Source organism: Streptomyces sp. NPDC050535 (genome assembly GCF_044457665.1).
In the GTDB taxonomy this organism is placed as follows: domain Bacteria; phylum Actinomycetota; class Actinomycetes; order Streptomycetales; family Streptomycetaceae; genus Streptomyces.
This window is the reverse complement of the sequence record NZ_JBITHE010000014.1, coordinates 1-54815: the sequence shown is the minus strand read 5'-3', so window position 1 is coordinate 54815 and position 54815 is coordinate 1. Positions and strand designations below refer to the sequence as shown.

56 protein-coding genes and 3 pseudogenes are annotated in these 54815 nt (G+C 68.8%); 28 read left to right on the top strand and 31 right to left on the bottom strand.

All coding sequences use genetic code 11. The annotated features are described in order from the left end of the window. The first annotated feature begins 294 nt into the window (after window positions 1–294). Entirely contained in the window at window positions 295–1272 is a 978-nt protein-coding gene (locus tag ACIBLC_RS27905) for an ABC transporter substrate-binding protein (RefSeq protein WP_399213983.1), read from the top strand. A gap of 115 nt (window positions 1273–1387) precedes the next feature. Here ACIBLC_RS27905 and ACIBLC_RS27900 read toward each other — a convergent pair whose 3' ends face one another. The 10 genes from ACIBLC_RS27900 to ACIBLC_RS27855 all read right to left on the bottom strand — a co-directional run bounded on the left by ACIBLC_RS27900 (window position 1388) and on the right by ACIBLC_RS27855 (window position 14979). Next, the gene (locus ACIBLC_RS27900; protein WP_399213982.1) at window positions 1388–4363 is read right to left on the bottom strand and encodes a glycoside hydrolase family 2 TIM barrel-domain containing protein; all 2976 of its coding nucleotides are present in this window, start codon (window positions 4361–4363) and stop codon (window positions 1388–1390) included. A gap of 105 nt (window positions 4364–4468) precedes the next feature. Then, window positions 4469–7198, bottom strand: a complete 2730-nt coding sequence (locus tag ACIBLC_RS27895) for a glycosyl hydrolase-related protein (protein ID WP_399213981.1) — start codon at window positions 7196–7198, stop codon at window positions 4469–4471. Between the two features lie 59 nt (window positions 7199–7257). Next, window positions 7258–8064 (bottom strand): carbohydrate ABC transporter permease, encoded by an 807-nt coding sequence (locus ACIBLC_RS27890; protein ID WP_399214144.1) that lies wholly within the window; start codon window positions 8062–8064, stop codon window positions 7258–7260. A gap of 47 nt (window positions 8065–8111) precedes the next feature. Next, window positions 8112–9062, bottom strand: a complete 951-nt coding sequence (locus ACIBLC_RS27885) for a carbohydrate ABC transporter permease (RefSeq protein ID WP_399213980.1) — start codon at window positions 9060–9062, stop codon at window positions 8112–8114. Between the two features lie 7 nt (window positions 9063–9069). Continuing rightward, window positions 9070–10404 (bottom strand): ABC transporter substrate-binding protein, encoded by a 1335-nt coding sequence (locus ACIBLC_RS27880; RefSeq protein WP_399213979.1) that lies wholly within the window; start codon window positions 10402–10404, stop codon window positions 9070–9072. Window positions 10405–10705: 301 nt separating this feature from the next. Then, the gene (locus tag ACIBLC_RS27875) at window positions 10706–11710 is read right to left on the bottom strand and encodes a LacI family DNA-binding transcriptional regulator (protein WP_399213978.1); all 1005 of its coding nucleotides are present in this window, start codon (window positions 11708–11710) and stop codon (window positions 10706–10708) included. A gap of 212 nt (window positions 11711–11922) precedes the next feature. Further along, window positions 11923–12372, bottom strand: a complete 450-nt coding sequence (locus ACIBLC_RS27870) for a DoxX family protein (protein ID WP_399213977.1) — start codon at window positions 12370–12372, stop codon at window positions 11923–11925. 293 nt (window positions 12373–12665) lie between these two features. Beyond that, complete coding sequence (locus tag ACIBLC_RS27865; RefSeq protein WP_399214143.1) at window positions 12666–13619, bottom strand: phosphotransferase family protein; 954 nt, start codon at window positions 13617–13619, stop codon at window positions 12666–12668. 191 nt (window positions 13620–13810) lie between these two features. Beyond that, window positions 13811–14284, bottom strand: a complete 474-nt coding sequence (locus ACIBLC_RS27860; RefSeq protein ID WP_399213975.1) for a hypothetical protein — start codon at window positions 14282–14284, stop codon at window positions 13811–13813. Window positions 14285–14649: 365 nt separating this feature from the next. Further along, entirely contained in the window at window positions 14650–14979 is a 330-nt protein-coding gene (locus tag ACIBLC_RS27855) for an ABC transporter permease (RefSeq protein WP_399213974.1), read from the bottom strand. An 88-nt stretch (window positions 14980–15067) separates the two neighbouring features. Between ACIBLC_RS27855 and ACIBLC_RS27850 the strand changes: the two are divergent. From ACIBLC_RS27850 to ACIBLC_RS27835, 4 genes and pseudogenes are all read left to right on the top strand, one after another. Then, window positions 15068–16048: pseudogene (locus ACIBLC_RS27850) on the top strand (sensor histidine kinase); the annotation flags it as partial. 7 nt (window positions 16049–16055) lie between these two features. Next, window positions 16056–16229 (top strand): annotated as a pseudogene (locus ACIBLC_RS27845) (ATP-binding protein); the annotation flags it as partial. Between the two features lie 219 nt (window positions 16230–16448). Next, window positions 16449–16988, top strand: a complete 540-nt coding sequence (locus ACIBLC_RS27840; protein ID WP_399214142.1) for an EF-hand domain-containing protein — start codon at window positions 16449–16451, stop codon at window positions 16986–16988. A 388-nt stretch (window positions 16989–17376) separates the two neighbouring features. Beyond that, window positions 17377–17745 carry a hypothetical protein gene (locus tag ACIBLC_RS27835; protein ID WP_399213973.1) on the top strand — a complete coding sequence of 123 codons (369 nt, stop codon included), beginning with the start codon at window positions 17377–17379 and terminating at the stop codon, window positions 17743–17745. A 164-nt stretch (window positions 17746–17909) separates the two neighbouring features. On the opposite strand, the gene ACIBLC_RS27830 is transcribed toward ACIBLC_RS27835, so the two are convergent. Both ACIBLC_RS27830 and ACIBLC_RS27825 read right to left on the bottom strand, forming a co-directional pair. Next, complete coding sequence (locus tag ACIBLC_RS27830; protein WP_399213972.1) at window positions 17910–18764, bottom strand: glycoside hydrolase family 43 protein; 855 nt, start codon at window positions 18762–18764, stop codon at window positions 17910–17912. 196 nt (window positions 18765–18960) lie between these two features. Then, window positions 18961–19698, bottom strand: coding sequence for an SDR family oxidoreductase (locus ACIBLC_RS27825; RefSeq protein ID WP_399213971.1), 738 nt, complete (start codon window positions 19696–19698; stop codon window positions 18961–18963). A 93-nt stretch (window positions 19699–19791) separates the two neighbouring features. Here ACIBLC_RS27825 and ACIBLC_RS27820 point away from each other — a divergent pair, with 93 nt between their 5' ends. Continuing rightward, a complete protein-coding gene (locus tag ACIBLC_RS27820; RefSeq protein WP_399213970.1) occupies window positions 19792–20655 on the top strand; it encodes a LysR family transcriptional regulator in 864 nt (287 codons plus the stop codon). 68 nt (window positions 20656–20723) lie between these two features. On the opposite strand, the gene ACIBLC_RS27815 is transcribed toward ACIBLC_RS27820, so the two are convergent. Continuing rightward, window positions 20724–21311: a TetR/AcrR family transcriptional regulator gene (locus ACIBLC_RS27815; RefSeq protein ID WP_399213969.1), complete on the bottom strand. Its 588-nt coding sequence runs from the start codon at window positions 21309–21311 to the stop codon at window positions 20724–20726. A gap of 110 nt (window positions 21312–21421) precedes the next feature. Between ACIBLC_RS27815 and ACIBLC_RS27810 the strand changes: the two genes are divergently transcribed. Beyond that, window positions 21422–22432 (top strand): NADP-dependent oxidoreductase, encoded by a 1011-nt coding sequence (locus ACIBLC_RS27810; RefSeq protein WP_399213968.1) that lies wholly within the window; start codon window positions 21422–21424, stop codon window positions 22430–22432. A 120-nt stretch (window positions 22433–22552) separates the two neighbouring features. Here the strand turns inward: ACIBLC_RS27810 and ACIBLC_RS27805 are convergent, their stop codons facing one another. Next, a complete protein-coding gene (locus tag ACIBLC_RS27805) occupies window positions 22553–23698 on the bottom strand; it encodes a helix-turn-helix transcriptional regulator (protein WP_399213967.1) in 1146 nt (381 codons plus the stop codon). A gap of 101 nt (window positions 23699–23799) precedes the next feature. Here ACIBLC_RS27805 and ACIBLC_RS27800 point away from each other — a divergent pair, with 101 nt between their 5' ends. Then, complete coding sequence (locus ACIBLC_RS27800; protein WP_399213965.1) at window positions 23800–24198, top strand: VOC family protein; 399 nt, start codon at window positions 23800–23802, stop codon at window positions 24196–24198. Window positions 24199–24359: 161 nt separating this feature from the next. Here ACIBLC_RS27800 and ACIBLC_RS27795 read toward each other — a convergent pair whose 3' ends face one another. From ACIBLC_RS27795 to ACIBLC_RS27785, 3 genes and pseudogenes are all read right to left on the bottom strand, one after another. After that, entirely contained in the window at window positions 24360–24530 is a 171-nt protein-coding gene (locus tag ACIBLC_RS27795) for a hypothetical protein (protein ID WP_399213964.1), read from the bottom strand. Between the two features lie 284 nt (window positions 24531–24814). Next, window positions 24815–24886 (bottom strand): annotated as a pseudogene (locus ACIBLC_RS27790) (VOC family protein); the annotation flags it as partial. 200 nt (window positions 24887–25086) lie between these two features. After that, window positions 25087–25845 carry an MMPL family transporter gene (locus ACIBLC_RS27785; protein ID WP_399213963.1) on the bottom strand — a complete coding sequence of 253 codons (759 nt, stop codon included), beginning with the start codon at window positions 25843–25845 and terminating at the stop codon, window positions 25087–25089. 46 nt (window positions 25846–25891) lie between these two features. On the opposite strand from ACIBLC_RS27785, the gene ACIBLC_RS27780 reads away from it, so the two are divergent. The 8 genes from ACIBLC_RS27780 (at window position 25892) to ACIBLC_RS27745 (ending at window position 31718) form a co-directional block, all read left to right on the top strand. After that, a complete protein-coding gene (locus tag ACIBLC_RS27780) occupies window positions 25892–26086 on the top strand; it encodes a hypothetical protein (RefSeq protein ID WP_399213962.1) in 195 nt (64 codons plus the stop codon). A gap of 250 nt (window positions 26087–26336) precedes the next feature. Further along, entirely contained in the window at window positions 26337–26633 is a 297-nt protein-coding gene (locus ACIBLC_RS27775) for a DUF1778 domain-containing protein (RefSeq protein WP_399213961.1), read from the top strand. Next, window positions 26630–27016, top strand: coding sequence for a fic family toxin-antitoxin system, toxin component (locus ACIBLC_RS27770; RefSeq protein ID WP_399213960.1), 387 nt, complete (start codon window positions 26630–26632; stop codon window positions 27014–27016). The genes ACIBLC_RS27775 and ACIBLC_RS27770 overlap by 4 nt, the downstream gene beginning before the upstream one ends. Before the next feature lie 684 nt (window positions 27017–27700). Continuing rightward, window positions 27701–28114, top strand: coding sequence for a hypothetical protein (locus tag ACIBLC_RS27765; protein ID WP_399213959.1), 414 nt, complete (start codon window positions 27701–27703; stop codon window positions 28112–28114). 10 nt (window positions 28115–28124) lie between these two features. Continuing rightward, entirely contained in the window at window positions 28125–28430 is a 306-nt protein-coding gene (locus tag ACIBLC_RS27760) for a hypothetical protein (RefSeq protein ID WP_399213958.1), read from the top strand. A gap of 95 nt (window positions 28431–28525) precedes the next feature. Further along, window positions 28526–29683: a histidine kinase gene (locus ACIBLC_RS27755; protein WP_399213957.1), complete on the top strand. Its 1158-nt coding sequence runs from the start codon at window positions 28526–28528 to the stop codon at window positions 29681–29683. Beyond that, on the top strand, window positions 29671–30339 hold the full coding sequence (locus tag ACIBLC_RS27750; RefSeq protein ID WP_399213956.1) for a response regulator: 669 nt from the start codon (window positions 29671–29673) through the stop codon (window positions 30337–30339). Before ACIBLC_RS27755 ends, ACIBLC_RS27750 begins: the two co-directional genes overlap by 13 nt. A gap of 284 nt (window positions 30340–30623) precedes the next feature. After that, the gene (locus tag ACIBLC_RS27745) at window positions 30624–31718 is read left to right on the top strand and encodes a hypothetical protein (RefSeq protein ID WP_399213955.1); all 1095 of its coding nucleotides are present in this window, start codon (window positions 30624–30626) and stop codon (window positions 31716–31718) included. 97 nt (window positions 31719–31815) lie between these two features. On the opposite strand, the gene ACIBLC_RS27740 is transcribed toward ACIBLC_RS27745, so the two are convergent. Together ACIBLC_RS27740 and ACIBLC_RS27735 are read right to left on the bottom strand one after the other, a co-directional pair. Beyond that, a complete protein-coding gene (locus ACIBLC_RS27740) occupies window positions 31816–32556 on the bottom strand; it encodes a VOC family protein (RefSeq protein WP_399213954.1) in 741 nt (246 codons plus the stop codon). A 224-nt stretch (window positions 32557–32780) separates the two neighbouring features. Then, on the bottom strand, window positions 32781–33434 hold the full coding sequence (locus tag ACIBLC_RS27735) for an NADPH-dependent F420 reductase (protein ID WP_399213952.1): 654 nt from the start codon (window positions 33432–33434) through the stop codon (window positions 32781–32783). Between the two features lie 101 nt (window positions 33435–33535). Here ACIBLC_RS27735 and ACIBLC_RS27730 point away from each other — a divergent pair, with 101 nt between their 5' ends. After that, window positions 33536–33943 (top strand): winged helix-turn-helix transcriptional regulator, encoded by a 408-nt coding sequence (locus ACIBLC_RS27730; RefSeq protein ID WP_399213950.1) that lies wholly within the window; start codon window positions 33536–33538, stop codon window positions 33941–33943. A 99-nt stretch (window positions 33944–34042) separates the two neighbouring features. On the opposite strand, the gene ACIBLC_RS27725 is transcribed toward ACIBLC_RS27730, so the two are convergent. From ACIBLC_RS27725 to ACIBLC_RS27715, 3 genes are all read right to left on the bottom strand, one after another. Beyond that, window positions 34043–34708 carry a GntR family transcriptional regulator gene (locus ACIBLC_RS27725; RefSeq protein WP_399213949.1) on the bottom strand — a complete coding sequence of 222 codons (666 nt, stop codon included), beginning with the start codon at window positions 34706–34708 and terminating at the stop codon, window positions 34043–34045. A gap of 166 nt (window positions 34709–34874) precedes the next feature. Continuing rightward, window positions 34875–35294 (bottom strand): hypothetical protein, encoded by a 420-nt coding sequence (locus tag ACIBLC_RS27720; protein ID WP_399213948.1) that lies wholly within the window; start codon window positions 35292–35294, stop codon window positions 34875–34877. A gap of 316 nt (window positions 35295–35610) precedes the next feature. Further along, complete coding sequence (locus tag ACIBLC_RS27715; RefSeq protein ID WP_399213947.1) at window positions 35611–36342, bottom strand: MerR family transcriptional regulator; 732 nt, start codon at window positions 36340–36342, stop codon at window positions 35611–35613. Window positions 36343–36396: 54 nt separating this feature from the next. Between ACIBLC_RS27715 and ACIBLC_RS27710 the strand changes: the two genes are divergently transcribed. Further along, complete coding sequence (locus tag ACIBLC_RS27710) at window positions 36397–36684, top strand: hypothetical protein (protein ID WP_399213946.1); 288 nt, start codon at window positions 36397–36399, stop codon at window positions 36682–36684. A gap of 205 nt (window positions 36685–36889) precedes the next feature. On the opposite strand, the gene ACIBLC_RS27705 is transcribed toward ACIBLC_RS27710, so the two are convergent. Further along, window positions 36890–37255: a YybH family protein gene (locus ACIBLC_RS27705; protein ID WP_399213945.1), complete on the bottom strand. Its 366-nt coding sequence runs from the start codon at window positions 37253–37255 to the stop codon at window positions 36890–36892. A gap of 97 nt (window positions 37256–37352) precedes the next feature. On the opposite strand from ACIBLC_RS27705, the gene ACIBLC_RS27700 reads away from it, so the two are divergent. The 5 genes from ACIBLC_RS27700 to ACIBLC_RS27680 all read left to right on the top strand — a co-directional run bounded on the left by ACIBLC_RS27700 (window position 37353) and on the right by ACIBLC_RS27680 (window position 43356). Next, window positions 37353–38243 (top strand): LysR family transcriptional regulator, encoded by an 891-nt coding sequence (locus ACIBLC_RS27700; RefSeq protein ID WP_399213944.1) that lies wholly within the window; start codon window positions 37353–37355, stop codon window positions 38241–38243. 257 nt (window positions 38244–38500) lie between these two features. Beyond that, window positions 38501–38851, top strand: a complete 351-nt coding sequence (locus ACIBLC_RS27695; protein ID WP_399213943.1) for a hypothetical protein — start codon at window positions 38501–38503, stop codon at window positions 38849–38851. After that, window positions 38851–39426 carry a helix-turn-helix domain-containing protein gene (locus ACIBLC_RS27690; protein WP_399213942.1) on the top strand — a complete coding sequence of 192 codons (576 nt, stop codon included), beginning with the start codon at window positions 38851–38853 and terminating at the stop codon, window positions 39424–39426. The genes ACIBLC_RS27695 and ACIBLC_RS27690 overlap by 1 nt, the downstream gene beginning before the upstream one ends. Before the next feature lie 33 nt (window positions 39427–39459). After that, complete coding sequence (locus ACIBLC_RS27685) at window positions 39460–40521, top strand: threonine aldolase family protein (RefSeq protein WP_399213940.1); 1062 nt, start codon at window positions 39460–39462, stop codon at window positions 40519–40521. Window positions 40522–40593: 72 nt separating this feature from the next. Continuing rightward, window positions 40594–43356, top strand: a complete 2763-nt coding sequence (locus ACIBLC_RS27680) for a DUF6185 family protein (RefSeq protein WP_399213938.1) — start codon at window positions 40594–40596, stop codon at window positions 43354–43356. 331 nt (window positions 43357–43687) lie between these two features. Here ACIBLC_RS27680 and ACIBLC_RS27675 read toward each other — a convergent pair whose 3' ends face one another. Continuing rightward, complete coding sequence (locus ACIBLC_RS27675) at window positions 43688–44923, bottom strand: MFS transporter (RefSeq protein ID WP_399213937.1); 1236 nt, start codon at window positions 44921–44923, stop codon at window positions 43688–43690. Window positions 44924–45132: 209 nt separating this feature from the next. On the opposite strand from ACIBLC_RS27675, the gene ACIBLC_RS27670 reads away from it, so the two are divergent. Continuing rightward, the gene (locus ACIBLC_RS27670; RefSeq protein ID WP_383688437.1) at window positions 45133–45267 is read left to right on the top strand and encodes a hypothetical protein; all 135 of its coding nucleotides are present in this window, start codon (window positions 45133–45135) and stop codon (window positions 45265–45267) included. Between the two features lie 96 nt (window positions 45268–45363). Next, window positions 45364–46869, top strand: coding sequence for an aKG-HExxH-type peptide beta-hydroxylase (locus tag ACIBLC_RS27665; RefSeq protein WP_399213936.1), 1506 nt, complete (start codon window positions 45364–45366; stop codon window positions 46867–46869). Here the strand turns inward: ACIBLC_RS27665 and ACIBLC_RS27660 are convergent. The 4 genes from ACIBLC_RS27660 to ACIBLC_RS27645 form a co-directional block, all read right to left on the bottom strand. Then, window positions 46853–47632, bottom strand: a complete 780-nt coding sequence (locus ACIBLC_RS27660; protein ID WP_399213935.1) for a response regulator transcription factor — start codon at window positions 47630–47632, stop codon at window positions 46853–46855. The two genes, ACIBLC_RS27665 and ACIBLC_RS27660, sit on opposite strands and share 17 nt — an antisense overlap. A gap of 138 nt (window positions 47633–47770) precedes the next feature. Continuing rightward, window positions 47771–48130: an STAS domain-containing protein gene (locus ACIBLC_RS27655; protein ID WP_399213933.1), complete on the bottom strand. Its 360-nt coding sequence runs from the start codon at window positions 48128–48130 to the stop codon at window positions 47771–47773. Continuing rightward, window positions 48115–49401: a PP2C family protein-serine/threonine phosphatase gene (locus ACIBLC_RS27650; protein ID WP_399213932.1), complete on the bottom strand. Its 1287-nt coding sequence runs from the start codon at window positions 49399–49401 to the stop codon at window positions 48115–48117. The genes ACIBLC_RS27655 and ACIBLC_RS27650 overlap by 16 nt, the downstream gene beginning before the upstream one ends. Further along, the gene (locus ACIBLC_RS27645) at window positions 49398–50207 is read right to left on the bottom strand and encodes an alpha/beta fold hydrolase (protein ID WP_399214141.1); all 810 of its coding nucleotides are present in this window, start codon (window positions 50205–50207) and stop codon (window positions 49398–49400) included. Before ACIBLC_RS27645 ends, ACIBLC_RS27650 begins: the two co-directional genes overlap by 4 nt. A 464-nt stretch (window positions 50208–50671) precedes the next feature. On the opposite strand from ACIBLC_RS27645, the gene ACIBLC_RS27640 reads away from it, so the two are divergent. Then, entirely contained in the window at window positions 50672–50977 is a 306-nt protein-coding gene (locus tag ACIBLC_RS27640) for a hypothetical protein (RefSeq protein WP_399213931.1), read from the top strand. A 17-nt stretch (window positions 50978–50994) separates the two neighbouring features. Next, the gene (locus ACIBLC_RS27635; protein WP_399213930.1) at window positions 50995–51363 is read left to right on the top strand and encodes a low affinity iron permease family protein; all 369 of its coding nucleotides are present in this window, start codon (window positions 50995–50997) and stop codon (window positions 51361–51363) included. An 84-nt stretch (window positions 51364–51447) separates the two neighbouring features. Here ACIBLC_RS27635 and ACIBLC_RS27630 read toward each other — a convergent pair whose 3' ends face one another. Further along, window positions 51448–52131: a TetR/AcrR family transcriptional regulator gene (locus tag ACIBLC_RS27630; RefSeq protein ID WP_399213929.1), complete on the bottom strand. Its 684-nt coding sequence runs from the start codon at window positions 52129–52131 to the stop codon at window positions 51448–51450. 142 nt (window positions 52132–52273) lie between these two features. Here ACIBLC_RS27630 and ACIBLC_RS27625 point away from each other — a divergent pair, with 142 nt between their 5' ends. Further along, complete coding sequence (locus ACIBLC_RS27625) at window positions 52274–53407, top strand: FAD-dependent oxidoreductase (protein WP_399213928.1); 1134 nt, start codon at window positions 52274–52276, stop codon at window positions 53405–53407. Between the two features lie 207 nt (window positions 53408–53614). Here the strand turns inward: ACIBLC_RS27625 and ACIBLC_RS27620 are convergent, their stop codons facing one another. Then, window positions 53615–54406, bottom strand: a complete 792-nt coding sequence (locus ACIBLC_RS27620) for an ABC transporter permease (RefSeq protein ID WP_399213927.1) — start codon at window positions 54404–54406, stop codon at window positions 53615–53617. Further along, a partial coding sequence (locus ACIBLC_RS27615) for a DUF4162 domain-containing protein (protein WP_399213926.1) occupies window positions 54403–54815 on the bottom strand: 413 nt, incomplete at its 5' end. The genes ACIBLC_RS27615 and ACIBLC_RS27620, both read right to left, overlap by 4 nt.

Below are 54815 nucleotides of genomic sequence, written 5' to 3'. Positions count from 1 at the left end.
CTCGTGGTGGGGGTGGTGGCGCGGGGACGGAGATCGGCAAATTCCTTCGGCCGGGGGGACTGACACGGCGAAAGTAGATGTGTAGATTGCGGGCGTCAAGAATCTGCACAACATCAAGTCTGGCCGTCTCCGCAGACCCCCTCGCGCCCCGCAGACTTCCTCTCGCCCCGCAGATCTCACGTCGCCAGGGCAAGCGCTCATCGCTGTCAGCGTTCTTGCCGCATGGATACCGCCGATTCGGACGTCCGGTTCCCCCCGCACGGCACACATCTCGCTCTCCTCAAGGAGGAGCCCATGCACAGGTGCACACTCGGGCTGGCCCTCGTCACCATGACCGTCGCCGGCATCACCGCGTGCGGTTCGCCGGACTCGGGCAGCGCTGCCGCCTCGTCGGCCGAGGACGGCAAGGCAACCCAGGTCACCGTCGGCGTCATTCCCATCGTCGACGTGGCGCCGCTCTACCTCGGACAGAAGAAGGGCTTCTTCAGCAGTCGCGGCATCGACCTGAAGATGGTGAGCGCCCAGGGCGGCGCCGCGATCATCCCCGGTGTGGTGAGCGGCCAGTTCCAGTTCGGTTTCAGTAACACCACCTCCCTGATGCTTGCCCAGACCAGGGGCGTGCCGGTCAAGTCCGTGGTCAACGGCGCAGCCTCCAACGGCAAGGTGGGCGCCGACGTCACCGCAGTCCTCGTCGAGAAGGACAGCCCGGTCAAGTCGGCCAGGGACCTCGCCGGGCGCACCGTGGCCGTCAACACCCTGCAGAACATCGGCGACACGACGGTCCGCGAGTCGGTGCGCACTGACGGCGGCGACCCCGCCGAGGTCAAGTTCGTCGAGATCCCCTTCGACCAGATGCCGGCCGCCCTGGACGGCGGGCGCGTGGACGCCGCGTGGATGGGCGAGCCGGCCCAGACCATCGCCAAGGGGCAGGGCGCACGGGTGGTGGCCTCACCGTTCGCCGAGACGGACCCGAAGCTCACCGTCGCCACGTACTTCACTTCGACGAAGATCGCGCAGCGGAATCCGGCCCTGGTCAAGCAGTTCGAGGAGGCGATGACCGAGTCGCTGGAGTACGCCTCCAGCCACCCCGACGAAGCACGCCAGATCCTCACCACCTACACCAAGATCGGCAGCGACGTGCTGACGAAGCTCACGCTGCCGAACTGGCCCGCCCAGGTCGACATCGCGTCCCTGGAGAAGCTCGCCGAACTCGGCGAACAGGACGGCATCTTCAGCGGCAAGAAGCCGGACATCGGAGCGCTGTTCTCGTAACCACCACGCACGTCCCGCAACCGGGTCGTACGTCGCTCCCTCCGGCGCACGGTCACTCGCGAGATCCTCTTCGGCGGCAACAGGGAGACCCGGGCGGGGGCATCGGCGCGGACCTCTATCCCGCCGAGATGCGCAGCCTGATCGTGCGCGCCTCCGGGCGGAGCGCGAACTCGGGCCACACGTCCGGTCCGCACGCACGCGAGCCGAGACCGTGTTGCGCCGCATCGATGATCAGGTGGCTCGTCGTCGAGTCGCCGAGCTCGAAGGGGTGGCCGGCTCGGGCGATCTGCTGGGGGGTGTGGCGGCTGAGGGTGAAGCCGGGGCGGCGCCCCCGGCTGTCGGGGAGGGCCTCTATGCGCAGCACCTCGGTGGCAGCACTCGTCAGTGTCAGCCGGCGGAGCTCGGAGCGGTGTCCGGTTTCCTGAGGGCGCGCGTAGTCGACCGAAAGGTCGCGGATCGTGGACGAGAAGCGGCCCGTGCGAGCCGCGCGGAGACTGTCGGGATAGGACTCCAGTGGGCCCAGGCCGAACCACTCCGCCCCGTCCACGGGAGCCACGGCGTCGGGCAGCTCGAAGCGGATCCCGATCCGAGGCCACCCGGTGCGCCAGCCACGCGAGGGCTCGATCTCCACGCGCAGCTCCAACTCACCCTCTTCGATGGACCAGTTGGACTCCACCATCACCCACAACACGGAGTTCGCCGCGGAGACCTTGTCGAGCGTGCGCAGGGCGTCCTCGGCGTGCTCCACGGAGAGGCGCCGGGTGGTGAGCCGGTCGAGGCCGTCACGACGCCACAGGTCCGCGTTGGACACCCCGGCGATGCTGGCGTCGCTCTCCTCGACCTCGTCGGACGGGCTTTCGTCGTTGTCGGTCGGCGCGCGGAACAGCTCCAGCCGTGGCCCGCTCACGGCGCGGCCGGCCAGGCTGGCGAGTGATCCGCCGGTGAACCCGGCGGTTCCGAGCGACAGGGTTCCGTCACCCGGTCGCCAGTCGTTCCGTGAGCGGACCGCGGGCACGGGTTGCCGTGTCGAGCAGTCCAGTTGGGCCGTCGCGATCACATGTCCCGCGGGTGCCCATGGGGTTGGCGCTGCCAGCGTCGCGTCGATCGTGAGCCACGTCTCGGCATCGGGGCTGACGGTGATCTGAGGCAGTGGCGCCCGCCCCGACTCGCAGGCGTCGACGACGGGGAGCTCCAAGTCCCCTGAATCGACGGGGACTCCATCGTGTTCGACCCGCCAGCGGAAACGCAGGTCGGACGTGTCGGCCGAATGCCGCAGGTTCGTGACCGCGACTTTCCCGTCGTCGAAGACGAACTCCACCGGCTGCACGGCCGCCTTGTACTCGTGGAGGCTGGGGGTGGGGACGTCGTCGCTCAACAGCATGCCGTCCATCACGAAGTTGCCGTCGTGCACGACCTCTCCGAAGTCGCCGCCGTAGGCGTAGTACGGCGTCCCGTCCGGGGCGGTGGCGAGGATGCCGTGATCGCGCCATTCCCATACGAAGCCGCCGTGCAGCCGCGGATACTGCCGTGCGAGTGCCTCGTACTGGTCGAACGCGCCCGGCCCGTTGCCCATCGCGTGCGCGTACTCGCACAGCAGGAACGGCTTGGCGCGCTGCCGGGCGCTCTGCGCGGGAGTGCAGTTCAGCAGCGTGGAGCGCGCGCTGTCCGTGCCGATCCGCTCGGTCTCCGGCACCGACGCGTACATGCGCGAGTAGATGTCGGTGTACTCGCCGGTGTAGTCACCTTCGTAGTGCACAGGACGTCCGGTGTCGCGGGCGTGGACCCACGCCGACATGGCGGCCAGATTGCCACCGGTCCCGGCTTCGTTGCCGAGCGACCAGATGACGATGCTGGGATGGTTCTTGTCCCGTTCGACGGTGCGCCGGACGCGGTCCAGAAATGCCTCGCGCCAGGCCGGGTCGTCACTCGGATTGCCGGCCCAGTCGACCTTTTCGAAGCCGTGCGTCTCCAGATCGCATTCGAGGACCACCCAGAAGCCGAGTTCGTCGGCCAGGTCGAGCAGCCGGGGATGCGGGGGGTAGTGGCTGGTGCGGATGGCGTTGACGTTGAACCGCTTCATGCGGGCCAGGTCCTCGCGGGCGTGCTCCTCGTCGAAGACGCGGCCGCGCTCGGGGTGCGTCTCATGCCGGTTCACCCCGTGGAACACGACTCGGCTGCCGTTGACCAGGAACCGGTCGCCGCGGATCTCGACCGTGCGGAACCCCGTACGCAGCGCGATGCTCTCCGCGGCCGTGAACACGGTGGTGTCGTACAGGCGGGGCCGTTCGGCCGACCAGGGCTCCACGCCGGTGACGTCGAGGGGAGCCACGTCGGCCGGCGTGGCCCATACGTGTTCGATACCGAGTTCCGGGATGCGCAGGGTGACCGGGAACGCGGCCGCGTCGGCGGTGATCTCCGCTTCGATCCGTCCGCGCCCGTGGTCGAAGCCGGTCCGCAGCCAGACGTCCTCGATGCCTCCGGCGGGCCGGGCGACCAGGGTGACATCGCGGAAGATGCCCGGCAGCCACCACTGGTCCTGGTCCTCGACATAGCTGGCCGCCGACCACTGATGTACCCGTACGGCGACGACGTTGTCGCCCGTGCACACCGCGGAGGTCACGTCGAATTCGTGGGCGAGCCGGCTCCCGCTCGCGCTGCCGATCTCGACGCCGTTGACCCACACCCGGAACAGCGACTCGACGCCGTCGAAGCGCAGCACCACCCGTTCGGCGTCCGACCAGTCGGCGGGGACGTCGAAGTGGCGGCGGTAGTCGCCGGTCGGGTTCTCGTCCGGAACGTGGGGCGGGTCGATCGGGAAGGGGAACTGGATGTTCGTGTAGATCGGCCGGCCGTACGCTCCGTCGCCCTCCAGCACCCAGTGGGACGGCACGGGAATGCTGTCCCAGCCGTGGTCGTCGAAGCCGTCGGCGGCGAATTCCTCCGTGACCGACGCCGTCGGCGACAGCCGGAACCGCCACGGCCCGTTCAGTGAGCACGAGGGCGCGTCGGAGTGCAGCCACGAGCGCGCCGGGAGCAGTGCGCCACGCCCTGGCGCGATGTCCGAAACCTGGGGGGAGAGCTCGGTGGGCAAGAGGTCACAACGCTTTCTTGGTGTCACGGGGGAAGCTGACGTCGACCGCGATCGCCGTGCGGGGCGGCGTATCGCCAATGGGGTCCACCGGTGTACGACGGTGCTCTACCGGAGTACGACCGTGCGGATCTCCCATGGCCCGAGGTCGAGTTCGAGATGGTCCGAGGCCTCGGTGCGGGAGATCGGCCGGCCGAGCAGATCCACGGTGGTGGCCTCGGAGAACGCGCCTGTCACGCGGACCGTGGACCCGGTGTCGTGCATCGCGGCCAGCCGCACCTCGGTGCCGGCCCCGAACTCGTCGTCGGTGACGCGGCGGACGCTGGACACAAGGACGTTCGGGCCGTCGACCCGCAACCCGGCTGTGTCGGGCGGCAGTTGGCCTCCGCCGGGCGCGGTCCCGCGGGTGACGAGCACGTCGTTGCGGAACTCCTCGGCGAGAGCGACCGCGTTCGCCCCGCGCCACCCGGTCGCGGAGGGGAGGACGGCGAAGCGGTTCTGGATACGCATACCGAGGTCCTGCGCTCCCGGCGCGGGGATCTCGCTCGCCGCGGGTTCGTCGCGGAGAGGATGGATGTTGACGCTGATCGAGCCGATCGCGCGCAGCAGTGTGACGGCGAGTTCGGAGCCGTCCCCGACGAGTTCGTACTCGCTGGAGTGGTCGAGCAGGACAGTGGCGGTGCCGGCCGACACGAACGTACTGGCCGGGAAGGTCGGCAGTGGGTACTCGCCCCAGCCGCCCTCGGCGGTGAGACCGCGCTCGGTGACGGCGAACTGCCCGGCGGAGGAGGACGTGGTCACCGGCTCGGGCAGCGGCACGTGGAAGCGCAGCCGGTGGTCCGCCGACTGGTTCAAGAACGAGGTGGAGATCCGCACGAAGGGTTCCCCGACACGTACCTCCACGAGTGTCTCCACCGGTGTCGGCAGGGTCCGTTCGTCGCGCAGGTCGCGGTCGGAGGAGAGCGCGGCGGGCCACGCGTAGACGCGGGTGACACGCAGCCGTGACCGCAGCGGGCCGTCCTCGAGAAGCTCGACGGTGACCTCCGTCGGGTCCGAGACAAGGACGTCATGCGCCGGAGGAGCGTAGTTGTAGCTGTCGCCGCGGTCACCGCCGTCGACGAGGCGACCGACGCCGTTCAGTACGGTGCCGTCCGAACCGGTGATGTCCAGTGTGCCGTCGGCGGTGACCGCGACCTCGATCAGGCCGTTGGAAAGTGTGCTGGCCGTCGCCGTCGCGGGCGGGTACGAAGACGGCGGGGCGGAGGTGTCCTCGCGCGGCTCGACCCGGAAGGCGGTCAGCCCCGAGGCGGGAACCCGCACGGGCACGAGGGCAGTGGCCCGGGCCTCTTCCACCGTCAGTACCCGCCACTCCCCCGGATGCGCGGCGGCCGCGGCGGCGACCTCCCGGCGCAGGATCAGCAGGTCGAACGGCCCGCCGGCGGGAACCTCGGCGAGGTGGAAGACGAGCGAGCCGGCGGTGAGTTCGTAGTGGTCGATGAGCCGGCCGAACAGTTCGCGGCGGTGGATACGGCGCAGCACGCGTTCGAGTTGTGAGGCGTCCATGCGCTCGTCGCTGAGGACCGTCGGTGCCTCGGCGATCAGCTGTACGGGGTGCGCGGTGCCGTCGGCGGCGGTCGCGACCAGCCTCGTTCCCTCGGGCGGGGCGACGACGTCCACCTCGACCAGCGTCGTGCGCTCGATGGGCAGCGGGTTGGCGATCAGATGGCCGTCGCTCGGCACCAGGGCGGCGGGTTCGGCGAGCGCCGCGTCCCGGACGGCGCGTGCGGTCTGTGCGGCCTCCGCGAGGCGGGCGGCGACCTGGTCACATGTCTCGTCGGTACCGGAGCCGACGACCGAGTCGTGCGCGGTCGACTCGATGATCTTGTGCCAGGCGAGGGAGAGGAACGGTGAGTCGTCGCGCTGGGACCACAGGGCGTTCATCCGCTCGGCGTGGTCGATCGTGCGCTCGGCGACCGCCATCCGCTGCTTGAGCCCGAGCCGTACGGAGAGCACGCCCGGGAGGATGTTGCCGCGCACATGGCTGCGCAACTCCCCGGTGACGACGGCGGACACCTCGTCACGCACGTGCTTGCGGAGGTACTCGTCGAGGGTCGCGATGGTGATGGCGCGCCCCTCGGCGGACGCCTGCCGCAGCCACGCCGCGAGGTGCGGGTCGGGCGCGTTGTGGTCGGTGCCGGCCATCGCCAGGACCGGATCGCCGCCCCAGCGCTCGACCGTCATCTCCGCGTACTCGCCCAGCGCGCGGCCGATCTGGTCGGGCACGAGAAGGACGTCGAGCCCGTTGTCGTAGCCGTCGAAGAGGAACTCGGTGCGCACCTCGGAGCCGTCGGGCGCGCGCCAGCGGAAGGCGTGGCCGTCGACGGAGCTGGGCACACCGCGCCACAGTGCCGCGTGTTCGATGCCGGCGCGCGCGAGGATCTGCGGCATCTGCGCGACGTGGCCGAACATGTCCGGCAGATAGCCGATGGACATCGCGCCGCCGAGCTCCGCCGCCGCCGCCCACCCCATCTGAAGGTTGCGGACGATGGTCTCGCCGGAGCAGAGGAACTCGTCCAGCAGGATGAGCCAGGGCCCGATCGCGAGCCGTCCCTCGGTGACCAGGGCCACGACCCGGGCACGGTTCTCCGGCCGCATCTCCAGGTAGTCCTCGATCGCGGCCATCTGCCCGTCGACGGTGAACCGGAAGTCCGGGTTCGCCTCGGCCGTCTCCAGCACGGTGTCGAGGGCGGCGACCAGCCGGTGCCGGAAGACCTGGAACGGCTCGTACCACTCCCGGTCCCAGTGGAAATGGGGCACGAAGACGGCGGAGTTGCTCATGGCGAGAGGAACCTTCTGTGCTGATGGAGCTTGCGGAGACGGAGAGCGGGCGCGAGCGGTCACTTGAGGGAACCGGCGGCGAGACCGGTGCGCCAGAACCTCTGGAGGAGGATGAACACGATGATCACCGGCACGATCGACACAAGTGAACCGGTGATGACGGACTGCTGGAGAAGAGGGGCCCGGGCGGTCTGACCGTTCCACTGGTACAGGCCGAGTGTGATCGGGAACAGCTCCTCCTTCTGCAGCATGACCATCGGCAGGAAGAAGTTGTTCCAGATGGCGACGAACTGGAAGAGGAAGATGGTCACCAGGGCCGGTGTCATCAGCTTGAACGCCACCGAGAAGAACGTACGGAACTCACCCGCGCCGTCCAGGCGTGCCGACTCGATCAGTTCCTGGGGCACGGCCGCGTTGGCGAAGATGCGTGCCAGGTAGACACCGAACGGGCTGACGATGCTGGGCAGGAACACCGCGAAGTAGGTGTTGACGAGACCGGTCGCCGAGAACAGCAGGAACAGCGGGAGCGCCAGCGCGGTGGTGGGCACGAGTACGCCGCCGAGGATGACGGAGAAGAGGAACTCCCGCCCACGGAAGCGGAACTTGGCGAGCGCGTAGCCGCACAGTGCGGAGATCAGGGTGCCGACTGCCGCTCCCAGCACCGCGTAGATCACGGTGTTGACGGCCCACCGTCCGAAGATGCCGTCGCTGCGGGTGAACAGGACGCGCAGGTTCTCGAACAGGTTGAAGTGCGAGAAGGCCAGCCCGTTGGTGGTGGCGAGGTCCCCCTGCGGCTTGGTGGCCGCGACGATGAGGAAGTAGATCGGGAGCAGGAAGTAGATGGCCAGCAGGAGCATCAGGGCCATGGCCGCCGTGCGGCTGCCCGCGCTTTCACGGTTCACGGATGGGTTGCTCACAGGCCGGCCCTCTTCGAGGTCAGTCGCATGAATCCGAAGCTCAGGACGAAGGTGATGACGGCGATGACCACGGAGATCGCCGCGGCCTGCTGGTAGTTGTTCCCCGACGCCACCGCGTAGGCGAGCATGTTCGGCGTGAACGTGCTCGAGATGTTCGAGGAGATCTGCCGCAGCACGGCCGGCTCCGCGTACAGCTGGAGGGTCCCGATGATCGAGAACACCGTGGTGAGGACGATCGACGGGGCGATGATCGGCACCTTGACCTGCCACGCGATGGCCCAGTTGCTGGCGCCGTCGAGCTTGGCGGCCTCGTACAGCTCCTGCGGGATCGACTGCAGGGCCGAGTACATGATGAGCATGTTGTAACCGGTCCACAGCCAGGTGGAGATGTTCGCCGCCGACCAGAGCACGGTCCCGGGACCGAGGAAGTCGGGTTGGAGACCGATGCCGTTCAGCAGGTCCACGACGGGGCTGAGCTGCGGTGAGTAGAGGTACGACCACATGATCGCGGCGATCACACCGGGCACGGCGTACGGCATGAACGCGGTGATGCGGAAGACAGACCTGAGCTTCAGCAGCGGAGTGTCGAGGAGCAGGGCCATGATCAGGGCGACGAACAGCATGACCGGCACCTGCACGACGCCGAACAGTCCGATGCGCCCGATGCTGGACCAGAACTCGGTGTTCTCGAAGACCTTCTGGTACTGCTCGAAACCGCCGAAGCTCGTGTACGAGGTGCCGTACTGGCCTCCGCTGCGGTGCACGGTGCGGAAACTCTGCCAGAGCGCGTAGCCGACCGGCACCAGGTAGAACAGCACGAACGGGAGGAAGAAGGGAATCAGGAACGCGGTGATGGTGCCCGCCCGGGGGCCGCCGCCGTTGAGATGACGGCGGCGGCCCCCGGGCGACTTCACCACGCGCGTCGCACGGGTCGCGAGGTCGGTCATGCCGCGATCACTCGCCTGCCGTGACCGGGATCGCCTGGTCCTTCATCGACTTCAGCGCGGCCGTCTGGGCTGCCGACAGCGCGTCGGTGAGCGTGCCGTCGCCTGCTGCCGCCTTGGCCATCGCGTCCTGGAGCGCGAGGTTCACCGTCTTCTGGGTGGGACCCCAGGCGAAGCTGGTGTCGATGTTCTTGGACGACTCCGCGAAGACGTCGAAGATCTTCTCGTTGTTGTAGTAAGGAACGCCCTCGGACAGCGCGGGCAGGTCCAGCCCGGCGTTGGCGGCCGGGTAGAGACCGCCGAGCTTGTTCTCCAGGGCGAGGGCTTCGGGGTCGGTGTTGAGCCAGGTGTTGAACTTGACGGACTCGTAGAGGTGTTCGCCGCCCTTCATGAACGCGACCGTCGAGCCACCCCAGTCACCGGAAGCGCCGTTCGCGCCCCACGTCGGCATCGGGACGATGCTCCACTTCCCGGCCTGCTTGGGCAGGTTGTCGCGGAACATGCTGTAACCCCAGGCGGCGCCGACGTAGCTGGCGATCTGGTCCTTCTGGTACGCGGCGTACATCTGCGTCGAACCGTTGGCCAGGTCGGTGCGCACGACCTTGTCGGCGATCAGCTTCTGCCAGTACTCCGCGACCTGCTTGCTCTGGTCCGACTCGACGGTGACGTGCCACTTGTCGCCGGAGTAGCTGTACATCTTGGCGTTGTTCTGCCAGATGAGCCCGTTGAACCATTCGGCGTTGTTGGGGTCGAAGAACGTGATGTCGAGGTCGGGGTCGGCCTTGTGCAACTTCTCGGCGGCCGCCGCGTACTCGTCCCAGGTCTTGGGGACGGCGACGTCGTACTTCTTGAAGATGTCACTGCGTACGTAGAGCGCCATCGGTCCGGTGTCCTGCGGGAGGGCGAACACGCCGGTGTTGGCGAAGCTGGTCTGCGACCAGGTCCACGGCACGAACTTCGACTTGGCCGCGGTGGCTGCCGAGCAGCCGGAGGCGTCCACGAAGGCGTTCTGGGTGCGCAGGTTGGGCAGTTGGTCGTAGCCGACCTGAGCGAGGTCCGGCGCCTTGTCCGCCTTGAGGGCGTTGCCGAGGGTGCCGTACTGGTCGTTGGAGATGTTCTTCGTCTCGACCTGGATGTCCGGGTTCTTCTTGTTCCACAGGTCGACGACATCGTCCATGCCCGGAACCGTGTTCCAGTACTGGAGCGTCACCTTGCCCTTCGCGGGCTCGCAGGACGCAGCGGACGACTCCCCCGAGGAATCGGACGACGAGCATCCGGCGAGTACGACCAGACCGGCTGCCGCGGCGACGGCGGTGAAGCGGATGCGTGTGGCTCTGTTGCTCATATTTTCCGTTCCAGACAACGGCTAGCGACGGTGCTAGGCGGCTCGATGCTGATCCCGCGGGCGGACTGCCTCTGGGTGGAAGGGACAGGATGCAACGGTGTCGGTTCAAGCGCCGAGCGCCGTGGCGAGGTGGGCGGAAATAATCGTTATGGATACTTGTGAGCGGTCCCGTGAACGCTCACGTGAACGCTCACGGGGAAGCTCGGAGGTACCTCGCGAGATGCTGTGCGAAGTGCTCGGAAGTCTGCGCTTCGGCGCCGTTCCATGTCAAGACATTCGAGGCGGACGCGTTTCCGGAGTGTTAAGCGGACCCGCTGAGCCGCAGCTCTGCGTGCACGACCAGCTCAACGGCCGAGAGCGTCTGCGGTCCCGAAAGCAGCCGTGCGACCTGCTCGACAGCGAGCGCGCCGAGCTGCCGCGTGTCGAGGGCGACGCTGGTGAGCGGGGGCTCCAGGAGCGCCCCGAGCTGAAGGCCGTCGAACCCGATGACGGCCAGATCCTGCGGGACGCTTCTGCCGAGCCGTCGGGCTTCCCGTAGGGCGCCGATCGCGATGATGTCGTTGAACGTGAAGACCGCGGTGACATCGGGATGAGCGGTGAGCAGCTCCCTGAGCGCCGCACCGCCGCCGTCGGCCGTCTGATCCGCGCCGACCATCATGTCGGCGTCGATCCCGTGCGCCTTCGCGGCCGATGTGAACCACGTGTGCCGGATGCTCGGCTCGGCCCGGGCGTGGTGGTCGAGCATGCCGATCCGCGTGTGCCCCTTGGCGACCAGGTGTGCGATCGCGGCGTACACCCCGTCCTGGCCCTCGATCCGGATCGAACTGAACCGCGTGGACGTACCCTCACGGCCGATGAGCACCACAGGCATGCCGCGCGTGAACGAGTCGAGTTCGCTGTCGGGGCAGCTGAAGTATCCGATGACCGCGTCGACCTGCGAACTGATCACCTGGAGCGTGCCCCGCTCCTCCTCGGCCCGGTCGGCGGTGTCGTACACGACGACGTGCCAGCCACGGGACCGGGCGGCCTCGATGGCGGAGGCCGCGACCTCGGTGAAGAAGGGGTTGAGCAGATCGGGGATGACCAGTCCGATGGTCATGGTGTCCTGCCGGACCAGGCCCCGGGCGAACCGGCTCGGCCGGTAGTCGAGCGCGCGAGCGGCGTCCAGCACGCGCTGTTTGGTGTCGCTGTCGATCTCGCCCTTGTCGTTGAGCGCCCGCGACACGGTCTGTCGGGACACTCCGGCGGACCTGGCGACGTCGTTGATCGTGACCTTCCGGGGCTCAGCCCCCGATGTCGACACCATCGCCTACCTCCTGCTTCTCGCGAACGCCGGTGCGCGCGCAAAGCCTGAGTATGCACGTCGTGGGCGACGGCACGAAGCCACGCGTTGGACGGACGGGCCGCCTCGCTCGGCTCGCCGGGCGGCCGGGACACAGAGAAAAACGCGACCGCACCGGGTAGTGCGGTGCGGTCGCTTGGCTTGGGGACACTCACCTGGCGGTGATTGATCGTCAGTCACCGGGACTGTTCGGCCACCGGACCCCGGACCGAGTGCGCGTCCCTCTCGCGGCCGGCCAGCCCCGCAAGGGAGAAGGCGCCCGGGCCCGAGAACACGATGAGCAGGAATCCCCAGCAGAAGAGCACCGGGGCAAGTCCCCCGTTCTGCAAGGGGAAGAGGCCGTCGCGCTGGTGTTCCGTGAAGTACGCGAACGCCATGATGCCCGAGCTGATGAACGCCGCACTGCGGGTCGCGACCCCGAGGAGAACAAGGACGCCACACACCAACTCGATCACTCCGGCGTACCAGAATGGCCAGTCCCCCATCGGACTCGCCTTCCGGTCCAGCACCCCGAAGACCGTGGCGGCGCCCTCGCTGGCGAACAACAGGCCAAGGACTATGCGGAACAGGCCCAGCACAAGGGGCTGACGCGTCGTCAGCCAGTCGCCGAGGCGCGGATTGGTCATCGGTACTCCTCGAAGGTGTCACTAAGGAATCAGACGGAAGGAGAGGATGTGGACCACACAGTGCAGGTCGCAGCACCCAGTTGACCGTACGCGGGCAGAGCGCCCGGAGTTCAGACATGCTGTGAAGTCCCTGTGCCTGCGACTCACTTCCGCGATCCCGCCGACCTTTGCGACAACACCGACCCTCCTCCCGCCCCGGCTCCCCCACGGGCTGCCTCGGCGTCCAAAGCATTCTCACCGCGGGCGACCCGGCACGCGACGCCCTCATCACGGCATGATCGGCCGGGCATGACTCAAGCAAGCTCGTCGAACGCGGCGACGAGCTCCGGGGCCACCGACTCACGCACCCAGGCAATGCGCTCGGCATCGACTGCGCGAGGCACGGTCTCGACGAGCATGATCAGGTAGAGGTAGCTGCGGTACAGCGCGAGGCGCTGTCGAGCCGACAGGTCGAACTCGACCCGTCCGCCAGCTTCTTGATAGCCCATCAGAAAGTTCGTGTCCTGCTCGATGTCACCGAGCAGCGCCAGGGAGACGAAGTCCGCGAGGGGGTCTCCCCAGAACATGCGCTCGCCGTCGATGAGTCCGCCGATCCGGGGTGCCGTTCGTGAGCGGTCCACCAGGATGTTGCCCGGCCAGAGGTCGAAGTGGATCAGGCTCGGGACGGTGACCTCGTCCAGCGCGTCGTACGCCGACTTCGCCGTGCGGGCCACCTCGTCCACGGTGCGGGGCAACCAGGCGTGGTAGCGGCGGGCGTCGTCCAGAACGGCGTCGTACATGGTGGTGAAGGCCGTACGCCAGTCCGGGGCGAGCGGTCCGAGAGCACCGGAAGGGTAACCGAACCCGGGGCCGGTCACCGTGTGGAGACGGGCCACAAGTCGGCCCAACTCCCTGCGCAGTACTGGCTGTTCATCGGGCCCCAGGTCGCCCCACGGTGTGCCGGGACAGTGGGTCATCAGGAGCTGACCCTCCAGGGGCGCACGTCCGACGACTTCGGGAGCGGGCACAGCGACCGAGGACGCCGCGCGATAGAACTCCGCCTCCGAGACGAGGAGTTGCTGTTCATGCCGCAGGCCGGGGGCGGTGGGCGGCGGCGGGACCTTCAGCACGTACCGGGTGCCGTCGTTGAGGAGCAGCTCCTCGACCGTGTTGTACGTCCCTCCGGTCAAAGGGCGGCAGTCGGCAAGGGCGTCGGGTGCCAGGCCCGCCGCGTCGAGGGCCATCCGCGCCCGCTCCCAGCCGTCCACCACGCCCACCTTCCCTCGCCTGCGGGCCCACTCCGACAGCTGGGCCCTTCATCCAGAAGGTTGTCACGGATCCCGGTCAGACGTGGTCACTGAACGGGGTCGGGGTGAAGCCTGGAGCAGTGGGCGTCGGCGGCCGACGAACCGACCGGGCGGAGAGCCCTGCACCAGCGCGGCCCATCGTCGGTGGCTCGTCACTCGTCCTTGTCGCTGAACGCCTCGATGCGGCAGCGCTTTTGGAGTTCCGACAGGTTGGGCACGTTGACCTCGCCGGAGGGCCAGGTGTAGCCCTCGCCGTCGGCGTTCGGCTCCACCTTGACGCCGGCCCTGTGCAGACAGGCGATCTCGGCCCGGAAGTCGTCCATGTAGTTCGGGTTCTTCGCACGGTCCAGCTCGGGGGGACCGAGGGGCAGCTTGGATATGCACGCTTTGGCGGCTGCGGGATAGGCGCGTTGGGACTGCTCGGGGACGTCCTTGCCGTCCTTGACGATGGCTTGCATCGGCACCCCGTGGTCATGGATGCAGGCCGACCAGACGTTGAACAGGCGGGTCTCCTCCTCCTCGCTCGTGTCCAGGCGCAGTTGAGGGCGTCCCGCGTCGGGGTCCGGGGTCTGCTTCCCCCGCTCCTTGCCGGACGCAGCGGCGCCCGATTCGGTGATGGATGCCACGCCCGTGCCGGAATCGGTGTCCCCGCCGCACGCGGTGAGGGTGGCGAGCGCGAGGACCGCCGTGGCCGGTACGAGGAGCGTCGATACCCGCCGGAAACCGGAACGGTATCCGGAACCGGGCCTGGACGTCGGGAGGGCAGTGGGGAAGGTTCATGTCTCCTGGTTTCTCTCCGAGGGCTGCGGCATCCGCGAGATCAGCGGGTTCTGCGCGATCTACCCGATCTACGCGATCTGCGGGTTCTGCGGGTTCTGCGAGGGCAGGTTGGGTTCGGGTGGTCCGAGCCGAACGCGGCTCCGGGCCGTTGGCTCCGGTCTTCGGGCTCCGGCCCCTGGGCTCTGTCGGACTTCTGGCTCCGGTTTCGGTCTCATGCCGAGGCGAGCGCTTCCGTGGGCGCCAGCCGTGCGGCGCGCAGTGACGGGTACAGTCCGGCGATCACTCCCACCAGGACGGTCCCTGCGACGCCGCCGGCCACTGTGCTCAGGGAGATGACCGGGGGCCAGCCCTGGTACGCGGTGTAGGCGAGGGTGGCCAGGACGCCGAGCACGGTGCCGGCCAGGCCGCCGAGGGTGGAAAGAGCGATGGACTCGGTGAGGAACCGCAGCCGGATGTGACCGCGAGCGGCTCCGAACGCACTTCGGGCGTCAGACCGGCAACGTCTCGACCATGCGGCGGACGCGGTCGCGACATGCCTCACCGGCGTGAGCGTGCCCTTCGAGCGTTCACCCTCCCCGTCGGGTCGTCCGGTCATCACACTGCTGTACGACGTCTCGCTCGAGGATCAGATGGCGGGCGCGAGCAGGCAGCAGTACCGCGCCAAGCGCGCCAACGACTGCGGGCTGCTCGAACTGGACGCCGCGACCGCCGAGGAGGACCGCGCACTCATCGCTCTCAACGAGGTGGTCAACGCCTGCCTGCGGCGCCAGGGACTGCCCACGGTGCGCCTCGGACTGGACTTCGAGTCCGCCACCACAGGGCGAGGCGCCAGCGGGCACTCGGCGCAGAACTGCATCGACACCGGCCGCCGCGAACAACTCGCGCCCTACGTCGCCCCCGCGGCGCTGTTGTACGTCGGCGACACCTCCGGCTCCACGGCCGCGCCCTTCGACCTCTCGCCGACCAACGCCCTTCGGATTCTCGTCGTCACCGCGGCGGTCCTGCTGCTCGCCGCGTTCGTCACCGTCGTGACCGGCGTCCACCTGGTCCGCCCACTGCGAGCCCTGACCAAGGCAGCCCAGAGCCACGAGGAGCACCTGCCCCCGGTGCCGGTCGCCCGGCATGATGAGATCGGCCGGCTGACGGCGGCGTTCAACGGACTCTCCGAGCACCGGGCACGCACCGAACAGCAACGCAAGGTCATGGTCAGCGACATCGCGCACGAACTGCGTACTCCGCTGAGCACCATCCGCAGCGCCCTGGAAGCGACCCAGGACGGCATCATCGAGGCGGACCAGCACCTGACGGCCTCCCTCCTCGAAGAAGTCCTGCTGCTGCAGCACGTCATCGACGACCTTCAGGATCTCGCCGCCGTCGACGCGGGCACCCTGCGGCTGCACCCGGAACCCGTACCGGCCGAGGCCGTTCTGCGGCATGTGGCGGCCGCCCACCGGGCCACGGCGGACAGCGCGGGGGTCACTCTGCTGGTCCACAGCCCGGCCCGGCTGGAGCTGTGGGCCGATCCGCTGAGGCTGCGTCAGATCGTCGGCAACCTCGTGTCCAACGCCGTCCGGCACACGCCGCCCGGCGGTCGGGTCACCCTCCACGCGCACAGGGATGATGCCACCGCCGTTTATCGAGGTGACCGACACGGGAACCGGCATCGCGGAAGCCGACCTGCCCTTCGTCTTCGAACGGTTCTGGCGTGCGGAGAAGTCCCGCAACCGCAAGACCGGTGGCAGCGGTCTTGGCCTGTCCATCGCCCGGAAACTCACCGAGGCGCACGGCGGCGTGCTGTCGGTCAACAGCGTGTCCGGGCGCGGCGCCACCTTCACCATCAGGCTTTCCCGGAGCGAAGGGGAGAAGGGCCGAAACCCGGACGGGGGGGGTGAGTGTTCGCGCGCGTGTGCCCGTGGGAGCGAGGGCGCGTCCCGCCCTACAGTTGCACACCGTCAGTTGTCGCACACGGCGGCTGTCGGCGGTTCGCGTCTGTGTCGAGGGAGGCTGCTCGTGGCCAGTGCGTTTCAGGAGCGCAAGCTCAAGGGGATGTTCACCGCGTTCGACGCGGACGGCGACGGTTTTCTGCGCGAGGACGATTTCCGGGCGCTCGTCGCCCGCTGGAGCCAACTCCCGGCGGCCAGGCCCGGAACAGCGCTCGGCGCACGGGTGGAGACGCTGCTGATGGGCTGGTGGGCGGCTCTGCTGGAAACCGGTGACACCAACGGCGACGGGGCTGTCGACATGGGTGAACTCCTCGCGCTCGTGGACAGGTTGCCGGCCATGGTCGCGGACGTCACGGCGACTGCCGACACCGTTTTCGACGCCGTCGACGCCAATGGCGACGGCCGTATCTCCCCGGAGGAACACCGTCACCTCGTCGAGACGTGGAACGGACGGCCCGTTGACACGACGGGCGTCTTCGAACTGCTCGACCTGAACGGCGACGGTCACCTCAGCCGGGAGGAATTCGCGCTGCTGTGGCGCCAGTTCTGGATCAGCGACGACCCGGCAGAGCCCGGCAACTGGCTCTGCGGCAGGATCCCCGGCTAGAGCCTGTCCGGGCGATCATGTGCGGATCCAGATGCCAGGGTGTTTCGTCCTGGTGTTCTGTCTGCTCGACCCCATTTGAGGGGGTCGGCGGCGGATCGGTGCGAGCGCCTGCCGCGGCCTGGACCTGCCGCAGACGCCGCTCCCACGCCCCGTCCGTCGGCCACTGCCGATGACGTTCGTGGACGGTCTTTCACGGCCCCAGGCGGAGCAGTAGTAGTGCGAGCACGTCACGGCTACAATCCCGGCAGGGGAAAACTCCGGCGCGGGGGTGCATTGCGTGCGGGGGCATTGTGTGCGATCGCTGCATTCTTGAGACGGTCTTCAACTATCCAGGCAACGATCGATGCTTCAACTTCTACTGCACGGGATAGAACGGGTGGGGGAACCTGTGAGAAAAACTCTGCGATCACGTCTGGCTGCCGCGCTGATGGCTACCGCAGCCCTCAGTCTCGCGATTCCGGGCGCTGCCCGCGCTGCCGACGAATCCGCCGGTTCCGCCGCGTACTCATACCGCTGCGCGACGGGGACGGCGGAATCGCTGGCCGGCGGCGTGCAAATCCGGGACCAGCCAAGAAATGATGCCGATGTCCTGGTGACCGTAAAAAAGGGCAACTGGAGACAGTGCGCTCCGGGGTATTACGTCACGGGAGACCGCTACAACGGTTGCGGGGTGTACGGCGCCAGCGCTTGGATCTACCTGTGGACCCCATACGGCAACGGCTATTCCGCCATGACGTGCTGGGCCGACGCCTTCTAGGCCCTGTTGGTGATCGACCCGGTCGTCCGTGACGTTTCACAGGCCTACCAGGATGCCGCCGGGTGCCCTTGGCGATCTCACGCCCCCGGCGGCATCCCAGCTCAAGACACCCCCACCACACCTTGGACAACCGGCTTGCCCCGCGTGAAGCCGAGCTCGGCGAGCTACATCGGGCGTTTGGTGCGGTCCGCGTTCCAGGCGTGGAACGCGATGCGGTCATGGCCGTCCGGGCCCGTGTTGACGTCCTGTCCACCAGGGCCGATCATCTGGCCCGCGAAGAAGTCGGTGGTCATGAGAGGTTCGGCTGCCTTGGTGTACGGGCCTTGGAGGCTCTCGGCCACGGCATAGCCGGTCTTGTACCTCCTGCCGCCGTCGACGTCGGGTGAATAGGCGTCAGCGGAGTAGAACAGTACGTATCGTCCATCCCGATTGACGAGCGTGAGGGCCTCGACGATTCCGCCCTCCCAGTCGCGGTCCTGTTTGACCAGACCGATGGGCTGTCCGGTGAGGGAAGTGCCATCTCGGGAGATGGGCTGGAGATGGATCCAGGTGTCCATGCGGCAGCAGTTCCCGTCGCTCTTCCACAACAGGTACCGGCGACCGTTCTCCGTATAGCTTGCCGCGTCGATGGCCCCGCCCTGTTCGACGGGGCAGACCAGCGGGCGGTCACCGACCGGCCGGAAGGGCCCGTCCGCGGAGTTCGCCAGCGCGACGCCGATGCACTGCCTGCCGCCGGCTCGGTCGTGAGCGGTGTAGTGCATGGTGAATCCGCGGCCGTTGTCGTACACCTCGGGAGCCCACACCCGCGGCTCCTGCGGATGCACCCAGGCACCGAGTTCGGGCAGCGGATCCGTCCCCGCGACCGACCAGTGCGTCAGGTCGGTGGAAGTCGCGTGCTGAACGTTCCTGGCTACATCGCTGGTTGCGTCCGGCGGCTCCTGCCACGCCGGGAAGATATTCTCCGCGCCGACCTGACCGTCAACGAGCTGAGTGTCCTCGTGGGCATGGCGGCCCGCCACCAGGTCGACCCGCGCGACTCGACCGAGACACCCGGATGCCTTCTGGCGGGCCGCTGTGTTCCTGGAGGAGTGCGTCCTGCTCCGTCCGCTCCGAGCCCGCAACGAGGCGTACGGCTAAGGCGTCGCCGGCGCGACGAAATCCGCGGCCTGCGCATGGACTCGTACGCGAGAGCCGAACGGATTCGGAGCGTCGAGGTCACCAGGGGACGACGCCGTCGTCCTCGAAGAACGAACCCGTGGGGCCGCCGTCGGGCAGCGTGGCGAGGCGGATCACTGTGGCCGCGCCCTGCTCGGGAGTGCGGGGTCCTTGGAAGCCGGTGAAGTCGGTCGCGACCAGGCCCGGGCAGGCGGCGTTGATCAGGATGTTCGTGTCGGCGAACTGCCTGGCGTACTGCACGGTGACGGCGTTGAGGAAGGACTTCGAGGGTGCGTAGGCCGCCATGACGGGGCCGATCTCGATGTTCGGATCCGCCTGCCGGGTCAGGGAGGCGACGGAACTGGAGACGTTGACAATGCGTGGCGACACCCCGCGCCGTAGCAGCGGCAGCATCGCGTTGGTCACCCGGATGACACCGATGACGTTGGTCTCCACGACCGTACGGACCAGGTCAAGGTCGAGCGTGGTCGGGTCCTGCACCCAACCAGGACCCATCTCTCCTGAGATACCGGCGTTGTTGACCAGGACGTCCAGGCGCCCGGCCTGCCGTTCGATCAGTCCCGCGGCATCGGTGACGCTCCGGGCACCGGTCACATCCAGCGGCACCCCGAACGCGTCCACACCGGCGGCTCGCAGCTTCTCGACGGCGGTCTCCCGCCGGGCATCGTCGCGGGCTCCCACGCCCACGCGGTACCCGCGGGCGCCCAGCCCGGTGGCGATCTCGTACCCGATTCCCTTGTTCGCGCCGGTCACCAGCGCGATCTTCGTTTCGCTCATACCGTTGATGTTCGCTCGCGGACGAGCGGTGCATCCAACACCGATACGGTGCCCTGTCATACCCGATAGGTATCACTGAGCTACGCTTTGGACATGGACACCTTGGAGACCCGCGAGCTGAGATACTTCCTGGCCGTCGCCGAGGAGCTGCACTTCGGCCGCGCCGCCGAGCGCCTCGGCATGTCCCAGCCACCGCTCTCCCGGGCGATCCAGCAGCTCGAACGGCGCATCGGCGTCTCCCTGCTGGAACGCAACCGCCGTGGCGTCTCCCTGACCGACGCCGGAGAGGTGCTGCTGCACGAGGGCCGCGCGGCCCTCGACGCGACGGCCGCCGCCGCCCGTCGCACCCGTCGCGCCGGTGGCGCCGACAGTCCAGGTGCTCCCCGCAGTCGCCTGGTGCTGGCGGTGAAGGCCGCCAGCTCGCACGAGTTGCTGCAGAAGCTTCTCGACGCGTACGCGGCCGAGCCCGGTGCCGCCGAGATCGAAGTACTGCCGTGCGGCATGTGTGAACAGGAAGAGCTGCTGCGCGACGGCCGCGCCGATGTGGCGCTCATGCACGCGCCGTACAACTCCCTCGCCGGGTTCGACAGTGAGGAACTGCAGACCGAGGGGCAGATCGCCGTCGTTCCCAGCGGGCACCCCCTCGCCGCACGCAAGACCTTGTCCCTGGCCGACGTCAGCACAGTCCCCGATCTTCCGCTCGCCCGCTGGCCCCGCCACGGCACGTACTCACCCGGCCCGGGCCCCGAGATCCACGACCAGACGCAGCTGGCCCAGCTGATCGCCCTCGGACGCACCGTGGCCATCCTCCCCGACTCCGCCCGCTCCTGGCTTTGGGCCAAGCACACCGCCGTCCCCTTGACCGACGCACCCCCCGTCGTCACCCACATCGCCTGGCCCGCGCACAGCCGCTCCCTCACCCTCGCCGGACTGATCCGCACGGCCGCACAGCTATGACCCGCCCTTGACCCCCATGTTGGAACGCGCCCCCAGAGGGGTGCGGAGCACCTGGGCAACGTCCAGATCTACGGAACCGGGGGCGAGGTTCTCCCGCCATCGGGGCTCACTGGATGCGTCAGGATCGCGCTCACGACAACGTCGAAGAGGTGATCGGCGCGTGGGGCGAGCGAGGGTTGATCGCCGAGCCACGCGAGCGACCCGGCCAGCGCGAACAGGTCGGCGCCGTCGATGTCCGTTCGGGCCATGCCCTCACCTTGAGCGCGAGCAAGGAGTCGCGCGCCGGACGCGCGCATCGTGACGCACGAAGCGTGGAGTGCGGACTGCGAGTCCTCGATGGCAGCCACCATCAACGCCACGACACCGCGATAGTTCTGCGCGCAGGCCACGAAGTCGCGTAGCCACGACACCAGGGCGTCGTCGGCCGAGCTCGACGTTTCGAGCTCGCCTGCTTTTACCGTCAACTCGTCGAAGCTCGTACGGAGCAGGGCCTCGAAGAGTGCCTCCCGCGTCGGAAAGTGACGGATCAGCGTGGCGAGCCCCACGTCCGCCCTGCGTGCGATGTCGCGCAGCGATGCGTCGACGCCCTGCTCGGTGATGACGGCGCCCGCGACTGTGAGCAGGTGGTCGTGATTCTTCCTGGCGTCGGCACGCATCTGTCCCTCTTGACTATCCGGATCAGTGATCCATATATTCGGTTCAGTGATCCGGATAACCGGATCGCTGATCCGATCAGCGTATCCCCAGGCAGTGGTAGGAGAAAACGATGCCGACAGACACGATGAGGGCGATCCGGCTGCATGAGCACGGCGGCCCTGAGGTACTGCGTGACGACGAGGTGCCGATTCCCGAGCCGAGGCCGGGTGAGGTACTCGTTCGCGTTCACGCCGCAGGTATCAATCCTCCGGACTGGTACCTGCGGGACGGGATGGCCAACCTGCCTCCGGAGACGAGGCCGAAGTTCAGCTTGCCCGTGATTCCGGGGACGGACGTGTCGGGTGTCGTCGAGGCAGTCGCCGTGGATGTGGACGGCTTCTCCGTCGGCGACGAAGTCTTCGGCCTCCTTCGCTTCCCCAGCTTCGAGGGCAGCGCGTACGCCGAGTACGTGGCCGCGCGCGCGTCGGACCTCGCGCTCAAACCGGCCGGAATCGATCACGTGCACGCCGCCGGGGCGCCCATGGCCGGCCTGACGGCGTGGCAGTTCCTGATCGACCTCGGACACGATCACCCGTCGCCCTTCCAGGCGGCGAAGCATCGTCCGGTGCCACTCGACGCCGACACGACGGTACTCATCAACGGCGCCGCGGGAGGCGTGGGGCACATCGCACTACAACTGGCGAAATGGCGAGGTGCACACGTCATCGCGGTGGCCTCGGGCGCGCATGAATCGTTCCTGCGCGAGCTCGGCGCCGACCAGTTCATCGACTACACCAAGAGTCGCCCCGAGGAACTCGTGCACGACGTCGACCTCGTTCTCGACGCCGTCGGTGGCCCGGACAGCAGTCGCTTCCTACGTACGCTCAAGCGCGGCGGCTCCCAGTTTCCCGTGTTCTTCGCGGAATTCGACGAGAACGAGACCGCGAAGCTGGGTGTCACGGTTACGGCCACCCAGGTCCGCTCGAACGGCGCGCAGCTCGCCGAACTGGGACGCCTGCTGGACGCGGGCACGGTTCGCGTCGCGGTGGACAGCACGTTTCCGCTCGCGGATGCCCGCAGGGCGCACGAACGCGCAGCTCGAGGACATATCCAAGGCAAGATCGTGCTCACAGTCGCTTAGGAGCGGGCTGGGCAGGCGACGGACGTCGCCCGTGCACGCGGCCGCGATCAGGCAGCGCGGAGGCGTCGGTGCGGTACGCCCAGAGCCGGTCTGCTGCCGCCGGGTCGAACGGGTGGGCCGCTACGCACCGGGCTGGTCCTCGTCGCCCCGCACGGTCCGTGTTTCCTGGTTGTCCTCGAAGCAGCGGCCGGTGACGCCCTTCAGGAGCGAGCCTTGGTCGACAGCGGCGTGCTCGTCGAGGCGGCGGGCCAGCGCGCGCACGAGTTGGCGCAGGGCGGCGGGGTGTTCGATGACGAACGGGCGGTCAAGAGCGGCGAGTACAGGGGGAATCCAGTCCAGCCGTTCGGCTCGAATCCGGACGTGGATCCATTCGGTACGTTCGTCGGCTGTCGTAGGGGCGCTTGAACCGTCAGACCGGGTCTCGCCCGTATCGGCCGGGTCGACGTCCCCGGGTGTGGCCGTGGCCGGGATCGTGGACAGAGTGGCGATCTCGGCCGGCAGGTGCCTGCGAATGTGCGGGACGCTGTCGCGGATCCGCAGCGACACATCGTGGGTCCAGGGCGTGTGCGCGAGGCTGTCCAGCACTGTGGCCGCCGGATCGAAATCCGCCGGGACGGTGAACGAGCCGGACCGCACCGACATGGCGGCGATCCCCTCCAGCCGGAAGGTGCGCACCTCTCCGCCGGAGGGGTCGGCGCCGGTCAGGTACCACCGTCCGGAATGCGCCACGAGACCGTAGGGCAGGACGGTGCGGTCGCTGCTGCGGCCCTTTCGGTCGGTGTAGCTGATCTCCACCGGCCGCTGATGGCGCGCGGCCTCGGCGAGTTCGAGCAGCACATCTGCTTCCGGGGCAACGCCGGGACGCGGCCGCGTGGTGAAGTCGGCCGTTTCCAGCAACGCGTCCAGCCGTCGCCCCAGAGCTTTGGGCAGCACCCGCAGCAGTTTCGCCGCGGCACTCTCGCTCGCGGCGGCGGACGTGCTGACCAGCCCGGCCCTCCGGCCGGTCAGGAGACCGAGCAGCACGGCCAGGGCCTCCTCGTCGGTGAGCATCAGCGGGGGCATCCGATAGCCAGGAGCGAGCCGGTAGCCGCCGTAGCGGCCACGCACCGAGTCGACGGGCACACCGAGCTCAAGCAGGTGTCCGGCGTAACGACGGACAGTGCGTTCGTCGACGTCCAGACGAGCGGCCAGGTCGGGGACGGTGCGGATGCCGCCCCCCTGGAGGATCTCCAGCAGAGCGAGCACCCGGGCGGTCGATGTGGTCATCCAGAAAGTCTGCCGTACATACCGGGCGGATTCTGTCCGGTATTGGTCCTAGCGTTCGAGACAGCCCTTCAGCTGACACCATCTCTGACAGGAAACCGTTCATGAACTTCGTTTCGATCCGCGTGATCACCGACGATGTCGCCCGTCTCGTCGCGTTCTACGAACAGGTCACCGGCGTTTCGGCGACGTGGTCGACTCCTGACTTCGCCGAACTCGTGACGCGGTCGTGCACGCTCGCGGTCGCCGGCAGCCGCACCGTGGCACTCTTCGGCACCGACTCGGCACGACCGGCCGCCAACCACACGGTGATCACCGAATTCCGTGTCGCCGACGTCGACGCCGAGTACCGGCGTCTGACGCCTCTCGGTTGCGAGTTCGTCCAGAAGCCGACGACGATGCCGTGGGGCAACCGCTCGCTCCTCTTCCGGGACCCTGACGGCAACCTGATCAACTTCTTCACGCCCGTCACCCCGGACGCCCTGCAAAGGCAAGACCGCTAGCGGCTTGGCGGCGGGTCTCCCCGGTGGTCGGTGAGGAAGATCCAGCCGGTGTGTTATTCCGGTACTCCACGCATGCCGGTGCGATCGACCTTGTCACGCGACAGGGCCTGCGGGACTTCTGTGACTGTTCCGGAGTCAGCGTCACGTAGCCGACAGCTTGGTCAGTCCTCGCCTCGAATGATGTTGCTCTCCTGGTCGGAGGGGTCGAGGGCGTCCGGCTCACGGTCATCGGCACCTTGACGACGCGAGACACCGGGCGCCGCGACCGCACCGACCCCGGTCCCACGGCTCTCACGCGTCGGCTGAATGTCCGTGCTGATGCCAGGTTCCATGAGGAAGGCACCTCCTACGTCTTTTGGGCGAGTCTTGGAGTACCCAACGCCCCCTGCTCCAACGAACCGTGGGCGGGCACTCATGGTTTTCGGGCGGGTGCGGCGGGTTGTGACCACGACTCCACCGAGGCCGGAAGTGCCGCGGCCGCAACCCCATACCCACCGGCCTCTCAGCCAGGTCGCGGGTTCCCCCGAATCGGGTGCTCAACCCCGGCGTTCACGGCTCACGGAGTTCGCCAAAGCGTCGGCGAAGCGGAGTGGCTGAGGACCCGACACCCAACCTGTCAGTCGCTCGGGCCGGTACGCACGAAGAGGCAGAACGGGTGGCCCGCCGGGTCGCGCAGGACGCGTACAGCGCCCTGGGGTTGGAAGTCCGCAGGAGTCGCACCCCAGCGAGGGCCCGCCCGACGGCTGAAGACAGATCATTCACCCGCCCGCCTTCACCGCCGAAAGACATGCCCTCGATCTGGCGGTGTGGGCCTCGCGGGACAGAGGGTTCGGGGCGGCACAGGTACCGGGCTGCTCCCGGACCCGGGAGCAGCCCGACCAGGAGCAACTACGCCTTGGAGGAACCGGCGAGTTGTTCCTGCTTGTCGTGCGGCTCGGGGAGTTCTCCCCGCTCCAGAGCCCGCGCCTTCGGTGTCGACGTTCGGGAGCACCCGGTCCAGCCAGCGGGGCATCCACCAGTTGGCTTCGCCGAGGAGTTGCAGAGCCGCGGGCACGAGGACCATGCGGACCACGAGGGCGTCGACCAGGCCCACTGGAAGACCGCCACCGTCACTCCGAGGCCCGCGGCGAAGGACATCAGGAATCCGACGGTGGCCGGCAACGGCACCACGATGGACCGGAACACGAGGGTGAGCAGGAGCAGGGAGAGGCCGACGACACAGATCAGGTAGGTGATGAGGCCGGTGGAGAGCTGCTTGTTGACGTCGACGTCGACCGCCGTCTGACCGGTGACGGAGACCCGCGCACCCTGCACGTCGTCCATCGCGATGCACACGGAGGTCACCAGGTCGCTGGGGCGGGTGTCGGCCGGGCCGTGTTCGGGGGTGACGGCCACGAAGGCGACGTCCGCGTTCTCGGCGGGCTGGACGGGGCTGACGTCGACCACGCCGTCCACCGCGGCGATACTCTCCGTCGCGCCGGCCGCGGTGGCCGCCGCATCCGCACCTTCGAAGAGCACGATCAGGGGGTTCTGCTCGCCGGCACCGAACGCGTCGCTCACAGCGGCTACGACGGCCTGGTCGGCCTCCAGGTCGACCACGAGCGTCGAGACGGCAACCGGACCGTCCTCCGACACGGAAATGATCATCAGGGGTGGCTACAACGTCTACTCGCGCGAGCTCGAGGAGGTTCTGATGACTCACCCGGCCGTGTCGATGGTCGCGGTCGTCGGGGTCCCCGACGAGAGGCTCGGCGAGGAGATCAAAGCCTTCGTAGTCAAGACGCCCGGCGATCCGACCACCGAAGCGGAACTGGCCTCCTGCTGCAAGGAGCGGTTCGCCGCGTACAAGTACCCCCGGCGGTCACCTTCGTCGACGGGTTCCCGATGACCGGTGCCGGAAAGATCCTCAAACGCGAGCTGACGGAGACCGCGCCGCGGGTCTGACCGACGCCGTCATGGAGGGCGCCCAGAGTTGAGCGCGGCATCGGGTACGCGCGGTGGCGCACTCCAGGCTCCGGGCCAGGCCGCCGCACTCCACGGCGTTCAGTCCCGCAGCGGTGCCGCGGCGCCCTCCGTCCCGCGGGTGCCGTAGCCGAAGTGAGAGTCCTGAGACTGGTACCACTGGTACCGTAGGTGCCATGTCCGAACCCAAGGCGATGAATCTGCGTTTCTCGGACCCCCAGAAGCGGGCCGCCATCGCGGCAGCCGCGAAGCAGGAGGGGGTCAGCATGCAGGAGTACATCCTCTCGGCCGCGTACGACCGCGCGACCGCCGTCGAGCAGCGGTTCCTGGACGGCTTCAGGGCGTCGATGGCCCGCAGCGGCCCGGCCTTCGCGGCCGAGCCCAGCAGCGCGGACCCCGGCGCCGAGCACCGCGCGGCCGAGCGGCAGGCACGCCAGGACCTCGACCAGCAGGAGCGGGGCCACGCCGCGTGACCCATCCGGAACCGTTCCACCCGCTCGACGTCACGTTCCTGCTGCACGCCGCCGAGCTGCTCGAGGGTGATCCCCAGGTCGATGACCTCGGACCGCTCTACGCCGCTGCCGCCCGGGTCAACGCCCGGGCGATGGAACGCGACATCTACGGGTCCGTTTACCTCAAAGCGGCGGCGTTGCTGCAGACCCTGGCGAAGCTTCCCTGTCTCGAGCACTCGAACGAGGCCTTCGCCTGGCACGCGACCGAGGGCTACTTCAGCCTCAACGAGCGCCGGCTCGAGTACCCGCCCAAGGCGGCCGTCGCACTCGTACGCGACGCCGCCTCCGGGACGATCGGCATCGCCAGGATCGCCCGCCAGCTGCGCGACTGGACCGTGGCCTGAATCCGCGGCAGCTCGGGCAGTTGAAGGAGATAGCGCGGCCCGTCGGCGTGCACCGTTCGTTGCCGCGCGGCGTATGGGTGAACGTGCTCAGGGCTGAATAGGTTGGCCGGGCGGTCGGGTCGGGTCGTAGTGCGTGCGGGCGAAGTTGTCTTCTGCCCGGTGGACAGTGTCGGGTTGCGGCGGTGCCGGCCAGACGCTCAGAAAGTGCTCTTCCACCGGGGTGTCGCCCTCGTGTGCCTCGCCTTGATCGCGTCCGCGTGCCTGAACGCGGACGCGGTACCAACCCGCCCCGGCCGTCGCGAAGTTCCCGGCTTCCTCCTCGAGATCCCCGCCCCACCGGAACAGCCGGAGGGTGCCGGTCGTGCTGCAGACGCTCACGTCCACTACGGCCTGTCCCGTCCACTACGGCCTGTGCTGTGCGCGTGCCCGCGAGCCAGTGGGGCAGGGCAGAAATCGCTGAAACAGCCCGCATGCGGCTGAACGGTTCTTTCGCGCGGGCCTGTTGGTGCGGGCCCGTTGGTGTAGCCCGCTACACCAACGGTTCGGGAGGCCACTCCCTCGTGGCGGCGAGCGGGCGACGGGATCGTGGTTCCCAGAGATCGCGACGGACCCGCGCCGTCGCACGTCCCGAACCGCCGATCCCGGTCGGTTCCCCGTCTCCCCAAGGAAAGGCGGAACACCTCGATGACCGCTAACCGCCGACCCGGACGCCGCACAGCCGCCGTCGTCACCGCCGTGACCGGCGTCGTGCTGACCGCAGCGCTCGCCACCGGCTGCGATGAAGCTGACACCTCGCTGGACTGCCTCCAGAACTCCGGCACGATCGCCGACAGCCTCAGGTCGATCCATGAGGCGGGCCTGGACGCGGCGAAGGACCCCGCGCGAACCGAGGAATCCATCAACACGATCGAGAAGAACCTCGACAAGATCGACAAGGTCGACGGCGAGAAGGATGACAACAAGGTCAGCAACGCGGTCGACGACCTCACCGACGCGATCGCGGACTACAACAAGGCCGTCCTGAACGGCGACACCAACCCGGACTCCAGCAGGATCGACGCCGCGGCCGACGCGCTCAAGAACGTCTGTACGTCGTAGCGGTGACCCGGTGAACCCGTGCCTTCGCCTTGTCCCTGCCCGGGCGCGAAGCCACGCGCCCGGGCCTGCCCACCGGCTGGCCAACGCCAACGCCATCGCCATCGCCAACGCCAACAGCAGAAGCACCGCCTCGGCCGATCCCGCTTCCCTCCACAGCGGCTACAGGCTCATCGGCATGCACGAGCGCGCTCAGTCCGCCGGTGGACGGCTGCGTACGGGCCACCGCCCCCGGGGCGTATTCGAAGTCGTCGCGGAGCTGCCGCTGTGCCCGCTCCCCCTTGACGAGTCCTCGAAGACGGAGTCCACATCGCCATGAAGTCGGAGCGAAGACGGCTCGACCTCCCCCGTATGGTCACGCCCCCTCCCCGTGAGGTGATCACTTCGCGTCACCCAGCCCGTAGCCTTGTGACCATGGGCAGAGCGATCCGGACAGCCGCACGGGCAACGCTCCATCTGTTCATGGCCGCGGCGCTGGCCTTCGGTCTGTACCTGTTCATCACCGTGCTGCTGATCACGGCCATCGCCACGGTCGCGGTGGTCGGGGCGTGGATGCTGCCCGAGACGGTGCAGTTGGTCCGCCGGATCGCCGGGGTCAAACGCGGTCTCACGGCGACCTGGACCGGCCGGCGGATCCCCGAGGCGTACCAGCCGATCAGCGGCACCCTTCGCGAGCGCCTGCGTACCGCCGTCCGCGACCCTGGCACGCTCACCGACCTGCGCTGGATGGCCGCCTACTACGTCTACGGAGCCATGGTCTTCCTGGCGCTTCCGTTGTGGCCGCTGGGCCTGGTCGTCGACGGGGTGTGGTGCGGACTACTGCGCCGTGACGCGGTCGTCCTGCCTCTGATCACCCGCCTCGCCGACGTGGAGGCCGACTGGTCACAGGGCCTGCTCAAGCCCTCGCCCCAGGCGCTGCTGGCCTCTCGCGTCGAGGAACTGGCCGCCACTCGGGCGGGCGCGATCGCCGCACACGGAGCCGAACTGCGGCGCGTCGAGCGGGACCTGCACGACGGGACGCAGGCGCGGCTGGTGGCGCTGTCCATGCGGATCGGACTCGCACAACGGGCCTACGACCGTGACCCCGAGGCCGCCCGCAAGCTGCTGGCCGACGCTCAGGACCAGGCCGAGGAGGCGTTGATCGAGCTGCGGCACGTGGTGCGCGGCATTCATCCGCCGATCCTCACCGACCGCGGGCTCGTCGGGGCCGTACGGGCACTTGCCGCGACCAGCGGGCTTGAGGTGAGCGTGCGCGTGGACGGTCTGGAGGACGAGGATGTGCGGCCCCCGGCGGCGGTCGAGGCGGCTGCCTACTTCGCGGTGGCCGAGGCACTCACCAACGCCGCCAAGTACAGCGGGAGCAGGAGTGCCTCGGTCGCCTTGGAACGCCACCGCACCGGGCTGCGGGCCCTTGTGCGGGACGAGGGCAAGGGGGGTGCGGACGAGTCCGGCGAGGGTTCCGGGCTGTTGGGCATCCGCCGCCGGGTCGCCGCGCTGGACGGGACAGTGACCGTGACCAGCCCCGTGGGGGGACCGACCGTGATCGAAGTGGAGCTGCCATGCGTGTGGTGATCGCCGAGGACAACGCCCTGCTCAGAGAAGGGCTTGTGCTGCTGCTGACGTCGGCCGGGCACGAGGCGGTGGCCGTCGTCGGTACCGGCCCGGAGATCCTGCCGGCGCTGCTGGAGCACCGGCCCGACATCGCCGTACTCGACGTCCGGATGCCGCCCGGCTTCCGCGACGAGGGGCTCCGCGCGGCCCTGGAGGCACGGGAGAAGCTCCCCGGACAACCGGTACTGGTGCTCTCGCAGTACGTCGAGGAGTCGTACGCCGCCGAGCTGCTGGGCGGCGGGGCGAGCGGGGTCGGCTACCTGCTCAAGGACCGGGTGGGCCGGGTGGACGTGTTCCTCGACGCGCTGGAGCGGGTCGCGGACGGCGGTACCGCGCTCGACCCCGAGGTCGTCACCGAACTGCTCACCCGGCGCCGGGACTCGCCTCTGGACACCCTGACGCCGCGCGAGCGCGAGGTGCTGAAGCTGATGGCCGAGGGTCATGACAACACCACCATCGCCGCCCTGCTCGTCGTCACGGAACGCTCTGTCAGCAAGCACATCGGCAACGTCTTCCTCAAGCTCGGCCTGCCGCCGAGCGACAGCGGCCACCGCCGGGTGCTTGCCGTGCTCGCCTATCTGAACAGCCGAGGGCCGGGGCCGGTCCCGGCCGCCTGAACCAACGCACGCAGCGAATGCGCCCGGCCTCCGCAAGGGCCGTACGTGCGATGCGGCCGACTCCGGTCCGGCCGCATCGCGGGGCGCTCGGTGCCGCCCCACGGGCCGGCTGGGGCTGGTCGTCGGAAGCGACGACGACCTTCTCGCCGGCCACGGTCCGCCGCGGGTGCGTCCGGGACGGGTTTCCGTCCAGGGCGAAACGCTCGGTGAACAGCGTGGATGTGGTCCGTAGAAGGTCACTTGAGGGCTTCCGGCCGATGCTGGAGCCCGGCACAATCACCCGCATGACGATCACCGCGAGCGCGCCGCCCACCCGTAACCATCCGGTGGCCCTCGCGCGGGGATTCCTGATGGGAGGGGTGATCGGCGCATCGCCGGCCGCTTTCGTCGTCGGCATCGTCATCACGAACGTGGCACTGCTCGTCACGGGCCTTGCCCTGCCCGCGGTCTACGGGCTGCTCTTCTTCCTCGCCGGGGTGCCACGCCGCGCCCGGGAGGCGGCCGTCGTGCCCTGTACGGCTCTCGCGATGATCGAGAGCCTGGAGGCCATCGGGAGCGAGTCGAGCGACGTGCCGGTGCGGTTCGATCTGACCGTCGCACCGCAGGACGCGCCGGCGTACCGCGTCGAGTTCACACAGAGCATCAACCTCGTCGACCTGCCCGACTACCGGCCGCGCGGCATCCTGGTGGTCCAGTACCCGCCGGACCGGCCGTGGCGAGTGAGGATCGTGAGGCGGCCGACACCCGAATGGGAGGAACGGGTGGCCGGGGCCTACCTCGACTCGGCGCCCGGGCCGACCAGGGTGAGCGAGCCCCCAGAGGGCTCTGTCGTCGGTTTCGTGAGGCTCCTCGGCCTGCTGCTCGCCGCGGCCTCCGTGGTCTTCCTGTTCCGGGCGGACCTCTTCGACCAGGACGACACCACGGGGCCGCCGTCCTCCGCACAGCCCTCGGTCTCCTCCACGTCGTCGACCACGGTCATCTCCTCGGCGTCCGGCACGGTCACCCTCGGCCCAGGCCAGTCGCTGCTCGACAAGGGCGAACTGCGCCGAGCCATGGACTCGCTCACCAAGGACAAGGACACGGGCAAGGCACTCACGGTCGTCGTACAGGAACGCCTGCTGTCGGTCGTGTTCGCTCCCACCGGCACGCGAGTCCCGCAGTTCGACCCGAGTTCCCTGCCCTACGAACGCATCCCCGCGCTGGTCGAGGAGGCTAGGACCACCCTCGGCATCCAATCCCCACAGACCTGGCAGCTGACCGCCGAGCGCCTCACCGGCGCCCTCACCCTCAGGGTCGGCGTGACCGGCGCCGAAGGCAGCACGGCCTCGCTGGAGGCGGACGGACAGGGCAAGGTCGTACGGCGCACCCCGGCCCCCTGACCATAGAGCGGACCGGTGTGCTCCGAGGTCGTGCCGGATGAATGGAGCGACCACCCCCTGTGGATGGCGCTGGCCGAGGTGTCGTCGAGCCTCGGCGTCAGGACAGGGCGAGGACGCAGAACTCGTGGCCCTCCGGGTCGGCCAGGCACGTCCACGGGACGTCGCCCTGGCCGAGGTCGAGGTCGGTGGCGCCGAGGGCCCGCAGCCGGGCCACCTCCGCTGCTTTGTCGTCACCGGGGTATGGCAGCAGGTCGAGATGGACGCGGTCCGGCACGGTCTTGACGCCGGGCGTGCGGAGGAACTCGAGATACGGTCCGACGCCCCTGGCGGAGCGCAGCGATGCGTTTTCGTCGGTCACCTCGTGCAGGGTCCAGTCCATCGCCTCACCCCAGAACCGGGCCATGGCCCGCGGATCCGCGCAGTCGACCACCACCGCGGCGATCGGCCCGGTGTCCCGGTAGATCTCCCGGGGCTCCAGCACGCAGAACTCGTTGCCCTCCGGGTCGGCGAGGACCGTCCACGGCACTTCGCCCTGGTCCACGTGGGCGGGCGTCGCACCGAGATCCAGGAGGCGCGCGACCAACTCCGCCTGATGGGCCGCGGAGGTGGTGGCGAGATCGAGGTGCACACGATTCTTGGTTGTTGTCTTGGGTTCCGGGACGGGAACGACGTCGATGCCGACGGCGACCGGGTCCGGCCAGACGAGGCCGCCGGCGGGTCCGACGTAGGTGGTCACACCGGGGCTGTACGCACTCCAGCCGAGCGCCTCCGCCCAGAACCGGCCGACCGTCGAGCCGTCAAGGGCCTTGATGTTCACCTGAACAGGTCGCAGTGCCATGCCGGCGATCCTATGCACCCGCTCCGCAGCGACATCCGCGCCGTCGCCGAACAGAGTTCAACTCGCTCACCGGCCACGACGCTCAGCCATCAGCCGCGCTGGCCAGCCGCGACGCTCAGCTCGCCAGGTAGAGCGCTCAGTTCAGCCCCGACATGTGTTCGCGCGAGTTCCCAGGCCGGTGACGGACCGACACCGCCCGCCAACCGGCCCTGTCGGGGCGCGGGTCAGTTCACCGCCTCAGGTGAAGGGACACGCGGGACCGCGGAGTTGGGGTCGAAACCCGCGAACGCCAGCCCGATGACGAATCCCGCGGCCTCCTCCAACTGTCGGACCCGGTCCAGTCCGCCCACAACCGCCGGCGTCCCCCCGACATCACGCACCAGCCCGCTGACCACATCCAGGGCCGCCCGATCATCACCGCACATCGCCACCGTCACCCGGGCGGCATCACCAGCGGGCGGGCTCGTCCACTGCCCGGCGGGAAAGAGATGGAACGCCTTCACCACACGAGCGCCCGGAGCAAGCCCCGCGATCCGCCCCGCCATCGACTCGCCCTCTCCGGTGAGCAGAACACCCACACCATGCGCGACAGCGTTCGAGGGATCGATCAACGGCGTATCCTCCAGCACACCGCCGGACGCACCCGCCAAGGCCAGCATGTCCCCGACGCCGTCCCACGACACGGCCAGCAGCACCGCGTCACGCCCGGCGGCCGCCTCACGCGGCGTGACGGCGAGCGCTCCGTGCCCCAGCCGCTCAGCAAGCTTCTCCGCCTTGGCCTGCGACCGTCCGCCGATCGCCACCTCATGCCCCGCTCGTGCCCAGCCCTCACTCAGGGCCGCCGCCAGCGTTCCCGTTCCCAGGATTCCGATGCGCATCAGCGCCGCCTCTCAAACCGCGGTCAGATTCAGGCAGCCACGGTAAGGAAGGCGTTACGCACCAACAGGTGCGTGCCCCGTGCGCGATGATGGGCGGCGAGATGACCGACCACGAAACCCACTGCTACGAACTGGTCGCCGACTGCCAACTCCGCGCAGCCACCGACCTGTTCACCCATACCTGGGACCCCGTCGTACTCGCCGCCCTACGCACCGGACCGCGCCGGCGTCACGCCCTACGCACCGCCATCGGCGCCATCAGCGACAAAGTCCTCACCGACACCCTCCACCGCCTGCACGCGAACGGGCTCATCGACCGCCACGCCCACGCGCAGGCACCACCCCGTGTCGAATACGGCCTCACCAGCCTTGGACAAAGCCTCGTCGACGGCCCCATGACAGCACTCGGACGCTGGGCCATCGAACACAGCGACGAACTCCTCGACGCGCAGGAACGCACCGCACGCACCCCACCGGACACACAGGCGACCCCGCACCGCGGCGGCTGACCATGATGCGAGCGAACGCCGCGCTTCTGTCTGTGCCCGGGACAACGAGTAGCGCCTGTCGCCCTGCTCTCCGACTCGCCTGCGATCAGCCCGAATACGTCAACGGCTCGGCCTCGGGGGAAAACGCGTCCTGGCGTCCACCGTGTGAGCGCGCATGACCTGCTGGGCGCGTGCGTCATCGTGGGCGGCGATGGCCGCGATCAGCTCGCGATGCTCCACCCAGGCCTGACTGACAATGGGTGTGTAGTACCGACGGACCCTCTGCTCGACATGGGCGGCCAGCTCGGCGAGCACCGCGTTACCCGCCAGTTCCATGACACAGGCGTGGAACGTGGCGTTGGCGATCACCACCGCGTCCACGTCGTCGGCGGCGACCGCGGCCTCGCCCCACTCGCACAGCTCGTCCAGCCGCTCGAGTCCGTCTGTCGAGGGACCCACCGCGGCCAGGCGCGCCGCCTCGGTCTCCAGCAGTACGCGGACGACGAAGAGCTGATCGGTCTCGTCCCCGGTCGGCTCGTGAACGAAGGCGCCCTGGGCAGGACGAAGGTCCACCCATCCTTCGGTGTTCAACCGCTGCAGCGCCTCTCGTACGGGCTGCCGGGAGACCCCAAGATGACCCGCGAGCTCGCTCTCCACCAGGTGCTGACCAGGGTGCAGCGACCGTGAACTGATCAGCTCCAGCAGCGCCCCGTACACCTGCTCGCGTATCGATCCCGGGCGCTCCAGCTTGGGTATGGATCCGTGCGGAAGCTCGTTGAACAGCATCTCGCCCTCCGATGGCCTCTCTTACTTCCTCAATCTAGGGACCCGGCTCGCTGTTCGGGAGAGTCCGGGAGAGTACCGGGCGAGGGAACCGGATCGAGGTCGGATGGCCTCAGACCAGGACTTGATACCCGTGGGCAGAGGCTCGTCCGGCTGCACGGGATGTGGATCAGCGGCCGTAGCGCTTGCAGAGCAGGGGCTTGTGGAATCCGTCCGTGAGGCAGACCCGCACTACCGCCGCTCCGCCGGGGACGTTCGCCGGCACATCGAAGTGGAAGCTGGCGCTCGCGGCGCACACGATGTTGTCGCTGAGGCCGTCTCCCAACTGCCCGTCGTGGGTGTCGAGGGTGTACGCCCGCGTCGCCCGGCAACTCTCCACGCTGGCCGCGCTCACCGATTTGTGCTCGCCGATCACGACGACCTGCCGGTCGTACCAGGTGATCAGGCCCTTCGTGTACGTGTTCCCGACGGTGATGTCGAATTCGCTGATCGGGTAGTCGGCGGCGTGGGCGTCGGCCGCTGGGGTGCCCAGAAGCGTGCCCCCAACCAGCACGGCGGCGCCGAGAGCAGCGGCAAGGTGAGTACGCATGCGGTCTCCAGGAAATAAGGCCCGTCGCGGCGATCGACCGAGAACTGCCCCAGTCTTCGGGTGTGCGTTGATCACGTCTATGACAGATCGAGCCAACCCGACGCCTGGGGGAACCGCGGCACGGCACGTGGATGGCACCTGGCACGACGGCTATCAGCTGCGCGCGGCCACCGTGCCACTCCCCCGACGGTGTGATCCCTCGTGATCGTGATGAGGCGGGCTTCGCCGATAGCGCGAGGGGAAGCCCTGGGTGGTGCCGACGGCCCGGCCCATCGTGTAGGCGGGTAGTCGTGGTCATCGAGCCGGCCGCGCCGAGTCATTCGTCCAGCCGCGCGCGAATGAGCGTGTCGAGTCGCCGCCACGCCGGGGACGAGGCGTTGACCGTGCCCTGGATGAGGCCGGGGATCTCGGAGGCCGCGTCGAGCCCGGGCAGTTCGCGGAGTCCATATCGTTCCCGAGTCGCCTCGGTGATCCGGTGGGCGAGGTCGTCGATGCGGGGATCCTCGGCATCGAGGTCGTGTGCGTGGTCGTAGTCGAGGAAGAGTTGCCGTAGACCCGGGTCGGCGAGGCTGTCGGCCTGGTCGTCGAACAGGGTGATCGCGCGGTCCGGGTGGGTGGCGAACACGAGGATCCACAGGTCGCGTTGCAGGTCCACCCATCGTGGCGTGAATCCCCAGCGGGCCAGGTCCTTCAGGTAGGCGCCGACCTCGGTGGGCTGCGGCGCGAGCCGTCCGGCGGCGAGCTGGCGCAGGCGTCCCTGCGTCGACCGCAGGCCGCGGATGCGAGAGTCGAGCTCGGCGTCGATCTCGCGCAGCGCCCGCTGAAACTCCTCGTCGGTCGCTGATCTCAGGTCCCTGATACGGGCCAGGGGGACGCCGGCTTCCGCGAGGGTGCGGATCTTGATCAGGTCGATGGCATCGCTCGCGCCGTACCGCCGATAGCCGGACGCATCACGGTCGGGCTCGGGAAGCAGTCCCTTGTCGTGGTAAACGCGGATGGTCTTGATCGACACTCCGACGTACCTGGCCAACTGCCCGATGGTGATCATCCGGTCATCTTTCCACTTGACCCTTCCCCTGGGGCAGGGTTGCACCATAGGGCCATGGCGAACATGAATGCTGATCGGGAGACGTTGCGCGCGCTGGCCGACGAGGGCAACGAGACCGCTTTGGACCGGCTGGCCGACCTCGCCGACGCGGACGGCGACCTCGGTGCGCTGAGCGAACTGCTGGACGAGGGATCCATGCACGCTGGATCCCTGCTCACTCGCCGCGCGGCCGCGACCGGCGACCTGCGCGAGTTGCAGCGGATCTCCGACGCCGGGTACGACGAGGCCGGCAGCGAACTGGACCGGCGGCTGAAGACTCGGCCCGACAGGCATCGCGACTGAGCCTCCGGCAGCCCACTCTCCCCAGCCGAGGGGCGCTTGGAGATGGCGCAGCCGCTGTTCGTCAAAGGCGGCGACTCCCGCTATGGACTGCGCGAGCCAGGACAGGAAGAAGATTCGTGCCCATCACGAGCCCGAGCGAGCGGGAGAGGACAGCCTGACGCCGGTCCCGCGTGCCGGCACCTCCAGCGAGGACGGTGAGACGGGTTCAGCGAGTGGGCGGTACGAACTCGGGCTGGTCCAGCAGGCGCAGCCAGCTTCCGTCAGGCTGGCGCCGGACGACCTGCGCCCGAGCGCCTGCCCCGTCTTTCGGCGGCGTGGATGTGAGGGCGATGTCGCCGCTGATCAGCGTCGGCAGCGGTTGTTCCGGCTCGAAGCGGGGGCGGTTGGCCAGCACCTTTTCCCACAGTGCACGAATCGCCTCCCGGCCCACCGTCCGGCCGCCGGGCGGATAGGCCATCACCGCGTCCTCTTCGTAGAGCTCGGCGACCCCGGCCGCGTCACCGGCGTTGGACCGTTCGACGAACAAGCGGGTGATTTCTTCGGGCCGCATGGCCTTCTCGTACTCCGGCACTGATGCCTCCTGAGGTCGGCTTTGGCACCTCCCAGCCTGAGCGCCCGATCGTCAGAAGTCCAACAGATGGATCTGCTTGTAACTAGAATTCACAGTCATGGATCTGAGGCAACTGGAGTACTTCGTCGCGGTCGCTGAGGAGCGGAACTTCACCCGGGCCGCCGAGCGAGTACACATCAGCCAGTCCGGCGTCAGCGCCCAGATCCGCCAGTTGGAGCGTGAACTCGGCGCCGAGTTGTTCGACCGGTCGGCGCGAACCGCCACCCTTACTGTCGCGGGAACGGCAGCGCTCGAACACGCCCGCGCCGCGCTCGCGGCGGCCGGGGCGGTGGGCCAGGCGGTCGGCGAGGTCACCGGCCTGATCCGGGGGCGACTCACGGTCGGGATGGTGATGGGCTGCACCCTCACGCCACTGTTCGAGGCGCTCGCCGTGTTCCACCGGGCGCATCCCGGGGTGGAGATCTCGCTACTGGAGGACAACTCCGACCGGCTCCTCGATGGAGTGCGCGCCGGCACCATCGATCTGGCTCTCATCGGGACAGCAACCGCCATCCCCGACGGGGTGGACGCGCTGACAATCATCAGCGAGCGGCTCGTCGTAGCCGTTCCGGCCGGGCACCCCCTGGCGGGCCGGAGGCGGGTCACTCTGCGCGACCTCGTCGGACACCCAATCGTGTGCATGCCACCCGGCACGGGCCTGCGTACCGTATTCGACCAAGCCTGTGCCGCACAGAATCTCCAACCCGTGATCGCGCTGCAAGCCAGCGCCTCGGATGCCATTGCCGACCTCGCCGCCCGCGGACTGGGCGTCGCCGTCCTCAGCGAATCGATGGCCGCGAGCTACCGCGACCGGCTCACCGCCCGCACCATCGACGACGTCGCGACACCCGCCCTGCTCGCCCTGATCTGGAAACCCCCGCACAACCCCGCCGCGCGCGAGTTGCTCGCGCACAGCCGACAAGCGTTCGCCGAGCTCGACCCTGCGTAACGAGCGTGCGTTGAGGAAAGGGCTTCGAGGCGAAGGGCTTTGAGGCGAGGAACCTCGACCCGCGAGCACCGCCACCAAACCTCAGCCGTGTCGTGCCAAGTCAGCCCTATGGCGACCCCCATGCCCACTAAATAGTTCGTTATAGTGAACGCATGGTTCATCAGAATGCGACTCCTTCGCGCAGGCGCATGGGGCAACTACCTTCGTGGAGGCAAGCCCGCCGACCGGGGTGGCTGGGAGACGCGGAGATCATCCCGGTGCGAGACCGCCGGTCGGGGCTGGTCGTGGCGATGACGCCCGAGGACGGCAGCCTTCTGCTCTTCACCGAGGGACAGGAAGCACGAGCCCGGATCGGCCTTCTGGCGCGGACGGTTCACACCGCGCCGCACGCCGCACTGGCAGCCGTGGTCGCTGACGATCTGCCGGTCTTCGCACGCCGCCCCGCCGACGGGCAGCGCGTGGTGCACCTGCACGAGCTGCCCGCCGCGCCCGGCGGAGGCACGCATGTGCACAGCCTCGGCAACCTGGCCGAAGTGGTGCTGCCGACGCCGAAGGTCAAGAAGGGCCGTATCCGCGTGGCCTACAACGCAACGCACAGGAGCCGCTGATGACGCCCCCGCCGTCCGGCCGTCAGCCGGTGAGCAGCACCGCGGCCGCGGTCGGTACGAAGATCCGCCTGCGCCGGCAGCAGCGCGGGATGAGTGCCGCCGAGATGGCCCGGCGCGCCGGACTGAGCAAGGCCACGCTGTCGCAACTGGAGGCCGGCAACGGCAATCCGACGATCGACACCCTGGACGCGATCGCGATCGCCCTGCGCATCCCGATCGCCGACCTGCTGGCGCGGGACGCCGACACCGGGCCGGTCTTCCGGCCGGGCACGGACGTCGAGCCCGGCGAGGTCTCCCGGGAACTACTGCGCCGTATCAGCAGCGGCAACAGCCTGGAGATCTGGCGGCTGCGCATTCCGCCCGAGACGGAGCTGCCCGGCGTCCCGCACGCCACCGGCACGATCGAGCACCTGCTCGTCGCCACCGGACACGTCACCGCCGGCCCCGTCGACGCCCCGCAGGATCTGGGCCCCGGCGACATGCTCGCCTTCGCCGGGGACGCCCCGCACTTCTACCGCACCGGCGTCGAGGAAGTGGACATCACCGTCGTCTTCGCCTCCCCCATCAGCGCCTGAGACCGGGCAGCACCTGAGACCAAGGAAGACCCCATGAGCACCACCCACGCGATCACCCCCTCCAGCCGCGCCTTCAGCAGCGACAACATGGCCGGAGCATCCCCGCAGATAGCCCAGGCCGTCGCCGACGCGGCCACCGGGCAGGTCCTGCCGTACGGCAACGACCCCTTCACCGACAGCGCCCGCCGCAGGCTCTGCGAGATCTTCGAACGGGACGTCGATGTCTTCCCGGTGTTCACCGGGTCCGCCGCCAACGGCCTGAGCCTGGCCGCCCTCACCCCACCGTGGGGCAGCGTGCTCTCCCACCCCGACAGCCACATCAACACCGACGAATGCGGCGCTCCGGAGTTCTTCACCAACGGCGCCAAGCTCGTCGGCGTACCGGGCGCCGACAGCAAGATCGACCCCGAAGCGCTGCGGGCGGCGGTGCGCCGCCGGGCCGGTGACGTGCACAGCGTGCAGCCGTCCGCGGTGAGCATCAGCCAGGCCACCGAGAGTGGCAGCGTCTACTCCCTGGAGGAGATCCGTCGGCTGTCCGCCATCGCCAAGGACGCGGGACTGCGCGTCCACATGGACGGCGCGCGCTTCGCCAACGCCCTGGACCATCTCGGCGCCACCCCGGCCGAGATGACCTGGAAGGCCGGCATCGACGTGCTGTCCTTCGGTGCCACCAAGAACGGCGCGATGACCGCCGACGCCATCGTCTCCTTCGACCCCGCACTCGCCCCGGAGCTCGCCTTCCGCGCCAAACGCGCCGGCCAGCTCGCCTCCAAGATGCGCTTCCACACGGCCCAGATCGACGCGTACCTCACCGACGGCCTCTGGCTGCACAACGCCCGTCAGGCCAACGCGATGGCCACCCGGCTCGGCGACGGCCTCAAGACCATCCCCGGCGCCGGCCTTCTGGCCACCCCGCAGGCCAACATCCTCTTCTGCCGCCTGCCCCAAAAGGTCACCGAAGGACTCCTCGCCGAGGGTTACGCCTTCTACCACGACCGCTGGGAACCGGGAATCGTCCGGCTCGTCACCGCCTTCTCCCACAGCGCCACCGACATCGACCAACTCCTCGACGCGGTCCGCCGCCACACCCAATGAGGACGAGCGGGGAGCCTCCTGGTCAAGCACGGCCGGTAATTCCCGTGAGCACACGCGTACGGCACAGCTCGCATGACGCGGGCGGGCGGTCGTTTTCCCTCCCTTACGGCCACTGGTCGGCGTCTTCCAAGAAGTACCTCGCCGGGTGCACCCCCTGGCAGGGCTCGGCGCGTCATGATGTGCGGCACAACGTTGCGGTGGGGGAGGACAGATCCATTGCGAAGCCATGTGTCCGGATGGGCCATTGCCGTTCTCGTTTTGGTGGCAGCATTAGCTCTTTCGATCACACCAGCTAGCTCGTGGGCAGCGGAGCCTTCGCCGGAGGAACGATGTGAGCGTGCCGGGCTCACTGGAGCCAAGGTAAGTACGTCAGTGCTGCTGGAGCATGATGATCGGACTTACGCAAAGATCGTTACCAGTCTGACTGTCGATCTTCCCGGCACCTGGCCGCTCGCTCACGACCTGTTGCTCAGTGAGGACAGCCGTCCGTACATCAAGGCGATGTCCTGTCTCCTGGGCAGCGAGCAGGGCGAGCAGAGATGGTCGGAGTTTCGGACCAGGAAGCCGGTGGTGACGTCGACGGGCGACCGGATCAAGGTCGTCCATGAGGCGCACAGCTGGGTCAGTTACCACCAGGACACCATCGAGGTCGCGCTGTGGCGCGTGCGTGTGATCAACCCGGAGCGGTGGACCGTGAGCCTTTCGGCTCCGTACGCCCTGTGGGGCGCCTCATGGGACAAGATCACTGTGAATCCCGGTAGACCCGGAGCCGAGTGGACGGCGCCAGAGACCACGGCGGGCGAAGGAGCCACGGCCCTGGTGTGGCACCCGGGGCGGGTGGAACTGGGCACCGGGTCAGCCGCGAAACACGTACCGTCCGAGCTCGACCTGACAGTCGCGATCAGGCCGTCCTGGCAGCGTTCCTGGGCGGCATTGAGCAGCCATTCAGTCTCTGTGGCGCTGAACTTCCTCGGCGCGCTGCTCTGGGCTGCCGCTTTGGCCTTCCTGCTCATGACGGCGGTCCGGCGCTACCGCAAGCGCATATGGGTGCCGACCTATCCCCAGGCCCGCTCCCTCGACAACCTGGAGACGTGGGCACTGACCGCCGCGGGCCTCCACGCGTTGGCCGCCGTCGACGACCTGACCAACACCCTCCTCCAGGTCGACGTGCAAAGACTCTGCGCCCTGGGGTCCGTCGTCGTGCTTCTCAACTTCGCCCGACCGCCAAAGCATGTCCTTTGGATCGCGATCACAGTCGCGCTCGTGCCGTTGGCGATGGAGATGATGACGTGGGGCGGGACAACTGGGGCGACGACGGGGAGTGCCGGATTGGATGGCCTCGTTTTCGCGTGGGATCAGCAGCTCAGCATGGAGGGCCAAGTCGCCGTGGAGGCAGCTGGCTCGTTCTGCCTCGTGGCTCTGCTGCTGCTCGGCTTCGTAGCGGTCGCCTGGCGACTGGCGTCTGACGGGCGGTTACTGCCGAAGAGCCAACGGTTTCCTGGTCAGATCCGGAAATTCCGAATACGGGTAGCCGGGCCTGCGATCCTCACGGCCGCGGTGCTCATGGCCCTCTGCTTCACTCTCGTGGAAGAGCAGAACTGGCAGCGGGCCACCTGGCTCCGTGACCCGGTGACCGGCGGATTCGGCGAGGAGCACTGGCAGGACTTCCTCTGGGAGGCGCAGTGGTCGGTCTCCTACGTCGAGGACTGGCTCATCATCAGCCACAGCTGGCTGCTCACAGGCCTAGCCATCGTCGCCGTACTCCGGACCTGGAACACCTCGGCCCACCTGTCCCCCATCGACGCACCGGCTGACCGTCTGGCCTTCCTCGTGTTCTTTTCCGTCGTCGTCGGACTGGACGTTCAGGAGCACCTCGGGAACTCGGTGTTGGAGTTCCTGTGGATACCCCTCTACATGCTGACCCTGTACAGAACGACGGCGCTACTCGTTCACCGATCCGTCCTGGCACAGTCCTTCGAGATTTCCGGACTGCCCCTGTCGACAGTGGCGGGTCCCACTACCCGTAGGAAACTTTTGGACAAGGCCCGCTCCTACCGCGAGATCCATGCCGAGCTGCGACGCCTTGACCAAGGCCTCTTTGGCGACACACCGCCGAAACGAGATTTCCTGGAAAAGAAGTTGCGGAGACTGCACAAATGGCCCGTGAACAGCAGCGCGGGAGCCGTCTCCGACCGATTGCCCGCCACGGTGTCAGTCGTCGACGCGGCCTTGGCTCTCGGGCCGAGGGACGGCTGGTGGGGTAACGGCGTCCGGGCCGCCCGCTTCGCGCTGGTTCCCGGGTCCCTCGCCGCTGTACTGAATACATGGGTCGAGCAGATTCGTGGCGAAGGCTGGCAGAACACCCTCTCGGACCTGCTCGGCATTCCCAACTTGGTGATTACCTTCATCGCGTGGATCGCCACATTCGCCGCGGCGGGCTTCGTTCTGGGCGCCTTGTGGCGGGTGCTGCCAGGGCGGCGGGGCGCGATCAAGGCACTCCCGGTGACCGGGGCGTTCGCACTGCCCGTAGGGCTCGACGTACTCGTCGGATGGTTCACCGATGAGGGTTCAGCAAACGCTGCCCTTCAGGTATCGACGATGCTGTTTGTCCTGACCGTCACCGCCATTGGACTCGACCTCGACACCTTCAGGGGTGAACGCCGCTACTGGCAGAGCAGGTTGGGGCTGCTTTTGTCCATCTACCAGATGCGCTACTACTCGCTCCAGGTCGCTTACCTTGTCGGTCAGATCATTGCCATGATCTCCATCTGGCAGTTCTTCGCGGAATCAGCAACGGTCCCGTCCCAGGGTGATCAGCCACCTAGCGGGGATTAGGTATCGGCCGGAGGTCGAGATCGGCAACTCCGCGATTCTTCTTCATGGTGACCATGGAATTGGGTCCAGCCGAAGCATCCCGGCGGGCGGATCAGCCAAGTTTCGATGCCTTGGCCGAACTGGCCCAGTGCTGAACAACCGGGAAAGGGTGCTAGTGGCACGAGGCTCTCGGGGCAGAGCAGGACGTCCCCGTTGTACGTCGGTGACGGCCCGCTCGTCGCGTCCGCTGTGCTCGGCTCGTCAGGCTCGGCCGCAGATCGCGGTTTGGCCACGGTCTTCGGGACCGGCACCCGGCGGGGGCCGCGCGTTCAAGACGTGTCGGGGCCCGGATTCAGCGGCCGAGCCTCGTGCGCCACGGGGCCAGATACGCCGCCACGCACACCGTCGCGAGACCGGCGAGCGCCATGGCCGCGCCGGCGTCGGTGAACTCGGCGACGGCTCCGAACACGACCGGCCCCACTCCCTGTACGGACATCAGCCCGGCGTTGAGCAGGCCGAACGCCTGGCCGCGGCGGGCTTCTGGGATCGCGTCGAGGAAGGGGCGCTGGAGGCCGAGTGCGTAGGCGAAGCCGGTACCGGTGACCAGCAGGAGTGCCGCGCAGACCGGCAATGGCGGGTCCAGCGCGAAGCCGGCCAGCGGCAGGCCGAGGACCACCACCAGTGTGGCGACGAGGCGTTCCCGTACGGCTGGCCGGACGAGGCGGGCGACCGCCAGGTCGCCGACGAGCATGCCGACCGGCAGGCAGGCCAGCAGCGGCCCGGCGGAACCGGCGGGCATGTCCTGACCGCCCGCGAACGGGACGATCAGGCTCTCGGCGCCGGTGACGAAGGCGGGTGGCAGCCACTGGGCCAACAGGAGCGTACGGACCCTGCGTTCGGCGAGCAGCTTGGTGTTGCCGTACCAGCTGTGGCGCAGTACGGAGCCGGCGCCCCGGTCCGATCCGTGCCGTACCGCCTGCTCGGGCGCGGGCAGGTCGGGCAGCCGGAGGCGGACGGCGACCGCGGCAACCAGGTAGGCGCCCGCGCTGAGCAGCAGCGCGGTCCGTGGGCCGAGGAGTCCGACCGCGGCACCACCACCGGCGAGGCCGAGCAACTGGGCCGCGGACGAGGACATGTTGGACAGCGAGCGTCCCAGGACGTAGGCGTCACCGGTGAGCGTCTCGGCGACCAGCCGGTTGGTCGCACCGCTGAAGACGGGGGTCAGGCAAGACACCGCGGCAAGGAGGACCAGGACCAGCGCCACGGGCAGTTGGGCCACTCCCATGACGGTGGCAACCGCGCACTGGAGGCCGTAGCCCGCGGTGATGAGGGGGCGCGGGCGGCCGCGATCGGCGAGCGAGCCGAGGAGGAGTGAACCGGCGAGTTGCGGCAGGAAGCCGATGCCGAACGTCAGAGCGCCCAGCAGGGGTGAGCCGGTTGTCGCGAAGACGAGCATCGACAGGGTCATGATCCGCAGCGAGTCGGCCGTGACCGCCAGGGTCCGGGTCACGAACAGCAGCCGGAAACGCCGGTCGGCCAGCACTTCCCGGTAGGTGGCCCGCTGTTCGGGGACGGGGACGGAGGTCATGGCAGCAGCGTGCAGGGGGCTTGCGACGCGATCCGCCGTTACGCCTGGGGCGTAAGCCGTTCAGCGTGTTTGCCGGAGGCATGGGACAAGATTCGGGACATCGAGCCCATCGGCACGGGACACGGGGTGCCTGAAGATGATGCGTCGGGCAGGGCGCCATCCGTTCTGCCCGGGCCCACTCCGTCCAATGACGACCGAAGGGACCGGACATGCTGGTAGACCACATCGAGACCCCCGACCTGGCTCCGCAGACGTACCTCGACGACGAAACCCCGGCGATTGCCGTCGACGCACCGGAGGAGCGCGCCTGGCTCCCGTCGTACCAGGCGGTCCGGACCGCCTGACGCGCGGCACGCCCTGCCGGTACCGGGCCCGAAAAGGGCCCGGTACCGGTGTCCCCTGTCCGTGTCCGCCGCCCGATCCCGAAGGACGGTCCACCGATGTCAGCTTCCTCCTCCGGCGTTCAGCCGGTCACAGACCGGGTGGCGCAGGCCGACGCCATACTCTGCGCCGACCGGCAGTTCGGTGACTCCGCCGCCATCGGCGAGCGCAACCTCGCCCGGTTCCGGCTGGGCCTGACCATGCTGGCGCGGCATGACGGAGAAGCCGCGGAGGTGCTGCGCACGACGGCCGGGGCGAGCGACGAACGCCTCCGTCCGCTGCTGTACGACCCGGTGCTGCGCAACTGCTTCGAGGTCGACCTCGCGCGCCTGGAGAGCGGCCGACTCGGACACAGTTCGTTCGGCGCCTACGTGAGCGGACACGCGGACGCCCCGTCCGCCATGGGGCCCTGCGAAGCCCTCACCCGTCCGCACGGCCTTGCCTGGCCGGGTCTCGGGGAGGCCTGGGTACTGACCGAACCGGCGCCGCACGGTGACGCGCAGGAGATGCTGGCCGATCGCCTCATGGAGCTGTACCGCGACGCGCTCGGCGGAAGCCCGGCGATCCGCCCGGTCGATCCGACGGACGACGTCCGCGGCGTTCTGCGGGAGGGCGCGGAGCTACTGGCGACGCTGCTGCCCGCAGCGGGAGCCGGTGGGCTCGAGCACGTCACCATGGTGGGCTTCGCACACCGGGAGAGCGAAGAGGGCCCCCTTCAGTCCATGTCCGGCGGTGACCCGCTTCCCTCGACCGTGCTGCTGGCCCCGGAACGCTGCACGTCACCGTGGCTCGCCGCGGAGAGCCTGCTGCACGAGGGCGCCCACCTCAAGCTCTTCGACGCGCTCCGTACCGGCTCCGTGGTCAGGAACGCCACCGAGCGCGTGCCGATCCCCTGGCGCATCGGTTCCTGGACGGTCATCCGGGTGTTCGTCGCCCTGCACTTCTACGTGCACCTGCTGGTCTTCCGGGCCGCGGCCACCGCCGCGGGTGACGCGGTGCGGCAGAGGTTCGGCGCGCCCCCGCCGGCCGAGGACCTCGACGAGCCCAGCCCCGGTACGCCCGCAGCCCGGAGCGGGCAGTACCGGACCAGTGCGGAACGGGCCCGCTACCTCGCCGAGTGCGTACTGTCGCTGCCGGAACAGGCGCTCACCGAGAACGGACACCGGTTCGCCCGCTGGCTCCTGACAGCACTGCGGCTGGTTGACGACGACGCGCCGCGGCCCCTTGACCCGGCCGCGGCGACGACCCGGCAGGCGCGACCGGGGCAGCAGCAGCCGGAGGTCCTCCCAGAAGCCGCTCTCCAGCGGATCGCACCGGTGGACGCCTGCGCCCTGCCCGGCCTGGGACAACTCGTCGTCAGCCCGGCACGGACGGCCCGGATGCACTGGCTGAACGCGCGCTCATGGACGGTGTACTCCCTGTGCGACGGGCGCGACCTCGACGCGGTCCACACGGCCTACGCCCGGGCAGCCGGACTCCCGGCCGACTCCCAGGAGGTGGGTCGGCAGGTGCGTGAGAGCGTGCGCTCGCTGGTGATCGCCGGCCTGGTCACCCAGGACACGTGACACTCCCCTGCTCCGGGCACCGGTCCCCCTCGGCAGCCACCGTTCGGCAGTTCTGCGGCTGCACATCCACACCTGCGGAGCCCGGGGCGGGATAGGCCGTCTCCAGGCTGGCAAGCCGCGCGGACACAATGGCCTCCAGCCGACTGGAGACATTGATTTTCGGGAGAATGGCCGAAACATAGTTGCGCACGGTCTTCTCCGATATGAACAGCTCCTGAGCTATCCGACGGTTTCCGTAGCCGAGCGATACCAGACGTAACACCTCCCGCTCCCGATTGGTCAGTGCCGGGAACGGGGGCGTTCCGTCGGCTTCCACCAAGCGCACCAGGAGGGCGGAGAGCTCACCACCGACCCGGGGCCCCAGGGTGAGATAGCCCCGCCGCACGGCCCGTACGGTGCGCAGCAGATCAGCCGTCTCCGTGTTCTTGAGCAGATAGCCCGTGGCCCCCGCTGCCAGCGCGGTCAGCAGCAGACTGTCGTCGTCGTGCTCCGGAGACACCGTGGCGATCAGCCGCGGTCCAGGGTGTTGCCGCCCCAACCGCTGGAGGAGCCCGATTCCCGCGCGGCCGGACAGGTCGAGGTCGACGATGACCACATCGGGGTGCTCCTCCCGGACCGCTCGCACGCCCGTGAGCGGATCGTGGGTCCCTGCGGCGACGGCGATCCCGTCACCTTCGAGTGCGGAACACAGGCCGCGCAGAATCAGCGGAATGCTCTCTATTACCACCACACGCATATCAACATCACTGACCGCACTGGCCATTCGCAACACTCTTCCCCACGCCGTAACGATCAACGTCCAGGTGAAAGCGTAGATCTCCCGTTGATCGACTGGCCGATACGTCACCCGGGCGGATCCGGCGGTATGGGGCGGGCGGCGGGCCCGTCACGCCTGTGCAACTCAGCTGGTGTTGGGACGCCAGGCGGCTTCGGCGTCCTGGGCCGTGGGATGGGTGGGGAAGACCTGGTCGAGGCCGACCATGCGGAAGATCCGGCTGACGCGTTCGGGGACCGCGGCCAGGGCGATGCTCGCGTCGGCCGCCAGGGCGTGGTTGCGGGCGGCGATGAGCACGGTGATGCCGGTGGAGTCGCAGAAGGTGAGGCCGCCGAGGTCGAGAACGAGTTGTTGTCCCGGGCGCAGGGCGAGGCCGGGCAGTGCGGCACGGAGCTGGTCGGCGGTGTGGTGGTCCAGCTCTCCGGCGAGTTCGATGACCGCTCCGGCCGGGGTGGTGCGGGTGTGGAGGGTCAGGGGCTGGGGCACTGTCGCTCCTCGTTGGGGGGCCGGGGCACGTGGATGGCCAGGACGGCGGTGTCGTCGTCCACACCGGTGCCGAAGGTGTCGAGGAGGTCGCGAATCGCGCCGATGGTGTCCGATGCCGTGGTGGGCGCGAGGGTGCAGGCGAACTCGAGGAGGGCGTCGTCGCCATAGCGTTGGCCGTCACCGGCCTTGGCGTTGGTGTGCGCTTCGGTGAGTCCGTCGGTGTGCAGCAGCAGGGTGTCGCCGGGTGCCAGGTGGACGGTGACGGTGGCGACGTCGACGTCGGGCAGGACGCCGATGAGCTGTCCGCCAGGTGTGGGCAGGTAGTCGGCGGTGCCGTCGGCGCGCATGAGCAGGGCGGGGGGATGACCGCCGCTGGCGAGGGTGACGCAGAATCCGCCTCGGTCTGGTTCGGGAGTGAGGCGGCCGAAGATGACTGTGCAGAAGCGGGGGTCGGTGCCCTGGTACTCGTGGTTGAGGACCGTGTTCAGGTTGTCCAGAACGGCGACCGGGTCCGGGTTGTACACGGCGGCCGCGCGCAGGGTGTAGCGGGCCAGCGAGGTGACGGCCGCCGCCGCGGCACCTTTGCCGCACACGTCGCCCAGGAACAGACCCCAGGTACCGGTGGCCAGGGGGAACAGGTCGTAGAAGTCGCCGCCGACCTGGTCGACGGAGGCGATGTGGTAGTGCGCCGCCACGTCCAGGCCGGGCACGTTCGCCAGGGCGGGCGGGAGGAGCGATTTCTGCAGGGTGGTGGCCAGGCGCTGGAGACGCTCGCGTTCGTGTTCGGCTTCCTGCCGGGCACGCAGCAGTTCGGTTTCGTAGGCGCGGCGGTCGCGGGCGTCGAAGAGGGTGGTGCGGATCAGCAGCGGCTGCCCGTCGCTGCCCGACTTCACCGTGGAGGTGACCAGGACCGGAAGGCGGGAACCGTCGGCCGCCTTGAGTTCCAGGGCGATTCCGCTGACCTCGCCCTGCATCCGCAGCAGCGGGGCGAAGTGGGTCTCGTGGTAGAGCCGTCCACCGACGGTGAGCAGGTCGGAGAAGCACTTGCGGCCCAGCAGTTCGGCACGCCGGTAGCCGAGCCAGTCCAGCAGGGTCGTGTTGATCTTCGCGATCCGGCCGTCCAGGAGGGTGGACAGGTAACCGCAGGGCGCGTGTTCGTACAGGTCCTCCGCGCTGTCCTCCAGCAGCGCCGAGAACTCCGCCTCCTCGCTTCCCGGCCCGTCGACTCTTTCGCTGCCGCCCTCTTCTTCACGGCCGGGAGTGCGCGTCACCGGTTGGCCTCGGCGAACGCGGCGATCACGGCGACGGTCTCCTCCGGTGCGGCGAGCTGGGGGCAGTGCCCGATGGCGTTCAGCGTGACCAGGCGGCTGCCCGGAATCCGGGCCTGGACGAACGCGCCCACCTCCGGCGGGGCGATCGCGTCGCTGGAGCACTGGGCCACCAGCGTGGGTACGGTCACTTTGGCGAGGTCGGCGCGGTTGTCGGACAGGAACGTCACGCGAGCGAAGACCCGGGCGATGGCCGGATCGGTGCGGCAGAAGCTGTTGGTCAGCTCCTCGCCCAGCTCCGGCCGGTCCGGGTTGCCCATGATGACCGGCGCCATGGCACCCGACCAGCCCAGGTAGTTCGCGTCCAACGACTCCAGCAGTTCCTCGATGTCGCCGGCGCTGAACCCGCCGCGGTAACCGGTGTCCGGGTCGTCGACGAAACACGGAGAGGGCGCCAGCAGCACCAGTCCGGCGAAGGCCGCGGGGTCCTGGGCGGCGGCCAGCACGCCCATCATCGCGCTCACCGAGTGACCCACGAACGTCACTGGGCCGAGCTCCAGCTCCCGGCACAGCTCCAGGACGTCCTCGGTGTACCCGTCCAGCGTGGAATACCGCTCCGGGCTCCACGCGGACAGGTCCGAGTTTCCGGCTCCCACGTGGTCGAAGAGAACGACGGTGAAGTCACGTTCCAGGGCCGGTGCCACCAGGCGCCACATGTTCTGATCGCAACCGAATCCGTGTGCGAGCATCACGACGGGTGCCCCGGGGCGTCCGGTCACCGTCACATGATTCCTGCGCCGCGCGTCCATGCAGTCCATCCTCGCAGACACCCCTGGTAGTGCACTTGATCAGACCCACCAGCGAGCTCAGAAGCCTCGCGTCCGGCGACGAGCTGTGGGGGATCGTCGACGCCTCCGTGAAGTGGCCCGCGGTGCCTCGCGGCATGCCCGGCAGGAAGCGGGGTATGGGCGGCTCATCAGCCCGAATCCAGGGCAACGGCCGGCTGGGGGACCACGGATGACAGCGACGATTGCGCGGACGGTCGACGGGCATGCATCGGTGGAACTGCCGGAGGTCGCCGACCCGGACAAGGCGGCGCCCAGGGACGCCAGGGTGTTGTCGGACCAGGCACCTTGAGGCGCCTCTGCGCGAGGGCATGCCCACCACCCACTGATCCCAAGCCCATGTCGCCAGTCACCCTGCGCACCAGCAGCCCGTTTCCCAGCACGCGGTGAGCCGCTTGCCCCCCAGTACGTTTCAGAGAGGACCTGTGGTGAGTGAACACGGCGCCACCCCGCCGGCGGTGGACGCGCAGGTGGGGATCCCGCTGCGTCTCGTCGACGCGCGGTCCGAGGTCAGCCAGAAAATCTGCCTGACCACACCCGGCGGGATCTTCACGGGCAGCCCCGTCGGATCGCTTGCGGGGACCGGTCGTAGGGAGAACATGGTGTCGACGGCGACCGTAGGCGTCACGTTGCCGTCCGTGCCCGGAGCCGTGACGGTTCCGCTGTCGCGCGGACGATTCGGCCATGTGCCAGGCTGGGCCCTGCGGGCCGCTGCCGACAGGCCCGCCCAGTGAAGGCGGCCGGTGATCTCATGGTCCCTCAGCACCCCGCGCACCGTGACGGCGCCCGGCCGGGCCGATTCACGCTGCTCGCTGAGCACGCCTCGAACTTCACCAGCTCGCCCGCCTTCTTCGGCGTGTGCCTCGTGCTGGTCGGCGGCTCGATCACCGCGCACCTGCTGAAGCTGCCCACCCCATGGCTGCTGATGGTGGGCGAGGCGATGTCCGCCGTGTCGCTGCTCCTCCTGGCCCTGCTGAAGAACTCCGAGCGGCGCGCCGAGCACGCCATCCAGCGCAAGCTCGACGCCATCGCGGCTGCCTTGCTGGAGATCCACCGGCAGGAACCGGGAGAGGCGAGCGAGAAGCTCCGCCAGGCCATCAGCATGGAAAAGCAGATCTGACCACCTGCTCGATGGCAGGTCACCCGGCCGGTTTGTTGGCCCGGCCGAGCACCTCGGGACCGGCTGTACCACGCGAGTGCGGGGTCAGCCGGTCGTCTGGTGACGAGCGGTGATACCCGCGAGGATGAGGTCGATCCCGGCGAGGAACTCCACGCGGTCGTCGTGCACGCGCAGTTGCTCGGCGACTGATCTGGTGAATACGTACTGGTCGGGGTCGAGTTCTGCCCATTCGGTCGCCGCCGCATCGAGGAACTCGGTCCGGTTCGCACCCGGCTGGAACGCTCGTGCATTGGCGGCGTTCTGGCCCGCCACTCCGAGGATGTAGTTCCACAGCGCGGACGTCGCGGTGAAGTGGGCGGCCTCGGGCACCTGGAGCGCCTGGACCTGGCGTCCGATGTGTTCGAAGACCCGCAGCATCGGTGACTGTCCTGGTGCGCGGGCGAGCTGTGTACCGACCCACGGGTGGTCGTCGACCGCGTCGAACACGCCGAGGGCGAGGGCGCGGATCGCTTCCTGCGGCGCCGCGTCGGTGCCGGCGTCGGCGATGGTGGCGGCGACGACGGCGCCGGTGGCGGCATCGAGGAGTTCGGCCTTGCCCGTGACGTGCCAGTAGATCGCCCCGGGGCCGGTCGCGAGGCGCTCGGCCAGTGCGCGGAACGTGAGGCCGCCCTCGCCCACCGTGTCGAGAAGTTCAACGGCGGCGCTGACGATGCGCTCCCGGGAGAGCGGTTCCTGCCGTCGTTCCGGACGGCGCGTCCTGGTTGCCATGTCTCCATCCTAGAGCGCGCTGGAACATCGTTCCAGCTTGACAATGCCTGGAACACCGTTCCATCCTGGGATCGCTGGAACGGCGTTCCAGACATGACCTGCCGGGTTTCCTCCAGCGGGCCGCGATCAGGAAGGAAGCACCATGACCACCCACGTCACGATCATCGGCGCCGGACTCGGCGGCCTCACGCTCGCCCGGGTCCTGCACATACACGGAATCTCGTCCACCGTCTATGAGGCGGAGCCCTCTCCGGTGGCGCGCGCACAGGGCGGGATGCTCGACATCCATGACCACAACGGCCAGCCGGCCCTCGATGCGGCAGGCCTTACCCAGGAGTTCCGCGATCTCGTCCTGGAGGGCCGCGAGGCGACACGTGCCCTCGCCCCGGACGGGACCGTGCTGTTCGACGAACCCGACGACGGCGCGGGCGCACGTCCCGAGGTACTGCGCGGTGAGCTGCGACGGATCCTGCTCGACTCGCTCCCGGCCGGCACCGTCCGGTGGGACCACAAGGTCGGCGGCGTCCGCGCCCTCGGCGACAGCGGCTACGAGGTGACCTTCGCCGACGGCACCTCCGTCGTCACGAGCCTGCTGGTCGGCGCGGACGGCGCGTGGTCTCGCGTCCGGCCGCTGCTCTCCGACGCCACCCCCGAGTACGTCGGCACGTCGTTCGTCGAGACCTACCTGTTCGACGCCGACACCCGGCACGCAGCCACCGCGAAAGCCGTCGGCGGCGGGGCGATGTTCGCGCTCGCGCCGGGGAAGGGGATCCAGGCTCATCGGGAAAGCGGCGGGACCCTCCACACCTACGTGGCGCTCCGCAAGCCGCAGGACTGGTTCGCCGGCATCGACTTCACCGACTCCGTCGCGGCGGCCGCCCGGATCGCGCAGGAGTTCGACGGCTGGGCACCGGAGCTCACCGCGCTGATCACCGACGGCGAGACCGCACCGGTTCTGCGGCCCCTCAACACCCTGCCCAGCGAGCACCGGTGGGATCGTGTGCCGGGGGTGACCCTGCTCGGCGACGCCGCCCACCTCATGATTCCGTCGGGCGAGGGCGCCAACCTGGCCATGTACGACGGCGCCGAACTCGGCAAGGCCATCGCCGCGCACCCCGATGACATCGAGGCCGCGCTCACCGAATACGAGCAAGCCCTGTTCCCGCGCAGCGCCGCGGAGGCCACCGACGCCATCCACCTCCACGAGCTCATGCTCGGCGACAACGCACCCCACGGCCTTATCGATTTCTTCACCACCGACGAGCAGGGCGGGTGAGCAACAGCCGGTCGCGTATCGGCCCAGAACCCGATGCGCGAGACGAAAGGCCCTACATGCAGGGGCAGTTCCAACCCACGGCGCCGGCGGCACGAACACGGCGATCGGCGGAGAACACCGACGGGGCGGCGTACGCCGACGCTGTGTCGGAGTGCGCCGCCCTCGGGTGGGACGAGCTGCGTGGGGCGGCTCGCGTGGTCGTCTCCGCTACTTCGGATCGCGGTTGAAAACCGACTTCGACCAGAAGTAGCCCAGGACGGCGAGGCCCAGGCACCAGGCGACCGCGATCCAGCCGTTGTTGCCGATCTCGGTGCCGAGGAGCAGCCCGCGCAGGGTCTCGATGGCGGGGGTGAACGGCTGGTACTCGGCGATCGGCTGGAACCAGCCCGGCATCGCGTCGATGGGGACGAAGGTGCTGGAGATGAGCGGCAGGAAGATCAGGGGCATCGCGTTGTTACTGGCCGCCTCGGCGTTGGGGCTGACCAGGCCCATACCGACCGCGATCCAGGTGAGCGCCGTGGCGAAGAGCACGAGCAGTCCGAACGCCGCGAACCACTCCAGGACGGTGGCGTCGGTGGACCGGAAGCCGATGGCCACTCCGACGGCGCCGACGAGGACCACGCTGATGACCGACTGCAGCACACTGCCGACGACGTGCCCGATGAGCACCGACCCGCGGTGGATCGCCATGGTGCGGAAGCGGGCGATGATGCCCTCGCTCATGTCCATGGCGACGGAGACCGCGGTCCCGATCGTGGTGCCGCCGATGGTCATCATCAGGATGCCCGGAACGAGATACGCGATGTACCGGGACCGGTCCGCTCCCCCGTCCCCGATTCCGGCGCTCATCACATCGCCGAAGATGTAGACGAAGAGCAGCAGCAGCATGATCGGGGTGAGCAGCAGGTTCAGGGTGAGTGACGGGTAGCGCCGGGCGTGCAGCAGGTTGCGGCGCAGCATCGTGGACGAGTCGCGTACGGCAAGGGAGAGAGAGCTCATCGGACGGTCTCCTTGGACTGGTCGGACTGGTCGGACTGGGTGGCCTGGTTGGGGACGCCGGCGGCGGCGGTGAGGGCGAAGAACACGTCGTCGAGGTCGGGGGTGTGGACGGTCAGTTCGTCGGCCTCGACGCCGGCCGCGTCCAGCCAGTCGAGGAGGGACCGCAGTTCCCGCTGACTGCCGTCGCTCGGGAGCTGCAGTGACAGCGCCTCGTCATCTCGGGTGACCTCGCGCAGGGCGGAGGCGGCGGACTGGTAGGCGCCGGGGTCGGTGAAGCGGAGCCTGACGTGCCCGCCGGGAATGAGCCGCTTCAACTCCTCGGCGCTCCCCTCGGCGGCGATCTTTCCGTCGTGGAGTACGGCGATCCGGTCGGCGAGTTCGTCCGCCTCCTCCAGGTACTGGGTGGTGA

Bases quoted from the DNA above. Each gene is read 5' to 3' on its own strand.
- ACIBLC_RS27735 (WP_399213952.1), bottom strand. From the start codon at position 33,434: ATGCGCATCGGAATCCTGGGAACGGGAACGCTGGCGGCGGCCCTGAGT.
- ACIBLC_RS27890 (WP_399214144.1), bottom strand. From the start codon at position 8,064: ATGGCCCTGATGCTCCTGCTGGCCATCTACTTCCTGCTCCCGATCTAC.
- ACIBLC_RS27765 (WP_399213959.1), top strand. From the start codon at position 27,701: ATGACCGCTAACCGCCGACCCGGACGCCGCACAGCCGCCGTCGTCACC.
- ACIBLC_RS27870 (WP_399213977.1), bottom strand. From the start codon at position 12,372: ATGACCAATCCGCGCCTCGGCGACTGGCTGACGACGCGTCAGCCCCTT.
- ACIBLC_RS27690 (WP_399213942.1), top strand. From the start codon at position 38,851: ATGACGCCCCCGCCGTCCGGCCGTCAGCCGGTGAGCAGCACCGCGGCC.
- ACIBLC_RS27680 (WP_399213938.1), top strand. From the start codon at position 40,594: ATGACGCGGGCGGGCGGTCGTTTTCCCTCCCTTACGGCCACTGGTCGG.
- ACIBLC_RS27665 (WP_399213936.1), top strand. From the start codon at position 45,364: ATGTCAGCTTCCTCCTCCGGCGTTCAGCCGGTCACAGACCGGGTGGCG.
- ACIBLC_RS27750 (WP_399213956.1), top strand. From the start codon at position 29,671: ATGCGTGTGGTGATCGCCGAGGACAACGCCCTGCTCAGAGAAGGGCTT.
- ACIBLC_RS27815 (WP_399213969.1), bottom strand. From the start codon at position 21,311: ATGCGTGCCGACGCCAGGAAGAATCACGACCACCTGCTCACAGTCGCG.
- ACIBLC_RS27625 (WP_399213928.1), top strand. From the start codon at position 52,274: ATGACCACCCACGTCACGATCATCGGCGCCGGACTCGGCGGCCTCACG.
- ACIBLC_RS27820 (WP_399213970.1), top strand. From the start codon at position 19,792: ATGGACACCTTGGAGACCCGCGAGCTGAGATACTTCCTGGCCGTCGCC.
- ACIBLC_RS27780 (WP_399213962.1), top strand. From the start codon at position 25,892: ATGACTCACCCGGCCGTGTCGATGGTCGCGGTCGTCGGGGTCCCCGAC.
- ACIBLC_RS27805 (WP_399213967.1), bottom strand. From the start codon at position 23,698: ATGACCACATCGACCGCCCGGGTGCTCGCTCTGCTGGAGATCCTCCAG.
- ACIBLC_RS27905 (WP_399213983.1), top strand. From the start codon at position 295: ATGCACAGGTGCACACTCGGGCTGGCCCTCGTCACCATGACCGTCGCC.
- ACIBLC_RS27895 (WP_399213981.1), bottom strand. From the start codon at position 7,198: ATGAGCAACTCCGCCGTCTTCGTGCCCCATTTCCACTGGGACCGGGAG.
- ACIBLC_RS27740 (WP_399213954.1), bottom strand. From the start codon at position 32,556: ATGGCACTGCGACCTGTTCAGGTGAACATCAAGGCCCTTGACGGCTCG.
- ACIBLC_RS27710 (WP_399213946.1), top strand. From the start codon at position 36,397: ATGGCGAACATGAATGCTGATCGGGAGACGTTGCGCGCGCTGGCCGAC.
- ACIBLC_RS27745 (WP_399213955.1), top strand. From the start codon at position 30,624: ATGACGATCACCGCGAGCGCGCCGCCCACCCGTAACCATCCGGTGGCC.
- ACIBLC_RS27775 (WP_399213961.1), top strand. From the start codon at position 26,337: ATGTCCGAACCCAAGGCGATGAATCTGCGTTTCTCGGACCCCCAGAAG.
- ACIBLC_RS27635 (WP_399213930.1), top strand. From the start codon at position 50,995: ATGGTCCCTCAGCACCCCGCGCACCGTGACGGCGCCCGGCCGGGCCGA.
- ACIBLC_RS27880 (WP_399213979.1), bottom strand. From the start codon at position 10,404: ATGAGCAACAGAGCCACACGCATCCGCTTCACCGCCGTCGCCGCGGCA.
- ACIBLC_RS27645 (WP_399214141.1), bottom strand. From the start codon at position 50,207: ATGGACGCGCGGCGCAGGAATCATGTGACGGTGACCGGACGCCCCGGG.
- ACIBLC_RS27685 (WP_399213940.1), top strand. From the start codon at position 39,460: ATGAGCACCACCCACGCGATCACCCCCTCCAGCCGCGCCTTCAGCAGC.
- ACIBLC_RS27795 (WP_399213964.1), bottom strand. From the start codon at position 24,530: ATGGAACCTGGCATCAGCACGGACATTCAGCCGACGCGTGAGAGCCGT.
- ACIBLC_RS27700 (WP_399213944.1), top strand. From the start codon at position 37,353: ATGGATCTGAGGCAACTGGAGTACTTCGTCGCGGTCGCTGAGGAGCGG.
- ACIBLC_RS27730 (WP_399213950.1), top strand. From the start codon at position 33,536: ATGACCGACCACGAAACCCACTGCTACGAACTGGTCGCCGACTGCCAA.
- ACIBLC_RS27715 (WP_399213947.1), bottom strand. From the start codon at position 36,342: ATGATCACCATCGGGCAGTTGGCCAGGTACGTCGGAGTGTCGATCAAG.
- ACIBLC_RS27785 (WP_399213963.1), bottom strand. From the start codon at position 25,845: ATGATCATTTCCGTGTCGGAGGACGGTCCGGTTGCCGTCTCGACGCTC.
- ACIBLC_RS27875 (WP_399213978.1), bottom strand. From the start codon at position 11,710: ATGGTGTCGACATCGGGGGCTGAGCCCCGGAAGGTCACGATCAACGAC.
- ACIBLC_RS27755 (WP_399213957.1), top strand. From the start codon at position 28,526: ATGGGCAGAGCGATCCGGACAGCCGCACGGGCAACGCTCCATCTGTTC.
- ACIBLC_RS27620 (WP_399213927.1), bottom strand. From the start codon at position 54,406: ATGAGCTCTCTCTCCCTTGCCGTACGCGACTCGTCCACGATGCTGCGC.
- ACIBLC_RS27720 (WP_399213948.1), bottom strand. From the start codon at position 35,294: ATGCGTACTCACCTTGCCGCTGCTCTCGGCGCCGCCGTGCTGGTTGGG.
- ACIBLC_RS27800 (WP_399213965.1), top strand. From the start codon at position 23,800: ATGAACTTCGTTTCGATCCGCGTGATCACCGACGATGTCGCCCGTCTC.
- ACIBLC_RS27660 (WP_399213935.1), bottom strand. From the start codon at position 47,632: ATGGCCAGTGCGGTCAGTGATGTTGATATGCGTGTGGTGGTAATAGAG.
- ACIBLC_RS27825 (WP_399213971.1), bottom strand. From the start codon at position 19,698: ATGAGCGAAACGAAGATCGCGCTGGTGACCGGCGCGAACAAGGGAATC.
- ACIBLC_RS27810 (WP_399213968.1), top strand. From the start codon at position 21,422: ATGCCGACAGACACGATGAGGGCGATCCGGCTGCATGAGCACGGCGGC.
- ACIBLC_RS27675 (WP_399213937.1), bottom strand. From the start codon at position 44,923: ATGACCTCCGTCCCCGTCCCCGAACAGCGGGCCACCTACCGGGAAGTG.
- ACIBLC_RS27630 (WP_399213929.1), bottom strand. From the start codon at position 52,131: ATGGCAACCAGGACGCGCCGTCCGGAACGACGGCAGGAACCGCTCTCC.
- ACIBLC_RS27725 (WP_399213949.1), bottom strand. From the start codon at position 34,708: ATGCTGTTCAACGAGCTTCCGCACGGATCCATACCCAAGCTGGAGCGC.
- ACIBLC_RS27670 (WP_383688437.1), top strand. From the start codon at position 45,133: ATGCTGGTAGACCACATCGAGACCCCCGACCTGGCTCCGCAGACGTAC.
- ACIBLC_RS27885 (WP_399213980.1), bottom strand. From the start codon at position 9,062: ATGACCGACCTCGCGACCCGTGCGACGCGCGTGGTGAAGTCGCCCGGG.